We start from the raw sequence: 52,976 nt of genomic DNA, 5'->3' as shown, positions 1-52,976 counted from the left end.
CGTCAACTCCGCCTTGGGCCGTCCCGTGCGGGCCTCGTCGACCAAGGCATCAAGGCCGCCCTGGGCAAAGGCGGCACGCCACTTACGCACCGTGCCCACCGCGATGCCCAATCCCCGCGCCACCTGCGCATTACTGATCCCCGGCTCCGCACACGCCAGCACGATCTTCGCCCGAAACGCCAGCCTCGACGACTCCGCCGACAAGCCAACGAGCCGAGCGTGCTCAGCTTCGGTCAGGTGGATCTCCACTGCCGACGGTCCTGAATGCGCCATGCCGAGCAGCATACGTATTTAACCGGCAAATTTCAGGCGCAGGACACTAGCGTTCCGTTGGGGATCTTCGTGATAATGCTTCGATGATCGCGGTCGGGGCGAGGGCCATTCCACGGCTCGTCATCGCGTTCGCCCTGGTTCTGCCGTTGGTGTGGGTGGGGCGGGAAGAAGTGGAGACGCCCGTCGCCGTTCGGGTGCCCGCGTCCGCGGAGAAGGTCGCGGTCGTGTCGTTGCGGCGGATTGAGGGGAGCCTGCGGCGCGAGGTCGTGGCGCCGGTTCCGGCCAAGCGGATCAGCGCGCGGCTCGATCGGTATCTGGCGGGGCGAGCCGGGCCGGTGGCGGCGATGGTGAAGGATCTGTCGACCGGGCGGGTCTATCGCTATCACGCCGGCGAACGGCTGATCACCGCCAGCGCGGCCAAGGTGCAGATCCTCATGGCGTTGCTGCTGCGTACCCCGTGGAAGAGGCTGCCGGGTGGGGTGCGGCGGGATGCCGAGATGATGATCCGCTACAGCGACAACCATGCCGCCGACCGGCTGTGGACGCGGATCGGGGGTGCGGGCGGGTTCAGCGCGGCAGGGAGGGCGTTCGGGCTGAAGGACACTCGGGGTGTGCCCGGCCAGTGCCTCGACCTGTACTGCTGGGGGATCACCAGGACGTCCGTGGACGATCAGGTGCGGCTCATGGCGGCGCTGGTGTCCGGGAAGAGTCCGCTCAAGGCCGGTGACCGCACGCGCGTGCTGAAGCTCATGGGGGCGGTCGTCGACGGGCAGGACTGGGGGATCAGCGCCACCGCCTGCGCGGGCGAGCGCGTGGCGCTGAAGAACGGCTGGCTCAGGCGCGTTTCGACCGAGCGCTGGGCCGTGATCAGCGTGGGGCTGATCAGGGGTGAGCGTGACTACGCGGTTGCCGTACTCACCGAGGGGAGTCCCGAGGTGGGGTACGGCATCGCGACCGTCGAAGGCGTGGTGAGCAGGATCATGCGTGATTTCCGGAAATGCCGGGAGTGACCAGCCGGTAGCCCACCCCGCGCACGGTCTGGATGAGCTGGTCGTCCTCGTCGCCCAGGCGGGCCCGCAGCCGTTTGACGTGCACCGCGATGGTGTTCGTCGAGGTGTTCGCGGCGGCGTGCCAGACGTGGCGCATGATCTGTTCGCGGGTGACCGTGCGGTCGGCGTTGCGCATCAGGTATTGCAGCAACTCGAACTCCCGCAACGGCAGGTGCACGGCCCGCCCGCCCACGCGTACCTGGTAGGCCTGTACGTCCAGCTCGACGACGCCGACGGCGAGCACCTTGCGTGACTCGGGTGAGGCCGCCTGGATGAACGGCAGCAGTTCCGGCACCCGGTAGGGCCTGGCCACGCAGGCGGCCGCGCCTGCCGCGAGTGCGCGCACGGCCTGTTCGGCGTGGCCTTCGCCGACACCGAGCAGCACCGGCACGGTCCGGGCGAGCCGTACCGCGCGTACGAACTCGACCGCGTCGATGACCGGCAGCGTGGCCGAGACGAGCACCACGTCCGGCTGCAGGGCCCCAGCCTGCAGCAACCCCTGAGCACCGTCGTAGGCCCCCGTGACGGCCACGCCCTCGCGTTCGAGGGCCGTGGCCAGGTCCTCCACGACGGAGCCGTCGGGGTCGGCGATGAGCAGTACGGGCTTCGTCCTCGTGTCCCCGTTCATCGTGGATGCCGCCTGCTGTTGGGTCATCAGCCGAAGCGCCCCGTGATGTAGTCCTCGGTGGCCTTCTGCGTTGGATTGGTGAACATGCGGGAGGTCTCGTCCATCTCGATGACCTTGCCGGGCTTGCCCTGCTCGGCGAGGTTGAAGAACGCGGTCCTGTCGCTGACCCGGGCGGCCTGCTGCATGTTGTGCGTGACGATGACGATCGTGTACTCGTCCTTGAGCTTGGCCATCAGGTCCTCGATGGCCAGCGTGGAGATCGGGTCGAGGGCGGAGCAAGGCTCGTCCATCAGCAGGACCTGCGGCTTGACCGCGATGGCCCGGGCGATGCAGAGCCGCTGCTGCTGACCGCCGGACAGGCCCGCGCCGGGCTTGCTGAGGCGGTCCTTGACCTCGTTCCAGAGGTTGGCGCCCTTGAGGGACTCCTCGACGACGCCGTCCATCGTGGACTTGCCCACGCGGCCGTTGAGGCGGAGCCCGGCGGCCACGTTCTCGTAGATCGACATAGTGGGGAACGGGTTGGGGCGCTGGAAGACCATGCCGATCATCCGGCGGACGGAGACGGGCTCGATGGTGGGGGCGTACAGGTCCTCGCCGTCGAGGAGCACCTTGCCGTCCACCCGGGCGCCCGGGATGACCTCGTGCATGCGGTTGAGCGTGCGCAGGAACGTCGACTTGCCACAGCCGGACGGGCCGATGAAGGCGGTGATCGAGCGGGGCTCGATGGTCATCGAGACGTCCTCGATCGCCTTGTGCGACCCGTAGTACGCGTCGAGACCCGAGACCTGGATCTGCTTGGACATTGCGGTGGTTACCCCCTATCGGCCCCTGGCGGGCGCGCGCCACCAGGCGATCAGGCGCGCCACCAGGTTGAGCAGCATGACGATCAGGATGAGCGTGAGGGCTCCGGTCCACGCGCGGTCGATGGCGGTGTCGTTGGGACGCGCCGCCTGGTCGAAGACGTAGAGGGGGAGGCCCATCTGCGGCCCGCTGAACGGGTCGTTGTTGATGGAGTTGGTGAAGAACACCGTCAGCAGCAGCGGCGCGGTCTCGCCGGCGACTCTCGCGACGGCGAGCATCACACCGGTGATGATGCCGGTGAGCGCGGTCGGCAGGACCACCTTCATGATGGTGCGCCACTTGGCCACGCCCAGCGCGTACGAGGCCTCGCGCAGGTCGTTGGGGACGAGCCGGAGCATCTCCTCGGCCGATCGGACCACCGTCGGCATCATCAGGATCGACAGCGCGAGCGCGCCCGCCCATCCGGAGAACTCGAAGCCGAGGAAGAGGATCCAGAACGCGAAGATGAACAGGCCCGCAACGACCGAAGGGACGCCGGTCATGACGTCCACGAAGAAGCTGATGGCCCGGCTCAGCCGGCCGTTGTTGCCGTATTCGACCAGGTAGATGGCGGTGAACAGGCCGATGGGCACCGAGATGACCGAGGCCAGCAGGACCTGTTCGAGCGTCCCGATGATCGCGTGGTAGGCACCGCCGCCGGCGTCCCTGGCCCCGATGCCGTTCATCGAGTGCGTGAGGAACTCCAGGTCGAAGCGGGCCAGGCCGTTGGAGATGACCAGCCAGAGCACCGAGACGAGTGGCACGACGGCCAGCGCGAACGCCAGATAGACCAGACCCTGGACGACTTTGTCCTTGATCCGGCGGCTGGTCGAGATGTGTTGGATGGCGGTCATGCGCCGGCCCTCGCGTACTCCTTGCGGCGGTTGATGATCAGGCGTGCGCCGATGTTGACCAGCAACGTGATGGCGAACAGGACCAGGCCGGAGGCGATCAGCGCGCCGCGGCCGATCTGGGTGGCCTCGCCGAAGCCGTTGGCGATGTTCGCCGCGATGCTGTTGGCGTGCGGGGTGAGGATCTGGAAGGTGATGTCGAAGGTCGCCGGGAAGATCAGCGCGACCGCGATGGTCTCGCCCATGGCACGGCCGAGGCCGAGCATGGCGGCGCTGATGACACCGGGGCGGCCGAACGGCAGCACGGCCATCCTGATCATTTCCCAGCGGGTGGCGCCGAGCGCGAGCGCGGCCTCTTCGTTCATCTTGGGGGCCTGGAGGAACACCTCACGCGCGATGGCCGCGATGATCGGCAGGATCATGATCGCCAGGACGATGCCGCCCGCGATCATGGTCTTGCCGCCGATGATGCCCTCACCGGCGAACAGCGGGAACCAGCCGAGGTTCTCGTTGAGCCACTGCGACGGCGTCCTGATCAGCGGCACCAGGAACACCACGCCCCAGAGGCCGTAGACGACGCTGGGGACGGCGGCGAGCAGGTCGATCAGGTAGCCGAGCGGGGCGGCGAGCCTGCGGGGCGCGTAGTGGGAGATGAACAGCGCCACACCGACCGCCACGGGGGTGGCGATGAGGAGCGCCAGCAGGGAGCTGAGCACGGTGCCGAACGCCAGGGCGCCGATGCCGAACACCTGCGCGCTGTTCGGGTCCCAGGTCAGCTCCGTGAAGAAGGAGCCCTTGTTCGCCTGCAGCGCGGGGATCGCCTCGCTGATGAGGAACACGGCGATGGCCGCCATGATCGCCAGCAGGATGACGCCCGCCGCGGTGGAGATGAACCGGAAGGGGCCCTCACCGTGGCTGCGCCGCGAGGCGGACCGGCCGGTGGCCGGCCCGCCGTCACGGGTACGTAGGTTGGTCGCCATGAGGGGTTAGGAGATCGCCTCGACGGCGGTCCGGACCTTGGTGAGCAGGGCGCCGGACAGCGGGGCGTAACCCAGCTCCTTGAGCGCCGCCTGGCCCTCGTCGCTGGCGGTGTAGGTGAGGAAGCTCTTGACGATCTTCTGCTGGTCGGCCGGGAGGCCCTTCTCGCAGGTGATCTCGTACGTCACCAGAACGATCGGGTAGGCGCCCGCGGTCTTGGTGGCGTAGTCGATCGACAGGGCCAGGTCGTTGCCGGTGCCCTTGATCTCGGCGGTCTCGACCGTCTTGGCCGCGCTCTCGGGGGTCAGCTCGACGAACTCGCCGGCGCCGTTGGCGACCTTGGCCTTCTGCAGCGAGGAGTTCTCGGCGTAGGAGAGCTCGACGTAGCTGATGGCGCCCTCGGTGTCCTTGACGGAGGAGGCGATGCCGTCAGAGCCCTTCGAGCCCTGGCCCTTCGCCTCGGCGGGCCACGCCTTGGCCGGCTCGTACGGCCACTCGGCGGTGGCCTTGAGGAACTTGGTGAAGTTGTCGCTGGTGCCCGACTCGTCCGACCGGTGGAAAGCCTGGATCGGCGTGGACGGGAGCGTTGCCTCCGGGTTGTCGGCCTTGATGGCGGCGTCGTCCCACTTGGTGATCTTGCTGCTGAAGATACCGCCGAGGGTCTTGGGCGACAGCTGCAGACCTTCCGTGCCGGGCAGGTTGTAGACCACCGCGACCGGGCCGGTCACCATCGGGATGTTGATGGCCTTGCCGGTCTTGCAACGCGCGTCCGCCTGGGCGGGCTCGTCTTCCTTCAGCGCCGAGTCGGAGCCGGCGAAGGCGACCGTGCCCTGGATGAAAGCCTGCACACCCGCGCCCGAACCGCTGGGCTGGTAGTTCAGCGTGACACCCGGGTTCGTGGCCGAGAAGTTCTTCGTCCACTCGGTGATCGCGTTGGCCTGGGCCGAGGAGCCGGCGGCGTTGACCGAGCCGCTCAGACCGTTGTCGTTGCCTGCGGCGGCGGGCGCGCTGGCGGAAGCGGAGCTCCCTGCGGAGCTGTTGTTGTCTGTGCCGCACGCAGCGAGCGAGAGCGCGCCGACGACGGCGACGGCGGCGAGCCGGCCTGCATACTTCACGGTTGGGTTCCTCCCACTTGGTCCTTAGTCGCCATGAAGCTATGCAGCGAAGGTGACTCGGACCCCCTAACAAGGGTGAACGTTCGGTGAACGCACCAGGTCACCCTCATGATGGATGTCATGACGTATCGCGTATGCCTGGTGTGCATGGGGAACATCTGTCGCTCGCCGATGGCGGAGGTGGTGCTCCGTCAGACGCTCGAGAGCCGCGGTCTGGGCGGGCTTGTCGCCGTCGACAGCGCCGGGACCGGAGGCTGGCACGCCGGGGATCCCATGGACGAACGGGCGCTGGAGATCTTGACCCGGCACGGTTACGACGGAGCCGCGCATCGGGCCAGGCAGTTCACCAAAGACTGGTTCGACCGGTACGACCTGGTGCTCGCCATGGACAACGACAACGTGTCCACGTTGCGCCGGCTCGCGCCCGCGGAGGTGGAGGTGCGGTTGTTCCGCTCGTTCGATCCGGAGGCGCCCGCGGGGGCCGAGGTGCCGGACCCGTACTACGGGGGCCGGGAGGGGTTCGAGGAGGTGCTCGCGCTGGTCGAGGCGGCCTCCGAGGGTGTGGCCGAGCACATCGCCGATGAGATTCGCCCATTTCGCCCATGAGGTTCACGCAGGATCTCGGCTCGTCGCACGGGTGGCGGCTGTGGCGGGGCGTACTCGACGACGGGCGTGAGGTGTTCGCGAAGAGCGGGCCCGCCTCCGAGGTGTTCGCCTCCGAGGCCGCGGGGCTGCGCTGGCTGGGCGCGGCGATCGCCGTCCCCGAGGTGGTCGAGGAGGGGTCCGACCGGCTCGTGCTGTCGTGGGTGCGTCAGGAGCCGCCCGCTGCCGCCTCGGCCGAGCGCTTCGGGCGCGCGCTGGCGGGGTTGCATCGCGCCGGCGCGCCCGGTTTCGGTGCGCCGTGGCCGGGGTTCATCGCCGAGTTGCCGATGGACAACACGCCCGCGGCGGACTGGCCGTCCTTCTACGCCACGCGTCGGGTGCTGCCGTTCCTGCGGACGGCGGGGCTGCCGTCGTCGGACGTCGCGCTCGTGGAGCGGGCGGTGGGGCGGTTTCCCGAGGTCGCGGGGCCCGCGGAGCCGCCGGCTCGGATTCACGGGGATCTGTGGAGCGGGAACGTGCTGTGGTCGGGCGGGTCCGGGGTGCTGATCGATCCGGCGGCTCATGGCGGGCATCGGGAGAGCGATCTGGCGATGCTGGAGTTGTTCGGGTTGCCGTACCTGGATCGGGTGCTGGGGGCGTACCGGGAGGAATGGGCGCCGGCGGAGGGGTGGCGGGAGCGGGTGCCGCTGCACCAGCTCCATCCGCTGCTCGTGCACGTGGTGCTGTTCGGGGGCGGCTACCGCGACAGCCTGATGAGCGCCGTGCGGCGGGTGCTGGCGATCTAGCCGGTCTTGCGCTTCCGGTAGGCGCGTTGCTGGCAGGCGCGGGAGCAGTAGACGCGGGGGCGTCCGGAGGGGGCGGGTTCCAGCGGGGTGCCGCACTCCCGGCATATTTCGTCACGGGTTTCATCACGTTCTTGAACGAGGGCTTCGACGCCGTCGAGGAGGCGGCGCAGGCCGAACTCGAAGGAGTCCTCCGGGTGGTCCCAGCCGCCCGTCTCCCAGAGGCGGGTGATCGTGGGGTAGTCGCCGAGGCGTTCGTACAGGGAGCCGCGGGCGCCCCACCACTCCTCCTCGGACACGCCGCTGCGCCGCTCCTCGCGCCGGGTCTCGACCAGGAGCAGGGCCTCGGCGTCGACGAACCGGCCGAGCAGGCCGATGACCGCGATCACCTCGGACGGCCTGAGCCCGGTGCCCGTCAGGGTGCTCAGCATGTAGTCGTAGTGGGCCACGCCGTTGGGGCCCGGGAGGTGGCGGGTGCCGCGTACCTCGGCGATCCAGGGATGTCTCGTACGGATCTGCCAGGCCTGCCTGGCCACGGACTCCAGTCGCGCCCGCCAGCCGCCCTCGGGCGCCGCCTCCGGGTGCTCGCCCATGACCTCGTCGAGCATCAGGTCGACGAGCTGGTCGCGGCCGGGCACGTGGCGGTAGAGCGACATGGTGGTGAAGCCGAGCCGGTCGGCGACCTTGCGCATCGACAGCCCGTCCAGGCCCTCGGCGTCGGCCAGCCCGATGGCGGCCCGCACGATCCGGTCCAGGCTGAGCCCCTGCCTCGGCCCGTGCTCCTCCGCCCGCCAGAGCAGCTCGATCCCGTGCTCGGGATCCTCTTGCGTCATTGGCACCTCCCTTGTTTATGGTGTACTACTACGTGTACGGCATAAACAGCAAAGGCGGTAACAGATGTTCCAGATCCATGTCGCCCCCTCCGGAGACGACTCCGGGCCCGGCTCCATCGACCGGCCCTTCGCCACCCTCGAACGCGCCCGATCAGCGGCCAGGGACGCGGCCGGTGCCGCCGTCGTCCGGCTCCGGGGCGGGACCCACGCGCTGACCGGGCCGTTCGAGCTCACCGAGGCCGACTCGGGCACCGTCTACGAGGCGTACGGGTACGGCACCCCCGACCAGGAAGAGGTCGTGATCAGCGGCGGCCGGACGATCACCGGATGGCGGGAGGAGGACGGGGTCTGGCTGGCCGAGGTCGGGGATCTCGAGACCCGCCAGCTCTACGTCGACGGGCGCCGGGCCGCCCGCGCCGGCATCGACGATCCGCCCGGCCTGACCCCGAGCGCCACGGGTTACGTCACGGACTCGCTCGACTGGCGCAACCCCGCCGACGTCGAGTTCGTCCACCGTGGCGTCTACCCCTGGACGGAGGCCCGCCTGGGCGTGGCGGGGGTCTCGCGGGAGGGCGACTCGACGGTGATCACCATGGCGCAGCCCGCCTTCGGGTGGGCCGCCGAGCTGTACAACTCCACCTGGGGCGGCACCACGTCCAGCGGGCCCGGGGTGCCCACCCGGATCGAGAACGACCGTGGCTTCCTGCGCGAGCCCGGCACGTTCGTGCTCGACCGCTCCCGACCCGGACGGCACGTGCTGCTCTACCTGCCCCGGCCGGGCGAGGACCCGGAGCGTACGCGGGTGGTCGCGCCGGTCCTGGAGACGCTGCTGAGCGTCGCCGGGGCGCGGGAGGTGGCCTTCAGGGGGCTGGTGTTCGCCGACGCCACCTGGCTGCGCCCGAGCCGCCCTGAGGGCTTCGTGCACTATCACGGCAGCGGCTACTACGAGGGCGGCGGCGTCGACGTCGCGGACCTGGGCGAGGGCTCCTCCGTGACGTTTCCCACGGCATCCGTGACGATTCCCGCCTGCGTGACCTTCGAGGACACCACCGGCGCGGTGATCGAGGGCTGCCGGTTCACCCGCCTCGGGGCCTCCGGGCTGGGCGTCTCCGGCGGCGACGGGCTCGCCGTGCGCGGCTGTGACTTCGACACGCTCTCCGCGGGGGCCGTGGTGGTGTCCGGGAGCCGGGAGACCGTGATCGAGGACAACCGGGTGCGCGGGATCGGGCTCGAGTACAGCGGGTCGCCGGGGATCTCCGTGACCGGCACGCACGGGTGCGTCGTGGCGCACAACGAGATCGCGGACGTGCCCCACTGCGGCATCGTCGCGGGGCCCGGCGAGGGCACGCGGATCCTGCGCAACCTCACCGTCGACACCATGCAGGTGCTGGCCGACGGGGGCGGGGTCTACCTGGCGGGGGTTCAGGGGGACTCGCATGACAACGGGGCCGTGGTGCGGGGCAACGTCATCAAGGACACGCGGACGGCGTACAACTTCGGGCTCTACACCGACTACGGCGCCTCGTGGGTGACGGTGGAGGAGAACGTGGTCATGCGGGCCGACAACACCGCTGTCCTGCACGTGGGGCCGCCGCTGGAGAACGTGATCTACCGGGGGAACTTCTGGGACGCCGATCCGGTAGGGCATGAGGAGCCGCCGAGCGGGGTCACGTACGAGGGGAATGTGACCCTCAAGGATGAACACGAGCTGAACGCCGCCACCGCCGGCATCCAGTCGCAGGCCGGGCTGCGGCGCCCTAACCCTTGATCGTGGTGCCGTTGAGGCGGTCGATCACCTCGTTGTGCAGGGTGCCGTTCGTGCAGACCAGGCTGCCGCCCTCCAGACCCCGCACTCCGGCCACGTCGGTCCAGACGCCGCCGGCCTCCTCGACGATCACGGTGAGCGCCGCCATGTCCCAGGGTGACAGCTCCGGCTCGGCCGACAGGTCGACCGAGCCCTCCGCGACCATCATGTGCGACCAGAAGTCGCCATAGGCCCGCGTACGCCAGCAGGCCCGCCCCAGGTCGAGGAAGTTCTCCAGCCGGCCCGTCTTCTCCCAGCCGCCGAAGCTCGAGTAGGAGAACGAGGCGTCCTCCAGCACCGACACCGAGGACACCCGCATCCTGGACGCCTTGGTCAGGCTCTTGCCCGTCCACGCCCCGCCCTCGGTCGCCGCCCACCAACGCCGGCCGAGGGCGGGGGCGGACACCAGGCCGACGACGACCTTGCCGTATTCCATGAGCGCGATCAGGGTGGCCCAGACGGGGACGCCACGTACGTAGTTCTTGGTGCCGTCGATGGGGTCGATGATCCACGACCGGGCACCCCACCCGGTCTTGCCGAACTCCTCGCCCACCACCGCGTCACGTGGCCGGGCACGGCGGAGCGTGCCCCGGATGGCCTCCTCCACGGTGCGGTCGGCGTCGCTGACCGGCGTCAGATCGGGCTTGGTGTCGACCTTGAGGTCGACCGCCTTGAACCGCCGCATGGTCAGGTCATCGGCGGCGTCCGCCATGACATGAGCGAGGCGAAGATCATCGTTATAACCCTGCACGATCGTTCACGCTACCGTGTCGGGTATACAGAGCATCAGTCGTCAACGCCCCTTTTCTGGGAAGCTTCCGCCCAGTTACTCGCGAGTAGCATATCCGTCATGTCGATAGATGTCGGTGCTCTCTTGCTGGATACGGTCCCTTTTGCCCGGACGCTGGGCATCGTTTATGACGAGGTGGGCGATGGGCGGGCGATCTGCCACGTGCCCGATCGCGAGGACCTGCGCAACCACGTCGGCGGCCCGCACGCGGGGGTGCTGTTCACGCTGGCCGAGTCGGCCTCGGGCGCGGCCGTGCTGTCGATGTTCGGCGACCAGCTCGGCCGGGCGGTGCCGCTGCCCACGACGGCCACCATCGGCTACCGGAAGGTGGCCCTGGGCGAGATCCGCGCCGCGGCCCGGCTGACGGTGGGGCGGGAGGAGGTCGTGGCCAAGCTGGACGCGGGGGAGCGGCCGGTCTTCGACGTGGCGGTGGATCTCACGAACGCCGACGGCGCCGTGGTCTCGACCCTGACCGTCACCTGGACCCTGCGCCCGAACCGCGCCGCCTGACGCGAGCCCCTGTTCGTCGGCCGGCCCGAGCCCGGCGGCCTCAGGAGACCTCTTCCCGGGTGTCGTCGGGGGTGCCCTCGCGGCTCGACAGGAGACGGCGCAGGGACTTGAGGCGGGCGGGGCCGGCCTTGCCCGCCGCCACCAGCGCGTCGAGCGCGCAGCCCTCGCCCAGGTGCGTGCAGCCCTTGGGGCAGTCGACCGTGCCCTCGACCAGGTCGGGGAACGCGGCCAGCACCGTCTCCACCGACACGTGTGCCAGGCCGAAGCTGCGCACGCCCGGCGTGTCGATGATCCAGCCGCCCTCGGGCAGCTCGAGTGCCACGGCCGAGGTCGAGGTGTGGCGGCCACGGCCGGTGACCGCGTTGACCTGGGAGACCGCGCGGTTGGCGTCGGGGACCAGGGCGTTGACCAGCGTGGACTTGCCCACGCCCGAATGCCCGACCATGACGCTGATGCGGCCCGCCAGATGCCCGCGCAGCTCGTCGAGCGAGCCGCCCTTGTGGACCACGACGTGGGACACGCCCAGCGGCTCGTAGAGCGCCACCAGGTCGTCGGGCGGCGCGAGGTCGGACTTGGTGAGGCAGAGCAGGGCGTCGATCTCGGCGTCGAAGGCGGCCACCAGGATCCGGTCGATCATGCGGGGCCTGGGCGGCGGGTCGGCCAGGGCGGTCACGATGACGAGCTGGTCGGCGTTGGCCACGACCGGGCGCTCGATGCCGTCGGTGTCGTCGGTGTCGTCGGCCGAACGGCGCAGCATCGAGGTGCGCGGCTCCACGCGGACCACCCTGGCCAGCGTGTCGGGACGGCCCGAGACGTCGCCCACCAGGGCCACCCGGTCGCCCACGACGATGCCCTTGCGGCCCAGCTCGCGGGCCTTCATGGCGATCACGAGCCGGCGCTGGGGCGCCTTGCGCTTCTGGGCCGAGCCCTTCGAGCGCTCCGGCTCGACCAGCGTCGTGTAGCGGCCGCGGTCGACGGCCACCACGAACCCCTCCACGGCGTCCTCGTGCGCAGGACGGATCCGGGTCCGGGGCCGGGAGCCCTTGCCCGGTCTGACCCTCACGTCGTCCTCGTCGTATTCCCGCTTCCTCAGCGGACCGCTCCCATGCGCTCTCTTCCCCTCTGTGCTCCGTGGACCTGTGCTCCGTGGACGCGTCGGTGGCAGGGATCGAGGCGCTCGCCCGCCCCGGGCCCGGGGCGCGGTGAACCGCCCTCGATCATGGTGTGTGCGTGGCCGGTGCTCGTGGGTCGGCCACCCTGATCCGGGCGGGTGGCGTCGTGCTGATGAATCTCTCGCTCTGCGTGCGGGCAGCGTGAGGTCACGTGCCGCCCTTTTCCGACGTGCCCGGCGCTTCCGCGGTGAAACCAAGCCGCGCGGGCAGGTGTCCGCCGGCTCTGGCGAAGGCCGAGGTCATCGGGCTTCCAGCAGGGCCGACCACATCTGGACGAACTCCGGCAGCGTCTTGGCGGTGGTCGCGATGTTCTCCACCTCTGTGCCGGGCACCGCGAGGCCGATCACGGCGCCGGCCGTGGCCATGCGGTGGTCGTCGTAGCTGTGGAAGGTGCCGCCGTGCAGCGGGCGCGGGCGGATGATCAGGCCGTCGTCGGTCTCCTCGGCGTCGCCGCCCAGGCGGTTGATCTCGGTGGCCAGGGCCGCCAGCCGGTCGGTCTCGTGGCCGCGCAGGTGGCTCACACCCCGGATGCGGCTCGGCGTGGTGGCCAGGGCGGCCAGGGCCGCGATGGTCGGGGTCAGCTCGCCGACCTCGTGGAGGTCGGCGTCGATGCCGGTGATCTCGCCCGTGCCCGTGACCACCAGGTCGGTCGTGGCCTCGCCGGCGGCCGCGGCGCGGCCGACCGTGGCGCCCATGGTGGTGAGCAGGCCGCGCAGGGCGTCGCCCGCCTGCGTGGTGCGCACGGGCCAGCCGGGGATGGTCACCGTGCCGCCCGTCACCAGCGCCGCCGCGAGGAACGGGGCCGCGTTGGACAGGTCGGGCTCGACCGTCATGTCTCTGGCGGCGATCGGGCCGGGCTCCACCCGCCACACGTCGCGCTCGCCGGTGTCGACCGTGACGCCCGCGGCCCTGAGCATCTCGACGGTCATCTCGATGTGCGGCTGCGAGGGCACCGGCGGCCCCACGTGGCGGATCGTGATGCCCTTGCCGAAGCGCGCGGCGGTCAGCAGCAGGCCCGAGACGAACTGGGACGAGCCCGAGGCGTCGAGCGTGACCTCGCCGCCCGCGAGCGGCCCGGTGATGGTGAACGGCAGGGCGTCGTTGTCGACGCGCGCCCCCAGCGCGCGCAGCGCGTCGAGGATCGGCCCCATCGGGCGCTTGCGCGCGTGGGGGTCGCCGTCGAAGAAGACCGGGCCGTCGGCCAGGGCCGCCATCGGCGGCACGAACCGCATGACCGTGCCCGCCAGGCCGGCGTCGATGCTCGCGCCGCCGCGGATCGGCCCCGGCGTCACCTCCCAGTCGACACCCGCGGCGCTCTCCCGGGTGGCCGTCAGCGTGGCGCCCAGGGCGCGCAGCGCCGACACCATCAGGTCCGCGTCGCGGCTGCGCAGCGCCTGGCGCACGACGCCAGGGCCGTCGGCGAGCGCGGCCAGCAGGAGGGCGCGGTTGGTCACCGACTTGGAGCCGGGCAGCGGGACGGTGGCGACCACCGGGGCGGTCGCCGTGGGGGCGGGCCAGTGCGTGGGCATGGTCAAAGACTACTGGCCGTGGTGAGGCGCGGTCACAGCCTGTGGATAACGACTGCCGCACTGTTGTTCCTGTGGACGACGGGTGATCGCCGCGCCCAGGCTCGTGGGCGGCTCACGAGGCAAACATGCGAGCGAAAGCCCGACGTGGCAGTGTGGGGTCATGTGCGGTAGATACGCCTCGGCGCGCAAGAAGCACGAGCTGCTCGAGGAGTTCCAGGTCGAGCAGGACGCAGAGCCCGACCAGGAGCTCGGCGCCGACTACAACGTCGCCCCGACCAAGAACGTCTACGCCGTGCTGAGCCGCGTGCCCAAGGAGGCCGAGCGGGCGGTGCGGCAACTGCGGATCGTCAAGTGGGGCCTGGTGCCGCCGTGGGCCAAGGACCCGTCGATCGGCTCGCGGCTGATCAACGCCCGGGCGGAGACACTGGCCGAGAAGCCGTCGTTCCGCCAGGCGTTCGCCAAGCGCAGATGCCTGCTCCCGGCCGACGGCTACTTCGAATGGATGCCGGTCGAGGGCGAAAAGAAGAAGAAACAGCCGTACTTCATCCATCCGGAAGACGGCGGCGTGCTGGCCATGGCCGGCCTGTACGAGTTCTGGAAAGACCCCACGCGCGATGACGACGACCCGCTCAAATGGCTCGTCACCTGCACCGTCATCACCACTGACGCCGAAGACCACCTGGGTCGCATCCACGACAGGATGCCCATGATGATCGAGCGGGAGCGCTGGTCGGAGTGGCTCGACCCCAAGCTCACCGACACCGGCGAGGCCGCGCGGCTTCTGGTGCCCGCCGAGTCGGGGCGGCTCACGGCGTACACGGTCTCGACCGATGTGAACAATGTCCGGAACAACGGCCCCGACCTTATCAAACCGCTACCGGAAGAGGAGGAAACGGCGCTTTTCTAAAGGTGTAAGAGACACGGTAAGTGGGCATCCGGTGAGGAAAGCGATGCATCCGTTTACTCGATGTCACCGCCAAATTGCCGTAATTGCACCGGGCGGGACATCCGGGGAGTCCTAGCTGCGGGTTGCCCTCATTCACCCGGAGGTGCGGATTCGTGGACGTCACGACCGCTCGTGAGCGGCTCGAAGACATGCTCGTGGAGCTGGATCGCTCGATCGGAGTCCTCCAAGGCGACCCCGTCGCCGTACGCGAGCACTCGGCGGCGGACGCAGGCTCCGACCTGACCGACGCCGACCGTGCCCAGGCCATGCTGACCGTGGCCACCACGCAGCGCCGCGCCGTGATCGAGGCGATCAAACGCCTCGACGAAGGCGCGTACGGCAGGTGCGTCGACTGCGGCAGACCGGTGCCGGAGGGCCGCTTAGAGGCCCGTCCGGAGGCCGCACGCTGTGTGCAGTGCCAGGGCAAGCAGGAACGCCGCCGCTGAGGGCGCGCACGCCGCCGGACACGAAGAACGGCGGCGCGGGCTCTCGACGGGTCACCGGCTTTGCCGCCGGTCCTACGGCCGGCCGGATTCGGTTTTGCGGGCGCTGGCCACGAGGTGGATGCCGACCGTGTCGTCGTCGTTCGGCTGGGCCTCGAGTTCGGTGCGCACGAGGTAGTTCAGTGCGCGCCCGTCCGAGCTCAGCACGTGGTCGACCGTGGAGGGCGACAGCACCGTGCGCGGCCGCATCCACTCCACCTCGAGGCCCGCGCCCATCAGCAGCTCGCGCAGTTGCCCGCTGCTGAAGCAGCGCGTGATGCTGCCGTCGGGCCACGGCACGAGCATGACCTCACCGGTCTGCCGCAGGTGCTGCCACTGCTCCTGCTCGGCCAGGATCGCCATGCCCAGCACCAGCGAGTCGACGCAGACCAGCGCCCGGCCGCCGGGCCGCAGCACCCTGGCCACGTCGTTCATGGCCGACTCCGCCATCAGCTCGACCGACATCGCCCGCTCCTCGGCGAGCACGGCGTCCACGCTCGCGTCGGGCAGGAACGCCAGGTCGTCGGCGCGTACGTGCCGGACCCGGTCGGCGTCCCGCAGGCGGGACTGCGCGTCGACGGTGCGGCGGAAGTCGAGCACCTCGATCACCCGGTGCCCTGCCCTGGCCGCCTGACCGGACCAGCGCCCACGGCCGCCGGACAGGTCGAGGATCACGGAGGGATCGGCGGGAAGCCATCGGTTGAGTTGTTCGGCGGCGACGGCGCGGTAGAAGGTCCAGTACGGCCCGAGCGTCCCTGAGCCGTTCAGTTCCTCGGCCGGAATGGGCAGCACACGCGACTCCTGGGTTCCGGGAAATGGGCTACCAGCCGGTACGTATGACGTTCCCCGCACCGGGTCCTTCGTACCTTCTATCTTGCGGGAACAGACAAGGGCGCGGGCGTGTTGCGACGAGCATGCTCACATTGGTAGAACCCCGGCCCGCTGACCAACCGGTCATGGGCCAGCGGGTATCCTCCCCTGAGTACGGTGTTCCGCCACAGCCGGCCACCGGTGATCTTAGGGGGGTGGGTCCGGTGCCCGCGACAGGCGCGGAGACGCTGGAGCAGCGAAGCGAGCGATTCGAGCGCGACGTCATGCCGTATCTCGAGCAGCTCTATTCCGCCGCGCTCCGGATGACCCGAAATCCCGCGGACGCGGAGGACCTGCTTCAGGAGACCTTCGCCAAGGCGTTCGCGTCGTTCCATCAGTTCCAACAGGGCACCAACCTCAAGGCGTGGCTCTACCGGATCCTGACCAACACCTTCATCAACAGCTACCGCAAGAAGCAGCGGGAGCCGAAGCAGTCGGGCACCGAGGAGATCGAGGACTGGCAGCTCGCCCGCGCCGAGTCCCACACGTCGAGCGGCCTGAAGTCCGCCGAGGTCGAGGCCCTGGAGCACCTGCCCGACGGGGACATCAAGCAGGCGCTCGCCGCCCTGCCCGAAGAGTTCAGGATCGCGGTCTACCTGGCCGATGTGGAAGGCTTCCCCTACAAGGAGATCGCCGACATCATGGGCACTCCGATCGGCACCGTGATGTCGAGGCTGCACAGGGGACGCAGGCAGCTCCGAGGCCTCCTTGAGGACTATGCTCGCGAGCGTGGCCTGGTCCCGGCGGAGGGATCGAAATGAGCTGTGGCAACCCGCACGACACCGACTGTCGTGAAGTTCTCGACATGGTCTACGCCTATCTGGACGGCGAGCTGACCGAGACCCACGTGGTCGAGATCCGGGTTCATCTCGACGAGTGCAGCCCCTGCCTCAAGGAATACGATCTCGACAAAGCGATCAAGGCGCTCGTGGCCAAGCACTGCGGCTGCGACCCGGTCCCGGCCGATCTGCGGTCCAAAGTGCTGGCCCGCATCGCGCAAGTCAGGTCGGAGCTGGCCGACTAGGATTCACCCATGCGCGTGTTGGTCACCGGGGGTGCCGGGTTCATCGGTTCGAATCTCGTCGATCGCCTGCTGGCCGACGGCCATGAGGTGCACGTCGTCGACGACCTGTCGTCCGGCCGCAGGGACAACCTGGCCGCGGCCGAGGCCCACGACCGCTTCCGGCTGCACGTGCTCGACGTGCGCGACCCGGCGCTGACGGGTCTGCTGGGCGAGGTCCAGCCCGAGGTCGTCTGCCATCTGGCCGCCCAGATCAGCGTGCGCAAGAGCGTCGCCGACCCGGTGCACGACGCCCGGATCAACGTCGAGGGCACCGTCTCCGTGCTCGGCGCCGCCCGCGAGGGGCGTGCGCGCAAGGTGGTGTTCGCCTCGTCGGTGGCCGTCTACGGCCGGCCCTCGACCATCCCCGTGCCGGGTGACGCGCCCACCGACCCGCGCTCGCCGTACGCCGCCTCCAAGCTCAGCGGCGAGACCTACCTCGCCACCTTCCGCGCGCTGCACGGCATCGAATACACCACGCTGGTGCTCTCCAACGTCTACGGCCCCCGCCAGTCGCCGGAGGGCGAGGCCGGAGTGGTGTCGATCTTCACCGACGCCCTGCTCAGCGGCACGCCCACGGTCCTCTACGGCGACGGCACCCAGACCCGCGACTACATCTACGTCGATGACGTGGTCGACGGCTTCGTCCGGGCCTGCGGCCAGGACGGCAACGGCCGCAGATTCAACCTCGGCACCGGCATCCAGACCGCCGACCGGCGGCTGCACGCGCTGATCGCCGACGCGGCGGGCGCGCCCGACAAGCCGGGCTTCGCGCCGCCCCGCCTGGGCGACCTGCCCGCCATGGCCGTCGATCCGGTGCCCGCACACGACGGGCTCGGCTGGCAGCCGCGCACCGATCTGCCGACCGGGGTCAAGAAGACCGTCGAGTGGGCGGCGGCACGTCGCGGCAAGTAGTTGCTTGATTACGCTTTGCTTGCGATTTCCGACTACGCCCATACGGCCACGTCGACTTCTGTAGCGTGAACCCAGGAAGTCGACGTGGAGGCATGTGGATGTTCAAGGTGATGGTCGCCCGGCTGCTCACGGCCATCGTGCTGATCACTCCGGTGGTCATGCTGATCGGCGGAGTGGTGCCTCCCGGGGTGTCCTGGACCTGAACACCGTAGGGGGCCGCAATGCGTGATCTGCCGTGGCCCGCAAGGGTCTATCTGGTCGCCGTGATCGCCGCGGCGGCCGCTCTCATCGTACGCGGCGTGATGCTGCCGGACGCGCCCGTGGCCACGGAGGACCTCGACATCCTCCTGGTGCTCGCCCTGCTGTTCCTGGTGTGCGAGTCGATGCCGACGCTGCTCAACGTGGAGCAGTTCGCGGTGTCGGTCAGCTTCTCGGCCTCACTGGCGGCCGTGGTGCTGATCGGTCCCGAGGGCGCGGCCCTGGTGGGTCTGACCGCCGTGCTGAGTGTGCGGCCGGGGTTGCCGCTGATCAAGCGGCTGTTCAACGGTGCCCAGTTCGCCATCTGCGGCTATGTGGCCGGGCGGGTCTACGAGGCGCTCGAGGGCCAGGTGGGCGTGCCGCAGGTCAACGCTTTCGACGACCTCATCGGCCCCTACGCCGCCGCCACCGCCGTCTTCGTGCCGCTCAACATCGCGCTCACGCTCACCATGATCGGGCTGGCCACCAAGGTGCGGGCCGCCGAGGTGCCGATGCGGGGCATGACCCAGTTCCTGCTGTCCTACCTGGGCTACGGCACGTTCGGGCTGCTGGTGGCCGGGCTGTGGGCCACCGTGGCGTCGATCTCGGCGGTGCTGGTGCTGCTGCCGTTGTTCGTGGCGCGGTGGGCGTTCGGGCAGTATCACGCGCAGCAGCGCTCCTACGACGCCACCATCGCCGCGCTCTGCCAGGCGGTGGAGACCAAGGACTACTACACGAGGGGTCACTGCACGCGCGTGTCGCTGGCCTCGTCCATGATCGCGGAGGAGATCGGCATGGGGTCGGCGCGGGTGCGGGCGATCCGCTACGCCGGCATGCTGCACGACGTCGGCAAGCTGGGCGTGCCCACCAAGGTGCTGCAGAAGGACGGGCCGCTCACCGAGGAGGAGTTCGCCGCCATCCAGCTCCACCCGATGCGCGGTCTGGAGATCGTCCGCGGCATCGGCTTCCTCGACGAGGCGTACGCCGGGATCATGCACCACCACGAGAAACACGACGGCACCGGCTACCCGATGGGGCTGGCCGGTGACGAGATCCCCGAGTTCGCCAAGGTGATCGCGGTGGCCGACGCGTTCGACTCGATGACCTCCGACCGCTCCTACCGCGGCGCCAGGCCCGTCCCCGTGGCCGTGGAGGAGCTGCGCAAGAGCGCGGGCACCCATTTCGACCCCGTGATGGTCGCGGCCTTCATCCGCGCCCTCGATCGCGATCCGTGGCAGCCGCCGCGCCGCGTCGATCCGCCGCCGCCCGAGGCCGACGAGACCCCGATCAAGGACCACGACGACCCGACCATGCCGATCCAGGTCGTGACCGGGCAATGATCACCACTGAGCGCGTCAGGCGCACCGAGCGGTCCGCCAACACGGTCCTGCACAGGCTCGACTCCGGGCAACTGCTGCTCATCTGCGCGGCGGGCCTGGTCGCGCTGGCGGGCGTGGCGAACACGGCCGCCGTCGGGCTGGAGCGTCCCGAGATCGCGGTCGGCTTCGGGGCGCTGATCGCCGTCGGCGAGCTCGCCAGGCTCACCATGCCGGGCAACAGGGAGGTCGCGCCGATCGGCGCCGCCGCCGCGCTGGGCTACACGCTGCTGCTCGACCTCAGCCAGACCCAGTTGCGCCACTCCGCGCTGCAGGTCGTGGCCGTGATCGCCGTCGGCATGGCCGCGGGCGCGCTGCCCCACCTCGCGGTGGGCCGCCCGCCGCGCCTGGACGCGATGGCCCGGCGGCTGCTCACCGGCGCGCTGCTGGCCTTCGCCTTCCGGCCGCTGGCCGATCCCCTCTACCGGCTCACCGACCGGCCGACCAGCACCTGGTGGCCGGCGCTGGTGGTGATGGTCGCGCTCATCGCGATCACGCTGATGATCGACGTGCTGATCGCCGCGCTTTTGCGGGCCGAGCAGGTGCGCACGGCGTTCCGGGTGGCCGTGCGCGACGAGATCAACATGGCCTTCCCACTGGGCGCCGCCGTGGCGTCGTCGGGGGTGCTGCTCGCGCTGGCCACGCACAGCATGGACCTGGTCGCGCTGCTGGTGTTCGCCGCGCCGCTGCTGGTCACGCAGGTGGCCTTCCGCAAATACGCCGGGATCCGCGCGACCTACCTGCAGACCGTACGCGCCCTGTCCCGGGTCACCGAGGTCGGCGGCTACGTCGAGCCGGGGCACTCGCGCCGGGTGAGCCGCCTGGCCGTGGCCATCGGCAGAGAGCTGGGCATGGCCGAGCCCGAGCTGCTCGAACTCGAGTACGCCGCGCTCATGCACGACATCGGCCAGCTCTCGCTGCGCGACCCGATCCCGGGCGGCGCCACCGTGCTGACCGAGCCCGAGCAGGCACGCCGCATCGCGGAGCTGGGCGCCGAGGTGATCAGGCAGACGGGCGTGCTCGACCGGGTGGCCGAGGTGGTCAGGCGGCAGTGCGACCCGATCACCGACGACCCGCCGCTGTCGAGCCGCATCATCAAGGTGGCCAACGCCTACGACGACCTGGTGGGGCCCTCGACCGACCGTGATCGCGGCGGGGCGGCGCTGGAGCGGGTGCGGTTGTCGTCGGGCAGAGCTTACGATCCCCATGCGGTCGAGGCGCTCGCCCGCGTGATCGACCGCGGGCGCGTCTGAGCCCCACAGCCTGACGGGGTTGTGGCGGGGTTTTACGCCGTTCACATTTGTGGGGTTCCTACAGATCGTGCTCGATGGATCGGTGGTTTCGGGGGAGCGGGCCGGGCCGGTGGCGGCCATAGGGTGGTCGGCGTGCTTATTGAGACGCTCGGACCCGTTCTGATCGCCAACCGAGGGGAGATCGCGCGCCGGATCATCCGCACGGTCAAGCGGCTGGGCCTGCGCGCCATCGCCGTGCATTCCGAGGCCGACGCCGACCTGCCGTTCGTGCGCGAGGCCGACGAGGCGGTGCTGATCGGCCCGGCCGCGCCCGCGCAGAGCTACCTGGACATCGCGAAGGTGCTGGAGGCGGCGCGGGCGACCGGCGCCAGGGCCGTCCACCCGGGATACGGCTTCCTGGCGGAGAACTCCGCGTTCGCCAGGGCCGTGATCGACGCCGGGATGGTCTGGATCGGGCCGTCGCCCGAGTCCATCGACAGGATGGGCGACAAGATCAACGCCAGGAACCTCATGGAGGCCGCCGGCGTACCGGTCGCCGCGGGCACCCGCGAGCCGGTCACCGACCTGTCGCTGGCGCTGCGGGCCGCCGAGGGCATCGGCTACCCGGTCATGGTCAAGACCGCGGGTGGCGGCGGTGGCATCGGCATGAGCGTGGCCCACGATGACGAAGGGCTGGCCAAGGCCTACGAGCAGGCGGCCAGGGCGGCCGCGAGGTTCTCCGGCGACGCGCTCGACGGGCCCGCCGTGCTGCTCGAGCGCTACATCGAGCGCGCCCGCCACGTCGAGGTGCAGATCCTCGGCCTGCCCGACGGCAGGGTCGTGGCCCTGGGCGAGCGCGACTGCTCCGTGCAGCGCCGCCACCAGAAGGTCGTCGAGGAGTCCCCGTCGCCCGGCATCACGCCCGAGCTGCGCGAGCGCATGCTGGCCGCCGCCGTGCGGGCCGGCGAGGCCGTCGGCTACCTGGGCGCGGGCACGGTCGAGTGCCTGGTCGACGCCGACGAGCAGGACTTCGTGTTCCTGGAGATGAACACCAGGCTCCAGGTGGAGCACCCGGTCACCGAGCTGGTCACCGGCCTCGACCTGGTCGAGCTGCAGCTCCGCGTGGCCGCGGGGGAGAGCCCCGAGGTGGGCGGCGAGCCCCGGGGGCACGCGATCGAGTTCAGGGTCTACGCCGAGGATCCCACGCGTTTCTTCCCCGGCCCCGGCACGATCACGACGTGGGACGAACCGACCGGCGACGGCGTGCGCGTGGACTCGGGCTACGCGGCGGGCAACACCGTCACCCCGTTCTACGACCCGCTGATGGCCAAGCTGTGCGTCCACGGCGCCGACCGGGCCGACGCGCTGGAGAAGGGCCGCAAGGCGGTCGCCGGGTTCGCCGTCGAGGGTCCGAAGAACAATTTGGCATTCTGTGCGGAGCTGCTGGAGAACGCGGAGTTCACCACCGGCGACTACGACACGGGCCTGGTCGCGCGGATGCGCGCCCAGCCCGCATGAGATCGTTGGATCATTGGAAGAGGGGAGCCCCGGTGGCTGAGGTACGCGCTGAGATGGTGGCGAACGTGTGGAAGGTCGTCGTCCATGAGGGCGACACCGTTGCCGAAGGCGACACGCTGGTCATCCTCGAGTCGATGAAGATGGAGATCCCCGTGCTCGCCGAGGACGACGGCGTGGTCGCCCAGCTCAAGGTGGCCGAGGGCGATGTGATTCAGGAAGGCGACCTGATCGCCGTCATCGAGTAGCGCGGGCGAGGAACGCGGCGCGATCGACCACCACGCGCTCGATCGTGCCCTTGCCCACGACCTTGTGCTTGTCGTGTGCCTCGAAGGCGAAGACCAGCCGCCGGCCGTCGACCTCGGTCAGCTCCACGCCGATCTGGACGTGCGTGCCGAGCGGGCTGGCGGCCAGGTGCTCGAGCTCGACCCTGGTGCCGACGGAGGTCTCGCCCGGCGCGAGGTGCTGCTCGACGGCCCGCACGGTCGCGGCCTCGGCCAGCGCGAGCAACCGGGGGGTGGCCAGCACGGGCACGTCTCCGCTGCCCAGCTTCTTGGCGGTGTCCTCCATCTCGACCATGAGGAGCAGGTGAGCGCGGAGACCGGGAGCGAGCGTCATGGGATCACCGTACTAGCGGGCTCGTCGGGCGTGACTTCCGGGAAACGCGGACAAGTGCGGGCGTAAGGCCTCAAGATAGAGTTTGTACGGCTTGAGGCATTTAAGTGGCATGTGGGACAGGTGAGTCGTACACTCTCTGAGTTCCGTGACCACTGTGTTACCTCACCGCGACACAAGTTCGCTTTGTTGGAGAACCGCGGGGTGGGAGAGGTTACGGACGTAGGGGGGTAGCGGGGGAATCATGGTGGCCCAAGGGACGACGCTGGCGGGGCGGTATCGGCTGGATACCCGCATCGGCGCCGGTGGCATGGGCGAGGTGTGGCGGGGCGAGGACATCGTCCTGGCCCGCACCGTCGCCGTCAAAGTGCTGCTCCCGGGCCGGATGGAGGACCCCGGGTTCGTCGCTCGCTTCCAGGGGGAAGCGCGGGCGATGGCCACGATCAACCACTCCGGCGTCGTCGACGTCTACGACTACGGCATCAGCGGCGACACCGTCTACCTGGTGATGAAGTTCGTCGACGGAGAGCCGCTCGACCGGCTGCTGGCCAGGCTGGGCCGGATTCCGCCGCAGCCCGCCATGGAGCTGATCGCGCAGGCCGCGTCGGCGTTGCAGGCCGTGCACGACCGGGGCATCGTGCACCGCGACGTCAAGCCGGGCAACCTGCTCGTGCAGCGGGACGGCACGCTCGTGCTGACCGACTTCGGCATCGCGCGCTCCGACATGGCCAACCGGCTCACCGACGCCGGCATGGTGCTCGGCACCGCCGCCTACTGCGCTCCCGAGCAGGCCGAGGGCGCGCCTGTCACGCCCGCGGTCGACATCTACGCGCTCGGCGTGGTCGCGTACGAGTGCCTGGTGGGTCAGCGGCCGTTCGACGGCGACAGCGCGGTCACGATCGCGCTCAAGCACATTCGTGAAGCCCCGCCGCCGCTGCCGCACGAGATCCCCCCCGCGGTGCGCACGCTGGTGGAGATCGCCCTGTCGAAGGATCCGGCCAGGCGTTACCCGAGTGCCCGGGCGATGAGCGAGGCCGCCCGGGCCATCGCCAACGGCCAGGTGCCCGCCGCCGTGCCGGAGCCGCCGCCGCTGGCCACCGGGGCCACGATGGCACCGCCGCCGGAGAGCTACCAGCACCACCAGAGCCACCACCAGGGCCACCACCAGGGCCAGCATCAGGGCAGTCAGCACGAGGCGGGGCCGTACCAGACGGGTGTCCGGATGGCCCACGAGGACACGACGCTGACCGAGCGGCGCGGGAACCGGCGCGCGGCCAAGGCTCCGCGCAGGACGGGCCTGATCGCGGGCATGGCGGCCGTCGTCGTGCTCGGCGCGGGCGCCACCGCGGTGGCGTTGACGGGCATGGAGATCGGCAAGCAGCCGGCCCCGACCGTCAGCATCACCTCCGAGGGCAACGCCAAGGTCACGAATCAGTCCTCCCCCAAGCCGACCAAACCCACCAAGCCGCCCAAGACGACGACGCCGACGAAGATCGTGCCGACGACCGAGGAGCCGGATCCGGAGCCCACGATCACCAAGGAGACCGAGGAACCGGACGAGACGACGTCGCCGACGCCCACCACGCCCACCAAGACGCCGTCGAAGTCGCCCAGTCCCAGCCCCACGCCGACGGTCAGGATGATCCTGGTGCCGAAGGTGGTCGGGCGGCCGTTCCTGGAGGGACAGGAGATGGTCGAGGTGGCGGGCTTCCTGGTGCGCGTCGAAGACCGGACCACCACCAACAACGGCCTGCGCTGCGGGAAGATCAGCCAGACGGTGCCGAACGGTGGCGTGAAGCTGCAGGAGGGCAAGCCCGTCAAGCTGATCGTGATCGACGGAACCTGCCCCGAGGCGTCCTCCAGCCCCACCCCGACCGCCACGCCCAAGTAGTGGGGCTCACACCCCCGTGGTGTTGCGCGGGTAGGCGATCTGCGGGTCGGTGGCGATGTTCACCATGTAGGGGATCCCGGAGTCGAACGCCCTGCGCAGCGCCGGGCCGATCTCCGACGGCTTGGTGACCAGCTCGCCGCCGCCGCCCAGCGCCGTCACGACCTGGTCGTAGCGGCACTGGGGCTGCAGCTCGGCGGCCACGTCGTAACCGTACAGGAGCTGCATGGGGTGCTTCTCCAGGCCCCAGATGCCGTTGTTGCCGCAGACCATGACGACGGGGAGCTTGTGGCGTACGAGGGTGTCGACGTCCATCAGCGAGAAGCCGGCGGCGCCGTCGCCGAGCAGCAGCACCACCTGCGAGGAGGGGCGGGCCAGGCGGGCGGCGATGGAGTAGCCCAGGCCGGTGCCGAGGCAGCCGTACGGGCCCGGGTCGAGCCAGTTGCCCGGCTGCTTCGGCTCGACGTATTTGCCCGCGTAGGAGACGAAGTCGCCGCCGTCGCCGATCACCACGGCGTCCTCGGCCAGCACCTTGCCCAGCTCGCCATAGACGCGCATGGGGTGGATCGGGTCGGAGCCGGCGGCCAGCAGCTCGGCGTCGCCCGCGACGGCCGAGGCGGCCGCCTCGGCCAGCTTCGACGCCCAGGACGCGTAGGAGTCGGGCTTGACCCCGGCCTCGCCGCAGGCCGCGCCGAGGCTCCAGAACACCACCGACAGGTCGCCCGCGGCGGACGCGGCCGGCTGCATGTGGGTGGCGAGCTGCGAGGGCGCGTCGGCGATGTGCACCACGCGGGCCAGCGGCGCGCCGTCCTTGCCGCCGAACCAGCCGTAGCCGAGGCGGAAGTCGAGCGGTGTGCCCACCACGATCACCAGGTCGGCCTGGGCGAAGGCGAGGCCACGGGCCCGGGTGACGAGCAGCTCGTGCCCGGCGGGCAGGATGCCGCGGCCCTGGCCGTTGGGGATGACCGGCAGCCGCCACGTCTCGGCGAAGTCGCGGGCGGCCTCTTCGGCGCGGTCCATCCAGATGTCGGACCCGTAGACCAGCACGGGCCGCTCGGCCTCGGCCAGCAGGCGCGCGATGTTCGCCAGGGAGTCGGGGTCGGGCTCGAGCGGCGAGGGCGACTGGGTGTGCACCTCGTGCACCGGCGAGGGCGAGAACAGGTGGTCCATGTAGAAGTCGAGGAAGACCGGGCCGCGGTGGGGCGCGACCGCGGTGCGGAAGGCCACCTCGACGTCCTGGCCGACCGACTCGGCGTCGCTCGCGGTGAACGCCAGCTTGGTGATCGGTTCGAGCAGTGGCGGGTGGTCCATCTCCTGCAGGGCGCCGCTGCCCCAGCGCGACTGGGGCGCCCGGCCGCCCATGACGACCACGGGGGAGCCGTTGAAGTGGGCGGTCGCCACCCCGCTGACGCCGTTGGTGATGCCGGGCCCCGCGGTCAGGACCGCCAGCCCTGGTTTCCTGGTCAGCCGGGCCGTCGCCTCGGCGGCGAAGACCGCGCTCTGCTCGTGGCGTACGTCGAGGATGCGCATGTCCTCGTGCTTCGCGCCGTCGTACAGAGGGAAGACGTGACCTCCCGACAGGGTGAACATCGTCTCGACACCGTAGGCCTTGGACACGGCGACGGCGGCGTCACCGGCGTGCTTCGCAGACTCCATGCCGGGAACTTACCAACCAGTCACAAGAGTAAACAGTCCTTAAGACACGGGTCCGGATCGCCTCAGCGGCAGCACAGGTTCACGATGCCGTTCAGCGCCCGCAGGGTGATCTTCCGGTCGGAGCCAGGGGCGCGCTCGACGTTGACGGCGGTGTTGGCGCCCTCGGTCGACACGTCGTAGAGCGCGGGGGGCACTTTGACGTTGATGTCGCCCCTCGTCCTGACCACGGCCTTCACGGACGTCGGCGCGCCGAGGAAGTCCAGCATCACGTTGCCGGCGCCGACCTCCACGTCGGCTCGCTCGCCCTTGAGCCGTTCCGCGTGGACGCCACCCGTGCCGGTCCTGGCCCAGAAGGTGCCGGACAGGCCGCTGGCGGACACCTCGCCGGAGACGGAGCTGAGGCGTACGTCGCCGAAGAGATCGTCGGCGCCCAGCCAGCCCGCGGCCGTGTCGGCCTCGACGTCGGTCTCCGGCGGCACGGAGAGCATGTAGTCGGCCCTGCAGATGGGACCGCCCGGCTGGTCGGAGCCGTGGCAGACCGCCTCGAGCCGCAGGGTGCGGGTGCGGGCGTCCCAGTCCTCCGTGACGGTCGGCCGGTCACCCGACCACCGCAGCGACCGGCGGATGTAGAGCTCGCCGGCCTGGCCGGGCGTGATCGTCACGCTCACGTCGCCCTTGGCCGCCTTGACCCGCAACTCCTGGTACGTGAACGGGATCGACCTCTCCGTCGTGTCCTCCGGCGTCCTGGCCCTGGCGACCCCGCGGTAGATCAGCGCCGTGGACAGCACGAGCGCGAACACGGTCACCACCGCTCCGGCCGCCAGCCAGGCCCCTCTCACGGCAGGCTCCTGATCTTGAGGAACTGCAGGACGGCGAGCACGCGCCGGTGGTCGCCCTCCGCCGGGGACAGGTCGAGCTTGGTGAAGATGTTGCCGATGTGCTTGCCCACGGCCCCTTCGCTGAGCACCAGGGCCTGGCCGATGCCGGCGTTGGAGCGGCCCTCCGCCATGAGCTGGAGCACCTCGTGCTCCCGGGGCGTCAGCCGTTCGAGCGGGTCGCTGTTGCCGCGCAGCAGGAGCTGGGAGACGACCTCGGGGTCGAGCGCGGTGCCGCCCGAGGCCACCCGGCGCAGCGCGTCGATGAACTCGGCCACGTCCGCCACCCGGTCCTTGAGCAGGTAGCCGACGCCCCCGGTCGCGGCGGAGGCGAGGAGCTGGGCGGCGTAGCGCTCCTCGACGTACTGCGAGAGCACCAGCACCGCCAGGCCCGGCTGCTGGCGGCGCAGCACGAGCGCGGCCCGCAGCCCCTCGTCGGTGTGCGTGGGCGGCATCCGGACGTCGGTGATGACCAGCTCGGGGCGCTGCTCCTCGGCCGCCCGCAGCAGCCCCTCGGCCTCGTCCACGGCCGCCACCACCTCCATGCCGGCGGCGTCGAGGAGCCGGATCAGCCCTTCCCGCAGGAGCACGGAGTCCTCGGCGAGCACTACTCGCACGGCAGGTCCACCTCGATCGTGGTCGGGCCGCCCAGCGGGCTGGACAGCCGGAGCGAGCCGTCGACGGAGTGGATCCGCTGGGCCAGGCCGCGCAGCCCGGAGCCGCCGTCCATCCTGGCGCCCCCGCAGCCGTCGTCGTAGACGAGCACGTGCAGGCGGTCGTGCTCGCGGCGCACGTTCACCTCGGCCTTGGTGGCCGCCGCGTGCTTGGCGATGTTGGTCAGGGCTTCGGACACAGTGAAGAAAGCCACCGCCTCGATGGTCGGAGTGGTACGCCGTTCGATGTCGACGCGTAGCCTCACGGGGAAGGGGGCGCGGGCGGCGACGCCGGAGAGCGCCGCGTCCAGGCCCTGGTCGTTGAGCACGGCCGGATGCAGGCCGCGCACGAAGTCACGCAGCTCCTTGAGCGCCTGTTTCGCCTCCTCGTGAGCCCGCTCGATGGCCTCGCGGGCCGGCTCGGGCAGGTCGGTCAGGGTGGCCCTGGCCAGGCCGAGGTTCATGGCGAGGGAGACCAGCCGCTGCTGGGCACCGTCGTGCAGGTCACGCTCGATCCGGCGGCGCTCGGCGTCGGCCGCGTCGATCACGCCGGCCCGGCTCTCGGTCAGCGTCTCGATCCGCTGGCCCAGCTCGGAGCGGCTGGGGCCGAGCAGCGTACGGGCCACGAGCAGGTCGAGCGCGGCCATGCCCCGGGCGAGCACCGGCGCGAGCAGCAGCAGTGTCAGCCCGATCGCCATGAAGACCACCATCACCCGCTTGTCCCTGAGGTCGAACACGAACTCCAGCGGCGGCTGCTGCAACTTCGGCGGCAGGAAGGCCAGCAACCCCACCACCGCGCCGCCCCACACCCCCGCCATCAGGAACGCCCCCGCCAGGCTCACGAACGGCGACAGCAGGTGATAGCCGATCTGCCGCCACGTGGCCCGGCTGCGCCACTCGCTCGGCGAGCGCACGGGCGGGATGTGCGCGCCGAGAAAGGCGTCGAACCTGGAGCGCTGCACCCTGGTGAACCACGGCACCGCGCGCAGCAGCCAGGGCGGGGCCACGACCAGGACGAGCGTGCACCCGCCGAGCACCACGCCGACCGGCAGGCCGATCATCACATGAGCCGTGTCGAGCCAGGCCCGTGCCGACCACGGACGGGGGACCTTCATGTCCTCAACGGTATTGACGTGGAGGTGGGACGCGAAATGGGTCTGGTGTGCCGGTGCATGGTGGTGCTAGCCCCACCTTTGCCGCCGTCGCGAGGCCGGCTCCGTGGGCTCATGCCCGCTGCCGGAACTCGGCGGGGTCGAAGACGCCGCCCAGGGTGGCGCTCAGCCCCCTGCGGGCCACCTCCGCGAACGCCTTCGGATCGAGGTCTCCCGCCCCTTCGGGGAGCGCCCCCGCCAGCGGGCGCGCCGCCAGCATCTCCAGGTCCGCCACGCTGCCGCGCTCGGCCGGGCCCGGCGGCTCCGGCCAGCGGCCGATGACGAGCCCCGCCAGGTCGAGCCCGCGGTTCGCCAGGGCCTCCAGGGTGAGCGCGGTGTGGTTGACCGTGTCGCCGCCGGCGCGGACCACGACCAGCACCTGTGCCCGCAGGGCGCGGGCGAGGCCGGCCACGGTGGCGCCGTCCTCGTCGTAGCGCTCGAGCAGCCCGCCGGTGCCCTCCACGACCACCAGCCGGTTGCTCTCGGCCAGCTCCCGTACCAGCCCGGCGGCCCCCGACAGCGACACGGGCGGCATCCCGGAGGTCCGGGCGGCGGCCGCGGGGGAGAGGCGGTCGGGGAAGCGGGCCAGCTCGAACGTCGTGGCGGCCCCGGACAGCCGGATCACCCGGTCCACGTCGCCGTCCGCCCCGGCCGCCAGCCCCGTCTGGGCGAGCTTGACCACGGCCGCCGGCCATCCGCGCCCCAGCGCGAGCGCGGTCACCGCCGCCGCCACCACGGTCTTGCCCACTCCGGCGGCGGTGCCTGTGACGACGAGGACGCTCATGCTTCCAGCGTAGGAGGTCAGAGCCGCCCGAAGCGGCGGGCCTCGCCCCAGGCGACGGTGGGGGACACCATGCTCGGGGTGCGGCGCAGCTCCTCCTCCAGCTCGTCGACGACCCTGCGCGCCTGCCTCTTGAGCGACTGCCGCTGGTGGCTCAGCTCCTCACCGAACCGCCTGGCGCCGGGCCCGGCCCACACGGCCGCCCCGGTGAACAGCCGGTACGGCTCGTCGAGCGCCGCCTCAAGCCGGGCCACCTGCCGGCGGACATCGGCCAGGGCCTGCCGCAGAGCCTGGTGGCGGGGGTTGTCGACGAGTCCGTCCGTCATGGGGGTCACCTGTCCGGGCGATTTCGGTGGGGGCTGTCCAGGGCGGCGAGGGGGTGTTCGCCGCGGGCGAGGAGCCGCCGGGTGAGCCGGGCCATGCCGCGCTCGAAGGGCTCCGCGTGCTCGTTCGTGCCGGCGAACGTCCGCAGGAACCGGTCGCCGTCCTCGACGGTCAGCCGGAAGGCCGGGGTCGTGCCCTGGAGGTCGTCGTCGAAGGCGCCGAACCGGCTCTCCTCGTGCGGCTCCGCCCGCGCCGCGAGCTCCGTCACGTACGAGCCGCCGATCTCGGCCAGGTGCCGCCGCATGCCGTCGTGAAGGTCGAACGACGGGACCGCCATGATGACGTGGAAGGCGAACCTGGCCGCGTCGGGGGAGTGGGCGCCGTCCTTCTCCTCGTAGACGCCGGAGGCGGCGGCCAGCATGCGGCCGAACGCGTCGCCGGTGCGGCGGTCGCCGGCCGCGTACGTGCTCATCGCCGTCAGCACGCCCTCGACCGTCGGGCTCGGGACGGGCGGTGAGGCGGGCGGCTGGGCCGGCCGGTCGCGGACGAGGCCGGCCACCGCGGCGCGGGCCGCCGCCGGGTTGGCCGCGAGCGCGGCGAGGAAGCGCGCCGTGGTGCCGTTCGTGAGGTCCGCGGGCCGCAGGGTGCCGCTCAGCATGGGCAGCACCACATTGGCGCGTACGACGGCGGTGAGCCACTCGGTGGGGAAGCGGCCGGTGCTGACGAGCCACGACAGCCCGTCCCTGTTCGCGTCGTCGCCGCCGCGGGCCAGCTCGTCCATGACCTTGTCGAAGCGGGGCGTACGCCGGGCGGCGGTCGTGGCGGCGGCGAACGTCGTGGCGAGCCGGGCGAGCGCCTGCTCCTTCGCCGGGACGCCCCCGTCGGCGGGGATGGACGGTGAGCCGGGCGCGTCGTAGAGCCGTTCGACGTCCCCGGGCAGCGCGGCGGTGCGCTCCGCGCCGAGCCCGGCGAAGAAGGCGGCGGCGAGGTCGGCGTCGTCCTGGCGGGCGAGCAGCCGGTCGAGCAGGTCGCGGTGGCGGGCCCTGAGGCCCTCGTCGTCGCTCTCGCCGGCGTAGTGGCGGTGGAGGTCCGCCAGGGCCGCGCCCTGCTCGCGGGACTCCTCGGACGACGCGTACGGCACCTCGCCCCCGTCGTACGCCACGACCCCGGACCCCCAGCCCGGCACGCGCCCGCGGATCCGCTCGTCGCGCACCCGCAGCCGCGCGAGCTGCTCGCCCGCCCAGTCCTCGATCCGCTTGACCGTGGACAGCGTGGACGTGCTCATGTCGACGCGGCCGAGTTGGTCGCGGATCGCCTCGGACTGCTCGCCCAGCGTCGCGTGGGCGTGGCCCATGGCGACGATCAAGGCGTCCATCAGGCTGGGATCGATCCCGGACAGGGTGGGCACGAGCGGCCCCGTCCCGAGAGGCATCAGCGACATGGTGCCGCTCCCCACTGTCACACCGGAGCCGGTAGGTGACCCCACCTTGCCACAGCGCGCCTCCGGCGGTCGGCCGGAGCGCGATTCATAAGCAAACGGTCAGGGACGGCGCAAGCGGGTGACGAACTTGTACCGGTCGCCGCGGTAGAGCGACTGCGCCCACTCGACGGGGTTGCCGTCGGCGTCGAAGGCGTGGCGGGTGAGCAGGAGCATCGGCAGGCCGACGTCGACGCCGAGAGCCTTGGCGTCGTAGGGGGTGGCGAGGACGGTCTCGATGATCTCCTCGGCGTCCGTCAGGCGCACGTTGTAGGCGTTGTGCAGTGTCTCGTACAGCGAGGCGTGCACCTCGAGCTCCCTGCGCAGCCGAGGGAAGCGGCGGGCGGACAGGTGGGTGGTGTCTATCGAGACCGGCTCGCCGTTGGCCAGCCTGAGCCGGTGGATGCGCAGCACGCGCCCGCCGGGGTTGATGGCCAGGCGGCGGGCGAGGGCCTCGTCGGCGGTGATGTAGCCGATCTCCAGGATCTTGGTGTCCGGCTCCAGCCCGGCGGTCCGCAGATCCCCGATGTACGAGGTGAGCTGCAGCACCTGTGCGACCTTGGGCTGCGCGACGAACGTGCCCTTGCCCTGGATGCGCAGCAGCCGCCCCTCCACCACCAACTCGGTCAGCGCCTGCCTGACCGTGGTGCGCGAGGTCTCGAACCGGACGGCCAGCGTGCGCTCGGGTGGCAGCGCCGTGCCCGCCGGCAGGCTCTTGGTGAGCTCGAGCAGGCTCCGTTTCACGTCGTAGTACTTGGGAACGCGGGGACCGTCGTCTGTCACGCTCTCACCTTCACTTCTGCCACGGCGGTGAGGGCGTGTCTGATCACCGCGAGATCATCGGAACTCATATCGGCCCGAGTGGTCAACCGCGGGCTGGGACGGCCGACCGGATCCGGGCGCGCCAGGTTTCGGGCGCACGGGGATCCGGGCAGCTCAGGTTGATGGTGAAGGATATCCACAGCAGCATCCGCGATGGCAACCGAGGCCCGTCCTCCGGCCGTGTCGCGCGAGAACCACCCGCACGTGTAGATCACCTCCGGCGTGCCGCGCACAGTCCCGTCCAGGGGTCCGAGCGACTTCGGCAGTGTGATGGTTCTCACAATATGAGATTTCAAGACAAGTCCAGTTGGTGAACAATGCCTTATCCGCCTTCACTGTGCGAGTGGGCGGGTGTGCGGCCCCACGTGCCCCTTCCGTGGTCAAACGTGGCCATCGCGTCAGGGGGTCGGTTTGGATGTGGCGGGGGAAAGCACGCATGATGCACTCGTGCCGACTCTCAGCGACCTCGTAGCCCGCCACACAGCCCTCGACGAGGCCGATCTCGACTGGCTGCACTCGCTGGTCTCCGACTGGCAACTGCTGGCCGACCTGTCCTTCGCCGATCTCATCCTGTGGGCGCCGCTGCTGGGCGAGAACGGCTGGATCGCGATCGCCCAGATGCGCCCCACGACCGGCCCGACCGTCTACCACGACGACATCGTCGGCAGCGTCGCCGCCAGGGGCGAGCGCCAGCTCATCGACACCGCGTGGAACGAGCGCCGCATCTGCCGCGAGGGCGACCCCGACTGGTCCACCGGCGTCCCGGTGCGCGAGGAGACGATCCCCGTGCGCCGCGCGGTCAACGGGGGCGAGGGCCGCTTCCTGGCGGTCATCCAGCGCTCCACGAACCTGTCCTCCGCCCGCACACCCTCCCGCCTGGAGCTGACCTACCTCCAGAGCGCCTCCGACCTGGCGCAGATGGTGGCCGAGGGACGTTTCCCGTTCTCGGGCGAGGAGCCGATCCTGGTGCGCTCGCCGCGCGTCGGCGACGGCCTGCTCAGGCTCGACCGGGCGGGGCGCGTCACGTACGCCTCCCCGAACGCCCTGTCCGCCTACCGGCGGCTCGGCCTGCACGCCGATCTGGTGGGCGCCGAGCTGGGTCGGGTCACGGCGACGTTGTGCTACTCCGACGAGCCGATCAACGAAGACCTCATGATCGTGGCCAGCGGGCGCGCGGCCAAGGAGACCGAGGTCGAGTCGGGTGGCACGATCGTGCAGCTCAGGGCCATCCCGCTGATCGTCGGCGGCGGCCGGATCGGCGCGCTCGTGCTCATCAGGGACGTGACCGAGCTGCGCCGGCGTGAGCGCGAGCTGATGACCAAGGACGCCACGATCCGCGAGATCCACCACCGGGTCAAGAACAACCTGCAGACCGTGGCCGCGCTGCTCAGGCTGCAAGCCAGACGGCTGCAGGTGCCCGAGGGGCGGGAGGCTCTGGAGGAGGCGGTACGCCGGGTGGGGTCGATCGCGATCGTGCACGAGACGCTGTCTCACGCGCCCGAGGAGTTCGTGGACTTCGACCAGATCGCCGACCGCGTGATCGCGATGGCAGGGGAGGTGTCGTCGCCCGAGGTGGGCGTGACGCCGCGCCGGGTGGGGGCGTTCGGCGTGCTGCCCTCGCTCATCGCCACTCCGGTGGCCATGGCACTGACCGAGCTGTTGCAGAACGCGTTGCAGCATGGGCGGCCCAAGCGGCTTCAGGTGGTGGTCGAGCCCGAGGCGGAGCGGCTGAACGTGACCGTCTGGGACGACGGCCTCGGGCTTCCCGCCGGCTTCGACCTCGACAGTTCCACCAGTCTGGGCCTGCAGATCGTGCGGACGCTGGTGGAGGGGGAGCTGTCCGGCCGGCTCACCATTGAGCCGCGGTTGGAGGGCGGCACGGAGGTCGTGCTGTCGATCCCGCTCCCTCCGGCGGACAGCGCCGGTCGAGTGGTTCGGGCGGTATGAGGGGGTGTGGTCAAGCGGTGGCTCGGGCGCGGGCGCGAGCACTGCGGCGCTTGAGAGCGCGGCGCTCGTCCTCACTGAGACCGCCCCAGACGCCGGCGTCCTGGCCGGACTCCAGGGCCCACTTCAGGCAGGCGTCGACCATCGGGCAGGATCGGCAGACCTGCTTGGCCTCTTCGATCTGCATGAGAGCCGGGCCAGTGTTGCCGATCGGGAAGAACAGCTCGGGGTCCACGTCACGGCAGGCAGCTCGGTGGCGCCAGTCCATGCGTCCACTCCTTAGTAGATGGAGCCTCTCGTCGGCTCCGCGCGGCCACTACTTTGTGAAGAGTTTCACTAACTCGCGCGAACGACTCCCCGGATCCGGTGAGGATCGGGGCTGCTCGCTGATCGCCAGAGGACCTTGGGGTTGTTAAAGGTCCTACGTTCCGACATCCATGAGCCTCTCAGCCACGGAGAGTGCACGCAAGAGGGTTGACGGGAAGTTTTGGCGGTTATGGATGTCGGATGCGTCACACAATGACCGAATGTAACCAGCTAGACCAGAACTTGTAACGCGTTCGGTGTAGACCGGAATGTTACGGTTTCGCGTTCGCCCAGGTAGTCGCCGTCCAGTTGAAAGGCCACTGGGCGCTCCGCGGTGAGCGTGAATTCGGGCTCGTCGTGGAGCTGCACGAGGTGCCGGCCGGCCGGAAGAGCGTCACTCTCCGTAAGGATATGTCGGATCACCGGCGCCATCGAGACCAGCCCCATGCGTCGTAGCCCGAGCAGGTCGAGCCCCGTCTCGAAGCTGGCCCACGGGGTCGGCTGGACCGGCCGGGTGCCCACGTACGTCCACGGCGAGGTGTTGGAGATGATCGCCATGAACAGGCCCCTGGCGCGGAGGATGCCGGGACCGGTCAGGGTGATCGCTGGATGCCGCTTGTCCGTGGCCAGATAGTGCCGTAGAGCCGTGTTCACATACCGTGCCGGGGTAGCTTTCCTCCCGGTGCCCCTGAGGCCCTCTACGGCCCGTACAACCTCGGCGTCGTATCCCATCCCCGAGCAGAACGTGAAATAGCGGCTCTGACCCTCCCAGAGGGCCTGCCCCAAACCCACGGTCCTGCGGCGGTCGTCCCGGAGCGCCTCCAGCACCACGCCCGTGGACTCCACCGGGTCGTTCGGCAGCCCCAGCGCGCGGGCGAAGACGTTCGCGCTGCCGCCGGGGATGACGATGAGCGCGGGCCGGCCGGAGCTCGGGTCGTCGAGAGGTGGGACGGCTTCGCCGTTGACCGGGTTCAGCAGGCCGTTGACGGTCTCGTTGATCGTCCCGTCGCCGCCGAGCACCGCGACCACGTCGTAGCCCTTCGAGCGGGCGGTGGCGGCCAGCGAGGCGGCGTGGCCCCGGTAGCCCGTCTCTTCGACGGCGAGCTCCACGGCCGCGCCGAGCGCGCGGATCAGCACGTCACGCGTGCGGGCGTTCGTGGTGGTGGCCTTGGGATTGACCAGCAGCATTGCGCGCATAGCGCCAGCGTAGCCGGTGGCCTTGTCCGGCTTATCGGCCGAACGTCCTGTTTCTTGGGGCGCCTGGCTCGAGAGGTAGGGTACGGACGTGAATTCTCGCCCGCACACCCTCCTCATCGCCGCCACGGTCGTCGCCCTGGAGGGGCTGGTCGCGTCCGGGCTCGGCGTCTACGTCGCGGTGGAGACGCTGACGGGAGCGCCCGGCAACATGACGACCGCCGTGGCGGAGTCGGTCTTCGGGCTGCTGATCGGCGCGGGCCTGCTCTGGGTGGCCTGGGGCGGGTTGTTCAAGATGGAGCGGTGGGGGAGGTCGCCGGCGGTGCTGGCCCAGATCTTCCTGCTGCCCGTGGGCGGCACGCTCATCCAGTCGGATCAGGCGCAGCTCGGGATTCCGCTGATCGTGGTCGCCCTGACGGGGCTCGCCACACTGCTGGCGCCCCCCACCACCCATGCTCTCTACGGCGACGGTTAGCCGCCGGTCAGTCGTCCGCGGTCAGGCCCTCGCGTAGCTGGGCGAGCGTGCGGGCCAGCAACCGCGAGACGTGCATCTGCGAGATGCCCAGCTCGGTGGCGATCTGCGACTGCGTCATGTTGCCGAAGAAACGCAGCAGCAGGATGCGCTTCTCGCGCGGCGGCAGCCGCTCGAGAAGAGGCTTGAGGGACTCGCGATATTCGACGCCCTCGAGCGACTCGTCCACGATGCCGAGCGAGTCGGACACCGCGGGGGCGTCGTCGTCGCCGGAGTCGGGAGCGTCGAGCGACACGGTCGAGTAGGCGTTGGCCGACTCGAGGCCCTCGAGCACCTCCTCCTCGGTCATCTTCAGGTAGGTGGCCAGCTCGGAGACGGTCGGGGCGCGGCCCTCGCGCTGCGACAGATCGCTGATCGCCTTGGTCAGCGAGAGCTTCAGCTCCTGCAGGCGGCGCGGCACGCGGACCGCCCAGCCTTTGTCGCGGAAGTGACGCTTGATCTCGCCGACGATGGTGGGCGTCGCGTAGGTGGAGAACTCCACGCCGCGGTTGAGGTCGAACCGGTCGATCGACTTGATCAGGCCGATCGTGGCCACCTGCGTGAGGTCGTCGAGCCACTCGCCCCTGTTACGGAAGCGGCGGGCCAGGTATTCGACCAGGGGAAGGTGAAGCTCGACCAGCTCGTCCCTGATGCGCTGGCGGCGCGGCTCTTCGGGACCCAGCTCGGCCAGCTCGGCGAAGAGCATGCGAGCGCGCACCCTGTCGGGCACGGCGTGTTCGCTGGTGGCCATGGCTCCAGTCCTTTCCGTCACGCCGGCCTCGCTGCGCCTCGGCGCTTACGCAGGACGATCGCCATGCGATCGGGGGAGTCTGTCACCGCGTCGACGTCGTCCGCCAGGGCGGTCAGCACCATCCAGGCGAAGTCGTCACGCTTGGGCGCGGAGCTGCCAACCGTCGCCACCTCGACCCTGACCTGCATCTCCTGCCCCGTCAGCTCGAACTCGGCGGTCAGATCGGTGCCCGGCACCGCCTCGCTCAGCAGCATGGCGCAGGCCTCGTCGACCGCGATCCGCAGATCCTCGATCTCGTCCAGGGTGAAGTCGAGCCGCGCCGCCAGGCCGGCGGTGGCCGTTCGCAGCACGGACAGGTAGGCACTCGCGGCGGGGAGTCTGATGCTCACCACGTCGCGGATGCCGGCCACGCCCTCTGCGCGCGTCTCGGTTTCCTCGGTCACGTTCCTCCTCGCGTTTCCGACGCTGACTGCAACTTACCGCCCCGGAGAGGTGCTTGGACTATTCAGACTCGCCATCAACGGAAAAGGCTCTGCACGGTTGGGACCGCACAGAGCCTTATGTGCCGTTTTAGGCGGCCTTGGTCTCCCAGAAGATCTTGGAGATTTCGTCGATCTTGCCCAGCAGGTCTTCTGCCTTGGCGACGTCGACGGTGCCCTTGGCGCCCGCGGCGCCGGCGAGCTTCGTGGCGTCCCAGAAGAGCTGGTGAAGCTGAGGGTACTGCTCGAGGTGCGGCGGCTTGAAGTAGTCGGTCCACAGCACCCACAGGTGGTGCTTGACCAGCTCGGCGCGGTCCTCCTTGATCGTCAGCGCGCGGGCGCGGAAGACGGCGTCCTCGTTGGCCGCGTACTTCTCCATGATCGCCTTGACCGACTCGGCCTCGATCCGGGCCTGAGCGGGGTCGTAGACCCCACAGGGCAGGTCGCAGTGAGCGGAAGCGACATGCTTGGGTCGTAGCAGTCGTGCGAGCATCAGAAAGTCCTTCCTGGATGCTGAATCAGCTTGGTCCACAACCGACCTTACTCGTGTCGGATCGTCGCCGGAGTAGGGGGTCATAGCCCATGAGAGTGCGTGTCGAGGGCGATTCGATGCGTCCCGCGCTGGTTCCCGGCGACTGGCTCCTCGTACGCCGGGGCGCCACCGTCCACCCGGGCGACCTCGTCGTGGCCCGGCTGCCCGGCGATCCCGATCGGCTCATCGTCAAGCGGGCACAGTGGCACGGGCAGGACGGCTGGTGGCTGGAGAGCGACAACCAGCGGGCGAGCGGCCGGCGCGACAGCTGGGACTTCGGCCCCGTCCACGACATCGTCGGCCGGGTCGTGCTGCGCTACTGGCCGCTGGTGCCGCGAGTACGCCGGGCCCGCGCGGCGCGCCGGCTCTGGCGGGCGCGCCGAGGGCGCGGTTAGGCGTCGCCCTCGCGGCGGGCCGTCAGGGGCCGTTCTTGCGGCGGGCCCTGAAGGCGGCCACGTTCGCGCGGCTGGCGCAGCGGGCCGAGCAGTAGCGGCGGGAGCGGTTGGAGGAGGTGTCCAGGAACGCCTTGCCGCAGCGCGGGTCCTTGCACCGGCCGAGCCGGTCCGGGCCCAGCTCGGCGACGAGCGCGGCCAGGCCCATCACGGCGCTGGCGGCGGAGTCCTCGGCGAGGTGGAGGTGCCAGGGGTTGCCGTCGTGGTCGGAGAGCTGGGGGCGTACGGGATAGCGCACCAGCAGAGCGTTCAGGAGGCCGGCCACGGCCCGGTGGTCGGCGCCGTCGTCGCCGGCCGCGTCGAAGACGGCGGCCAGCTCGTCGCGCAGCCGCCTGAGCTCGGGCGGCGGGTCGGGGTCGTTGGCCAGCCGCACCGCCCACTCGGCGTAAGAGGTGAGGTCCATCCCGGTGTATTACACCAGACGGCGGGGCCGCTGAGCGAAACCCGGCGCCCCCGCCGTCGTGGTCATCCCGCTGGGTTCACCCCTCTGGGTGCAGCACCCGGTGCAGGAACGCGCGGGTGCGCTCCTGCTGCGGGTCGCCGATCACCTGCGCCGGGACGCCGTCCTCGACGATCACGCCGCCGTCCATGAACACCACCCGGTCGGCCACCTCGCGCGCGAAGCCCATCTCGTGGGTGACCACGAGCATGGTCATCCCCTCCTCGGCCAGCTTGCGCATGACGGTGAGCACGTCGCCGACCAGCTCGGGGTCGAGCGCCGAGGTGGGCTCGTCGAACAGCATCAGGTCCGGGTTCATGGCCAGCGCCCTCGCGATGGCCACCCGCTGCTGCTGCCCGCCCGAGAGCTGGGCGGGCAGGGAGTCGCACTTGGCGGCGACGCCCACCTTGTCCAGGTTCTCCCTGGCAGCGACCTCAGCCTCCTTCTTGCCGCGCTTGAGCACCCGCTGCTGGGCGATCATCACGTTCTGCAGCGCGGTCATGTGCGGGAACAGGTTGAACTGCTGGAAGACCATGCCGATGCGCCGCCTGACGGCGTCGATGTCCACGTCGGGGTCGGTCACCTCGAACCCCTGCACGAACACCTTGCCCCGGGTGGGCTGCTCGAGCAGGTTCACGCAGCGCAGCAGCGTGGACTTGCCCGAGCCCGAGGGGCCGATGACGCAGACCACCTGGCCGGGCTCGACGGTCATGTCGATGCCCTTGAGCACCTCGTTCTTGCCGAAGTATTTGTGCAGGTCCTGAAGCTCGATGGCGTGTGTCATCGGTTCCTCCCCTTACGTCCCTCCAGCCGGGACGCGAGGTAGCCCAGCGGAATGGTGACGATCAGGTACGTCACGCCGGCGACCATGATGGGCGTGGCGTTGGCGAACTGGGAGGCCAGGTCGTTGCCGAACTTGGCCAGCTCGACGTACTCGCCGGAGACGCCGAGGAACAGCACCAGCGACGAGTCCTTGAGCAGCGCCACGAACTGGTTCGTGGTCGGCGGGATGACCATGCGGATGGCCTGCGGGATCACCACGGTCACCTGGGCGCGGGTGGCCGACATGCCGAGCGACCTCGCGGCCTCGGTCTGTCCCTTGGGCACGGCCTGCAGGCCCGCGCGGAAGACCTCGGCCTGGTAGGCCGCGCCGACCAGGCCGAGCCCGAGGATGCCCTGCCCGTAGGTGCCACCGGGCACCTCGAAGCCGGGCAGCGCCAGCGGCAGGAACGTGATCATCAGGAAGATCAGCAACGCGGGCAGGCCGCGGAAGATCTCGATGTACACGATCGCGATCCACCGGTACGGCAGGACCTGCGAGAGCCGCATGAGCGCCAGCACCAGACCCAGCACGAACGCGAAGATGAACCCGCCGACCGCGTAGATGATCGTGTTCCGCAGTGCGATGGTGAACAAGTCGGGCAGAGCCTCGCGTGCCACGTCGGGCTTGGCGAAGTTCTGGGCGAGGCTGCCCCAGTCGGCGTACAGTACGACGCCGACGAGCGCGGCGGCCAGGACGACGTACTGGATGCCCCGGCTGATCTGCTGCTTTTTCCGAGGGCTGAGCCTGGCGCGCCCAGGCTCAGCCGTCTTCGGCTGGTCGGCCATGGATCAGCCCAGCTCGCCGGGCTTCTTGCCGAACCACTTCACGTAGATCTTCTCGTAGGTGCCGTCTTCCTTGGCCTTGGCGATCTCTTCGTTGATCGTCTTGAGCAGTGTCGGGTCGGCGCCCTTCTTGAGGCCGATGCCGTACTGCTCGCCGGTCTCGAGGCTGGCGACCAGCTCGAACTTCTCGGCTACGTCGGGCTTCTTGAGCCAGGTGAGCACGACGGGCAGGTCCTGGACGATCACGTCGGCCTGGCCGGCTTGGAGGGCCAGCAGCTCCTTGGCGGAGTCGGCGTACTCGGTGGGGTCGAAGCCGTTCTTCTTGACGTAGTCGAGGCCGGTCGTGCTGGCCTGGGCGCCCAACTTGAGGCCCTTGGCCTTGACGTCCTCGAGCGACTTGGCCCCCGTGCCCTTCTTGGCCAGCAGCGCCTGCGTGGCGTCGAAGTAGGGGTCGGAGAAGTCGATGTTCTTCTGGCGGTCAGGCGTGATCGTCATGCCGGCGGCCGCGACGTCGCACTTGCCCGCGGCCATGGCGGCGCCACTCTTGATCACCGCGAAGTCGATGTCCACGATGTTCTGGGTCACGCCCAGCTTCTTGGCGGCGAGGTCGACGATGTCCACGTCGAACCCGACGACCTTGCCGCTGCCGTCCTTGAACTGGAACGGCTCGTAAGGGATGTTCGTGCAGACCGTGAGCTTGCCTGGCTGCACCAGCTTGACGCCTCCGGCCGCGGAGGCGCTCGCACTGGTGGTGCCGGAGCCCGTGCCGGTGCCGCTGCCGCACGCGGTCAGCGCGAGGGCAGTGGTCAAGACGAGCGCGCCGACGGCGTAGCCACGGCGGCTCTTGGGGCTGAGGGCCATGTACGGCCTCCTCGATGTGAAATGCCACGAAACTTGCGTTTTGTGCAGTTTAAATGGGGTTTTGCTGCGGTCCGTCATCCGCCATTTAACAATGCGTCAACAGAACGGCGTCGGCTCCGACACCGAACCCCATCTCACCATGTGGCACTATGGGGGAACGGGTGACCCCCGTACCCCTCTGAGACGCTCGATGAGGGGGACTTTGGCAGCTACCGAAGCCAGCCCGCTCGCGCTCGTCCGCCGAAGGTACTTCCGCTTCCGATGACTACAGGGGTCGCTGTGGCTGCCACGCCCGCTTCTGCTTCCGTCGAATCACTCGACCTCGATCCGGCCTTCGCGCTCCACCGCGGAGGCAAGCTCGAGGTTCGCTCCACCGTTCCCGTCCGCGACGCGGACGACCTCTCCCTCGCCTACACCCCCGGCGTCGCCCGCGTCTGCACCGCGATCGCCGAGACCCCCGCCCTGGTCAACGACTACACCTGGGTCTCCCGGGTGGTCGCCGTCGTCTCCGACGGCACGGCCGTGCTCGGCCTGGGCGACATCGGCCCCTCGGCCGCCATGCCCGTCATGGAGGGCAAGGCGCTGCTGTTCAAGGAGTTCGCGAACGTCGACGCCGTCCCCATCTGCCTCGACTGCACCGACGTCGACGCCCTCGTCGAGACCGTGGTGCGCCTCGCGCCGTCGTTCGGCGGCATCAACCTCGAGGACATCAGCGCCCCCCGCTGCTTCGAGATCGAAGACCGGCTACGCGACCTGCTCGACATCCCCGTCTTCCACGACGACCAGCACGGCACCGCGATCGTGGCGCTGGCCGCCCTCCAGAACGCCGCCCGGCTGACCGGCCGCGCCCTCGGCGACCTGCGGGTCGTGGTGGCCGGCGCGGGCGCCTCCGGCGTCGCCGTCACCCGCATCCTCCTCGAGGCGGGCATCGGCGACATCGCGGTCTCCGACTCCAAGGGCATGATCTACGAGGGCAGAGAGGACCTCAACCCGATCAAGCAGGCCCTCGCCCGCGACACCAACCGCGCGGGCCACACCGGCTCGACGGAGGAGGCCCTGGCGGGCGCCGACGTGTTCCTCGGGCTGTCCGGCTCGACCGTCACCGAGCAGGCCATCGCCACCATGGCGCCCGACGCCATCGTGTTCGCGCTGTCCAACCCGACCCCCGAGGTGCACCCCGACGTGGCCGCCAAGCACGCCAGGGTCGTCGCCACGGGGCGCTCCGACTTCCCCAACCAGATCAACAACGTGCTGGCCTTCCCCGGGGTGTTCAGGGGCGCGCTCGACGTGCGGGCCACCACGATCACCGAGAACATGAAGGTGGCCGCGGCCAACGCGCTCGCGGGCGTCGTCGGCGACGACCTGTCGGCCACCTACGTCATCCCGAGCCCGTTCGACGAGCGCGTCGCGCCCGCCGTGACGGCCGCGGTGGCCGCTCAGGCGCGCGCTGACGGCGTGGCGCGCCTGGCCTGAGGGTGGTTGTGAGGATGCGGGGGCTTTCGGCCCCCGCATCGCCTTTTTGCCGCCCCGCACCAGCTCAGAAGGGCTTTCCGGTTACTCGGCCCTTCCGTGGGTAGGTGATGTCCCCGTCCAGGAGCAGGCCGCCGGTCCGGCCGCGCGCGGGCCGCGGAGGGTGTGGATGGGAGTTGGAGTGACCTTTGGGAACTGCCATAAATCCTTTACGCAAGGTGCTATAACAGTAGCTCTCTGTAAGGATGTGGGCGCCGACTCCTGTGACGAGGAGAGCGATGGAACGCGAGCCTAATCGACTGCTGCAGCAGCTCATCGCGGAGGCGGGTTTTTCCCACAAGGGATTGGCCAGGCGCCTCAACGATCTGGGAGCCGCACGCGGCACCCCAGGCCTCAAGTACGACCACAGTTCCGTCCTGCGCTGGATCGGGGGTCAGCGGCCGCGCGATCCCGTGCCCTGCCTGCTCACCGAGATCTTCGCGCTGCGGCTGGGCAGGCAGGTCACCTCGGAGGACCTGGGCATGCCGGCCGTCATCACACCCCTCGATCTCGGACAGGAGTTCACGCACACGTGGCAGGAGGGGGTCGCGACCGTGACGGCGCTGTGGCGGGCCGATGTGGAGAGACGGAGGTTCCTGATCGACTCGACGTTCGCGATAGGAGCGGGTTCGGTAGGAGCCATACGCTGGCTGACGTCCCCCTCCGAGGGGCGCACGAGCGGCAGTGGGACGCGGCGCGTGGGCCGCGCCGACGTCGCCGCGATTCACGAGGTCACCCGATCGTTCGGTGAGCTCGACAACAGGTTCGGCAGCGGACGCGTCCGCTCGTCCGTGGTCAAATACCTCGACACCGCCGTCTCCCCCCTGCTCAAGGACGGCTCGTACGGCGAGTCCACCGGTCGGCAACTGGCCGCCGCGGCCGCCGAGCTGACCCGGCTGGCGGGCTGGATGGCCTACGACATGGAGCAGCACGGCCTGGCCCAGCGCTACCTGATCCAGGCCCTGCGCCTGGCCAGGGGAGCCGACGACCAGACCCTGGGCGGCGAGATCCTGGCCGGCATGGCGCACCAGGCCATCTACATGGGCCAGCCGGCCCACGCCCTCGACCTGGCCAGGGCCGCGCAGATGGCGGCCCGCACGGCCGGGGTCAAGACGCTCCTGGCCTCCGCGCACGTCCTGGAGGCCCACGCGCACGCCGGCCTGGGTGACGCCCGCTCCTGCGGCGCCGCCCTGCACGACGCCGAGTGCGCCTTCGATGCCCGCAAGCCCGCCGAGGAGCCCAAGTGGCTCAGCTACTTCGACGAGGCTTACCTGTCCGCTAAATTCGCCCACTGTTTCCGTGATCTGGGAGAGGGGGAGCGGGTCGTGCGTCAGGCGCGGCGCTCGCTCGACATGGACTCCCGGTACGTGCGGGGGCGCATGTTCAACCTGTCTCTGCTGGCGGCGGGGCTGCTGCAGTGCGGTGAGCTGGAGGAGGCGTGCTCGGCCGCGGCCGGCGCGCTGACGCTGGCCAGTGAGCTGCAGTCGGCTCGGTCGCGGTCTTATGCGGCTGATCTGCGGCGGCGGCTGGAGCCGTACAAGAACGAGCGGCCGGTGATGGCGCTGCGCGAGCGTACGCGCGAGCTCACGGCCGTGTGAACGTCAGAACGGCCCGGGTTCCTCATGACCCGGGCCGTTCTGACGTTGGGGGGTTACTTCAGCATCTCGCCGTTCGGGCCGACGATCGACTTGGTCGCCGCGAAGTTGGCCTTGTTGTAGACGTCGGCCACCTCGCCGTCGAAGTACGCCGAGCTGATGAAGTCGATCCGGTCGTTCTTGTCCTGGTCGGCGAACAGGCTCGTCACGCCGTTGACGTAGCCGGTGCGCTTGTTGTTGTCGTACTTCATGAGCCAGGGACCGCCGTCGGCGCCGCCGGTCATGGAGCACTTGAGCACCTGGTGGGTCTCGACCCTGAAGGTGTTGACCTGATACTGCTTCGTCGCGGTCTTGCCCGCGCACCACTTCGGCGTGACGCCGGTGAACGGCCGGTCGCCGTCGGGGTGCGGGGCACCGGGGTAACCGAAGACCGTGACCTGCTGGCCCATCTTCTGGTTCCACGCGAAGCCCTGACCGCCCACGACGTCGCCGAGACGGCCCACGTCCTTCGCCTTGCCGGCGGCCGGGAAGATGAAGTACGAGTCGTGGAAGTACTTGGTGCCCGAGGTCACCTTGAACCACTGGATGACGTAGTACTGGCGCAGCCAGTAGTCGCCGAGGTCGTCCTTGTAGACCTTGCCCTTGACCTTGCCGGCGGCCTTGTCGTCAAGGAGCTGCTTGTACTGGGCCTCGGTGAGCGGGGTGTCCTTGACAGCGCCCTTGTCACCGTTGCGCCACTTGGCCGGGTTCTCGTCCGCCGCGGGGGCCGCGTTCCACTGCAGCTCCGTGACCTCGACCTCGTTGTTGGTCGGGACGGAGTCCTGGAAGTTGCCGCCGGCGGGGTCCTTGGTGGTGAAGCCCTCGGCGCGGAAGCCGCTGTTGGGGCCGTACTTGTCCAGCCCCTCCTTGTACTGCTGCTCCGCCGTCTTGCCGCCCGGAATGTCCTTGAGCTCGGTGGACTTGATGTCCTTCTTGCCCATGAACTTGTCGAACTCGGACTTCAGGACCTGCTTGGCCTCACCGTTGGAGCCGAGCGAGAAGCCGTTGTGGACGGCCACGAAGGCGTAGTCACCGTCGTAGTCGTCGTAGGTGTCGAGGTCGTACGCGGTGAAGGCGTACGCGCCCACGTAGACGCCCCAAGGAGCCTTGCCCTGGTAGTAGCCCGGGACGAAGATCCAGTTCTTGTAGACGTCGGCCTTGGTCTCGTACACGCAGTGGCCGGCGGTGGCGACCAGGTTGCGGTTGCGGGACTGGATGGAGGAGGCCGAGCACCAGCGGAGCTGGTTCTTGCTGTCGACGAAGAACACCTTGCCGATGGTCTTGGGCAGGTTGACGTTCTTGGAGACCGCGGCCTTCGGGGTGGTCAGCCCCGTCATACCAGGCTTGCCGTCAGGGGCGCTCTGGCTCTGCGAGGAGACGAGCCTGGGCACGTCCTTGGCGTCCAGGCGGTACTGGGTGGCCTTCCGCAGGGACGCGCCGTTGGCGTCGAGCCAGAAGTCGGCGATGCCGTACGCGTCCGCGGGCTTGGGTGCGAGGTTGTCGGTCGCCCATTGGGGTTCTGCCTGGGCGGGGGCGGCAAGGGCGGCGGCGCTCAGGCCGGCGACGGCGAGGGGGATGAGCAGGCGCTTCAACGGAGGCTCCACGGTTTGTCAAAAGGGGTGTAAAGACCCTATCGACCCTTGTGTCACTCCGGTAAGGGGAGTGACCAGATTTATCGGCATAAAGGCCAAAGGGCCCGGCGGATGCCGAGCCCTTTGGTGTTGCTACTGAACGCTGACCGAAGTCGTTGTTCGGATCGCGGCGATACTTACTTGACGAGCTTGCCGGACCACACGGCCGCAGCGGCCTTGTAGATCGTGGCGGTCTCGCCGTCGAAGTAGGCCGAGGTGATCGTGTCGTAGCGCTTGTTGTCGTCGGTGTCAGCGATGAGGCTGGTGACACCGTTGACGTAGCCGAGACGCTTGGCGTTGCTGTACTTGTACAGCCACGGGCCACCGTCGTAGCCGGCGGTCACGGTGCACTTCAGCGACTGCTGCTCCTCGACCTTCTTGCTCGGGATGAGCAGAGCGTTCTTGGAGGTCTTGCCGTAGCACCACTTCGGCGTGACACCGGTGAACGGCTTGTTGCCGTCCAGGTGCGGGCCGTACGGGTAACCGAACGTCCGGACGTACTTGCCGGACGGCTGGTTCCACGCGAAGCCCTGGCCACCGACGTTGTCGCCGAGACGGCCCTTGTCGACCAGCGACAGGTCCCCACCGGTGAAGATGAAGAAGCTGTCGTGGAAGTACTTGGTGCCGCTGGAGACCTTGAACCACTGGATGACGTAGTACTGGCGCAGCCAGTAGTCGCCCAGGTCGTCCTTGAACACCTTGCCCTTGACCTTGCCGGCGGCCTTGTCGTCGAGCAGCTGCTTGTACTGAGCCTCGGTCAGCGGAGTGTCCTTGATGGCACCCTTGTCGCCGTTCTTCCACAGGCTCGGGTTCTGGTTCGCGGCCGGAGCGCTGTTCCACTGCAGCTCGGTGACCTCAACCTCGTCCGTGGTGGGCACGGAGTCCTCGAAGTTGCCGCCAGCCGGCTCCTTGGTGGTGAAGCCCTCAGCGCGGAACCCGCCGTTGGGGCCGTACTTGTCCAGCCCCTCCTTGTACTGCTGCTCGGCGGTCTTGCCACCGGGGATGTCCTTGAGCTCGACGCTCTTGACTTCCTTCTTGCCCTCGTACGCGTCGTACTCGGACTTGAGGACCTGCTTGCCCTCGACGCGGCTGACGTTGGCGCCAATGCCGTTGTAGACAGTGACGAACGCGTAGTCGCGGTCGAAGTCCTCGTACACGTCGAAGTCGTAGTGGGTGAAGGCCTGCTTACCCACGTAGATGCCCCACGGGGTCTTGCCCTGGTAGTAACCGGGGACGAACACCCAGCGGGAGACGACCTCGTCGTTCGCCGCGATGTCGTACACGCAGTGACCGGCCGTGGCGACCAGGTTGCGGTACTGCGACTGGATCGAGGTGCCGGAGCACCAGTAGAGCTTGCCGTCGCGGCCCTCGAAGAAAACCTTGCCGATGGTCTTCGGCAGGTTCACGTTCTGAACCTTGACGGTGGTCTTCTTCTCCTCGCCGATGGGCTGGGTCGAGCCCGGCTTGGTGTCCGCGCTATACCCACCCCCACTCTTGATCTTGGAGACCTCGAGGGCGTCGGGGTTGAAGGCCACAGCGCCACGGAGCGCTGCGTTGTTGGACTTGGTCCAGAAGTCCACGACCTCGGCGGCCTGCGCCGCGGTCTTGGCCAGCGGGTCAGTCGCAACGGTGTCGTCGGCCTGGGCAGTGCCGGCCAGGCCGGCAGCCAGAAGACCAGTGGCCAGAATGGCGCCACCGGCCGGGAGGAGGATGCGCTTCACAGGTAACTCCTTGCGCTGTCGTGGAACGCCTCTTGCGTCCCATGCGTCAGTAAAGGGATAGCCAGGAACATACAGTGTCGATCTTGAAAACAGGAAGCCGCTTTGGTCGGAAAAGATGCGACAAGCCGGGTGTGATCGTTCTGTGATGTTTAAGAAGTGGATGCGCGGGAGCTGAGCAAAGCTCGCCTTGTGACCGTTTGCCCTGATCAACATAAGGAAGTTGTCAGTGTGGCTCGCGAGGCCCCGGTGGTCCCTTGATCCGCTCCGGCGCGGCAATGTGACGCAGATCACATCAAGTTGATGGCACCGTCTGAGCGCGCCGTGCGTCCAAACGCCTTCACATTCGTAGGACGTTCACCGGATGGTCGCCGGAAAAGCAGAAGGGCCCGGCGGGATGCCGGGCCCTTCTCTGACCATCGCTACACGATCGGTTCAATACCGGTCGCTGAGCGTTACTCCTTAGACGACCTTGCCGGACCAGGCGGCAGCGGCGGACTTGTAGACCGTGTTGGTCTCACCGTCGAAGTACGGCGAGGAGATGTAGTCCACGCGCCCGTTGCTGTCCTGGTCGTTGAAGGTGCTCGTGACGCCGTTGACGTAGCCCAGACGCTTGGCGTTGCTGTACTTGTACAGCCACGGACCACCGTCGGCGCCCTCGGTCATGGCGCACTTGAGGGCCACGTGCTCCTCGATCTTCTTGGCGGCCGAACCGACCAGCTTCTTCGTCGTGTTGCCGTAGCACCACTTCGGAGTCACGCCGGTGTAGTTCTTGTTGCCGTCAGGGTGAGGAGCGGCCGGGTAGCCGAACACGCGCACGGCCTTGCCGGTGGGCTGGTTCCAGGCGAAGCCCTGGCCGCCCACGTTGTCGCCCAGGCGACCCGCGTCCTTCACCGTGACGTCGCCGCCCGTGTAGATGAAGAAGGAGTCGTGGTAGTACTTGGTCGTCTTGGAGACCTTGAACCACTGGACGACGTAGTACTGGGTGTGCCAGTAGTCGCCGAGGTTGTCCTTCCAGACCTTGCCCGGGACCTTGCCGGCCGCCTTCTCGTCGAGCAGCTTCTTGTACTGAGCCTCGGTGAGGGGCGTGTTCTTCACCGCACCCTTGTCACCGTTCTTCCACTTCTTCGGGTCGCTGTCGGCGGCCGGAGCCGCGTTCCACTGACCCTCGGTGACCTCGACCTTGTCGACGGTCGGAACGGCGTCCGTGAAGTTGCCGCCCGAAGCCTCCTCGGTCGTCTTGGTCTCCGCGCGGAAGCCGCCGTTGGGGCCGTACTTGTCCAGCCCCTCCTTGTACTGCTGCTCGGCGGTCTTGCCGCCGGGGATGTCCTTCAGCTCGGTGGACTGGACGTCCTTCTTGCCCTCGTACTTGTCGAACTCGGACTTGAGGACCTGCTTCTTGTCCACCTTGCCGGCGGTGACCGACACGCCGTTGTACACGGTCACGAACGCGTAGTCGCGGTCGTAGTCCTCGTACACGTCGAAGTCGTAGTGGGTGTACGCCGTCTTACCGACGTAGATGCCCCACGGGGACTTGCCCTGGTAGTAGCCGGGCACGAAGACCCACTTGCCCATGACGTCCGTGTTGGCGCCCGTGTCGTACACGCAGTGACCGGCCGTGGCGACCAGGTTGCGGTACTTGGACTGGATCGAAGTGGCGGAGCACCACTTCTTCTCGCCCTTGCTGTTGATGAAGAACACCTTGCCGATGGTCTTCGGCATGTTGACGTTCTGCGCCTTGGCGGTGGTCTTCTTCTCTTCGCCGGTCGGAGCGGTCGAGCCCGGCTTGGTGTCCGAGCTGTAGCCGCCCTTGCTCTGCAGCTTGGCGACGTCAGCCTTGTCCCAGACGTTGGACTCGGTGGCGGCCTTGAGGGCAGCACCGTTGTTCTCCGCCCAGAAGTCGGCGATGGCCTTGGCGTTGGCCGCGCTCGCCGCCATGTTGTCCTTGGCGACGTCGGTGTCGGCCTGAGCGCCGCCGGCGAGGCCGGCGGCCAGGAGACCGGTAGCCAGGATGGCGCCACCGGCGGGGATGAGGATGCGCTTCAAGGGAACTGCTCCTTGCTCTGTCGTGGGTCGCAACATGCGTCCCATGCGTCAGTAAAGGGATGGCAAGGAACATAGCGCGACGATCTCCGCAGGTGGAACCCGGTTTGGGCATTCGGGAAACCGCGCTTGCCGTCGTGACCTTTCTGTTATCTGTCAGAAGTGTTCGCGGCGCGTGATCGGGAAGTTACGTTTTCGCAGGGTGTGGACGGGTTGTTGCTGTCGGGGCGGAAGTGCCGTTAGCGGCCCGCAACCGCCTGTAGTCGGCGAAACGTGACTCAGATCACAGGAACCAGATTGATGGCTGGCCCGTCTAATTTTGCCTGATCTTCACAGGAGATCTTCAGGTTCGGGCTTGGGGGTTTCGGCAGGATGCCGTGCGAGGCTCTGTGTCTGATGGTGAGGAGCGGTTCTGTGCGCTGTCTCTCGGGCGTAGGGCGGCCGAGAACACCGCAGCCGAACGCGCACGGCCGTCATGGGGCCAGGGAGGGCTGCCCAGGGGCGGTTCTCGCGAGACAGGATGCGACTCGGCGCGCGATGTCCGTGAAGTCGTGATGGCTGTGGCAGCCGGCTCGTGCGGAGGCCTCCGCTCACCCCGATTGCGTTCTTCTATCAGATTCCGTGGCGCGCTAGAGCTGACCGGAAATCAAGCCTTGCTGGGCAGGCGGCAGCGAATCCCGACTGTGATCAGTAGTGAGGATCGGCAGGACTGTTGTGGTGGTCAGGCTGCTTTTGGGTTCGATGAGGACGGCCTCGCCGTTGCGGATGATGATCTTCTGGCCGGTCGGGGCTGGAGCTGGCCGGCCAGCCTGCGGGCGCGACGGTCCTTGTTGGTGCGGCTGTCGTTGTAGTCGGCGCCCAGGTCATGGACGTGGGCCTGAGAGTCGGACAGCAGCTGGCAAATGACGGTGAGCACCGAGTTTCCGGCGGCGACGAGGGACTTGGGCTTGCCGCTGTGGCGGGCGATACTTCGATAACGCTCTCCGAGGAAGGTGGCGCTCTTGCCGAAGGAGAAGACGATTCGGCCTAATGAGCTGGCCAGCCGGCGGTTGCCCTTCTTTCGACTCGCCGACTCATGCGCCTGCGGGCAGAACTTGGCCCAGGACGCCAGATGGGTGGTGATGGGGAAGCAGCTGATCTCCGCGCCGATCTTGGCGATCAGCTCTTGGGCGGCGACCTGCCCTACTCCGGTGATCTCATCGGGCTGGGCCGCCTGAACCGAGAAAGGGGCCATCGCATGCTCGATCTCGGCGTCTAGCAGAGCGGCATGCTCGCTGAGCCGGTCGATGTTGGCCAGCATGAGGCGCAGCAGCACGGCCTGGGGTTCAGTGAAGAACCCGCGCAGTGCCTCCACTAGCAAAGGGATCTTGCCGCAGCCAGCACCCTGGGATCACGCTGACCGTCGACCAAGGCCTGCGGCATCTGCTGGCCGGACACCCCAAATATGTCGCTGATCACCGACGACAGCTTCACCTGGGCGTCCTCCAACGGCTTCTCGACCCGCTGCATCTCCGGGGTATGGTCCTCGATCAGCGAGCGCCCATACCGGGTTCGATCCCGCAGCTTGCGGATCGGCGCGGGTTGCACCAGCGAGGGCCAGCACGTACCCACTCGGCTACTTTGGCCAGCCAGCGGTATGCACCGGGGGAACAGCATGCCGCCGTCCACGGCCTGCTCGCCCAGGGCAAGACCCACACCGAGATCTGCAAGATCCAGGGCTGTCGGACAAGACCGTGCGCGAGCTCCGCCACTGCCGATCAGGCCTACGCCGGTCCCCGCCAGTCTTTCCGGCAGATAGAGCGATTCGCCTTCTACCTGCAGGAATGGTGGAAGCGGGGGATACACGACGGCGCCAGCTGCACGCCGAGATCGCTGCTCAGGGCCACCGCGGCAGCACCCGCTCCGTCCGCCGCTATCTCCAGCCGCTGCGTGCCGGTCCTACGAAGCGGCAGCTCCCACCTACGCCGACTAAGCTTGACTCTGTCGGGGATCTTGTTCGCTGTCGGGTCAGCTGGCAGCTCGCCAGGAATGCAAGCGCGGGATGCCTTGCTGATCGAGGTAGTTCTGGAAGGCTGTCGGCGGTCGTGGGGGCGCGCTTTCTCCAGGAGGGCGCCGGCTGAGGCGTTCGACGTTGACGGCGATGGCGGTGAGCACGTGTTGCAGGTGGGCCTTGGCTTGCCCGCGGTAGCGGCAGCGGCGCATGCCATGGCCGTGGGCGAACTCGCAGATGGTGCCCTCGATGCCGGAACGCACCGCGTAGCGCTTGTGCCAGTCCGGTTCTCGCTGCTCCGCGCGGTTGCGCAGCTGCAGTTCGTGTAGTTCTTGCGGAGGAAAGCCCACGTTGCGCGCACCGTCGCGGGAGGTGGTGCACTTGGCTCGGACCGGGCAGGGTTGGCACTGGCTCTTGGTGAAGCGGGCCACGATCAACGGGGCGGCGGTGGGCGAGGATGTCGGATAAGGGCCGTGCCAGCCCTTGCTGACCTGGCCCTGCGGGCAGGTGACTTCCTGGCGGTCGAAGTCGATGCGAAAGTCGTCGCGGGCGAAACCCTCACCCTGGCGGTGTTGGTGGGTGGGGTTGCCTGGAAGAGGTCCGACCACGGTGATCTGGTGTTCACGTTCGGCCTGTTCGAGGTGGACCAGGGAGGTGTAGCCACCGTCGACCAGGTGCTGCTCGGGCCGTAGGCCCCGGCATTGCAGCCGGGTGTGGATGCCGGGCAGGACCTCGGTGTCAGCGC

At 69.3% G+C, this 52,976-nt stretch carries 55 protein-coding genes; 20 read left to right on the top strand and 35 right to left on the bottom strand.

Features of this window, described 5'->3' with window-relative positions:
- A partial coding sequence (locus AB0I15_RS59720) for a helix-turn-helix domain-containing protein (protein WP_358118137.1) occupies positions 1–285 on the bottom strand: 285 nt, incomplete at its 3' end.
- A gap of 71 nt (positions 286–356) precedes the next feature.
- On the opposite strand from AB0I15_RS59720, the gene AB0I15_RS59715 reads away from it, so the two are divergent.
- On the top strand, positions 357–1,283 hold the full coding sequence (locus AB0I15_RS59715; RefSeq protein WP_358118135.1) for a serine hydrolase: 927 nt from the start codon (positions 357–359) through the stop codon (positions 1,281–1,283).
- On the opposite strand, the gene AB0I15_RS59710 is transcribed toward AB0I15_RS59715, so the two are convergent.
- The 5 genes from AB0I15_RS59710 to pstS are packed head-to-tail and all read right to left on the bottom strand — an operon-like array spanning position 1,252 to position 5,734.
- Positions 1,252–1,977: a response regulator transcription factor gene (locus tag AB0I15_RS59710; RefSeq protein WP_358118133.1), complete on the bottom strand. Its 726-nt coding sequence runs from the start codon at positions 1,975–1,977 to the stop codon at positions 1,252–1,254. The genes AB0I15_RS59715 and AB0I15_RS59710 overlap by 32 nt on opposite strands.
- Positions 1,977–2,753: a phosphate ABC transporter ATP-binding protein PstB gene (gene pstB, locus AB0I15_RS59705; protein WP_358118131.1), complete on the bottom strand. Its 777-nt coding sequence runs from the start codon at positions 2,751–2,753 to the stop codon at positions 1,977–1,979. Before pstB ends, AB0I15_RS59710 begins: the two co-directional genes overlap by 1 nt.
- A gap of 15 nt (positions 2,754–2,768) precedes the next feature.
- A complete protein-coding gene (gene pstA, locus AB0I15_RS59700; protein WP_358118129.1) occupies positions 2,769–3,644 on the bottom strand; it encodes a phosphate ABC transporter permease PstA in 876 nt (291 codons plus the stop codon).
- Positions 3,641–4,621, bottom strand: coding sequence for a phosphate ABC transporter permease subunit PstC (gene pstC / locus AB0I15_RS59695; RefSeq protein ID WP_358118127.1), 981 nt, complete (start codon positions 4,619–4,621; stop codon positions 3,641–3,643). The genes pstA and pstC overlap by 4 nt, the downstream gene beginning before the upstream one ends.
- A 6-nt stretch (positions 4,622–4,627) precedes the next feature.
- Positions 4,628–5,734, bottom strand: a complete 1,107-nt coding sequence (gene pstS / locus AB0I15_RS59690) for a phosphate ABC transporter substrate-binding protein PstS (protein ID WP_358118126.1) — start codon at positions 5,732–5,734, stop codon at positions 4,628–4,630.
- A gap of 120 nt (positions 5,735–5,854) precedes the next feature.
- Here pstS and AB0I15_RS59685 point away from each other — a divergent pair, with 120 nt between their 5' ends.
- On the top strand, positions 5,855–6,340 hold the full coding sequence (locus AB0I15_RS59685; protein ID WP_358118125.1) for a low molecular weight protein-tyrosine-phosphatase: 486 nt from the start codon (positions 5,855–5,857) through the stop codon (positions 6,338–6,340).
- The gene (locus AB0I15_RS59680) at positions 6,337–7,122 is read left to right on the top strand and encodes a fructosamine kinase family protein (protein ID WP_358118123.1); all 786 of its coding nucleotides are present in this window, start codon (positions 6,337–6,339) and stop codon (positions 7,120–7,122) included. The genes AB0I15_RS59685 and AB0I15_RS59680 overlap by 4 nt, the downstream gene beginning before the upstream one ends.
- Here AB0I15_RS59680 and AB0I15_RS59675 read toward each other — a convergent pair.
- Positions 7,119–7,952, bottom strand: coding sequence for a TetR/AcrR family transcriptional regulator (locus AB0I15_RS59675; RefSeq protein ID WP_358118122.1), 834 nt, complete (start codon positions 7,950–7,952; stop codon positions 7,119–7,121). The two genes, AB0I15_RS59680 and AB0I15_RS59675, sit on opposite strands and share 4 nt — an antisense overlap.
- 64 nt (positions 7,953–8,016) lie before the next feature.
- Between AB0I15_RS59675 and AB0I15_RS59670 the strand changes: the two genes are divergently transcribed.
- Positions 8,017–9,720 carry a right-handed parallel beta-helix repeat-containing protein gene (locus AB0I15_RS59670; RefSeq protein ID WP_358118121.1) on the top strand — a complete coding sequence of 568 codons (1,704 nt, stop codon included), beginning with the start codon at positions 8,017–8,019 and terminating at the stop codon, positions 9,718–9,720.
- On the opposite strand, the gene hisN is transcribed toward AB0I15_RS59670, so the two are convergent.
- Complete coding sequence (gene hisN, locus AB0I15_RS59665; RefSeq protein WP_358118119.1) at positions 9,710–10,507, bottom strand: histidinol-phosphatase; 798 nt, start codon at positions 10,505–10,507, stop codon at positions 9,710–9,712. The genes AB0I15_RS59670 and hisN overlap by 11 nt on opposite strands.
- Before the next feature lie 99 nt (positions 10,508–10,606).
- Here hisN and AB0I15_RS59660 point away from each other — a divergent pair, with 99 nt between their 5' ends.
- Positions 10,607–11,056, top strand: coding sequence for a DUF4442 domain-containing protein (locus AB0I15_RS59660; protein ID WP_358118117.1), 450 nt, complete (start codon positions 10,607–10,609; stop codon positions 11,054–11,056).
- Between the two features lie 40 nt (positions 11,057–11,096).
- Here AB0I15_RS59660 and rsgA read toward each other — a convergent pair whose 3' ends face one another.
- On the bottom strand, positions 11,097–12,119 hold the full coding sequence (gene rsgA, locus AB0I15_RS59655; protein WP_358118116.1) for a ribosome small subunit-dependent GTPase A: 1,023 nt from the start codon (positions 12,117–12,119) through the stop codon (positions 11,097–11,099).
- A gap of 348 nt (positions 12,120–12,467) precedes the next feature.
- Complete coding sequence (gene aroA, locus AB0I15_RS59650) at positions 12,468–13,757, bottom strand: 3-phosphoshikimate 1-carboxyvinyltransferase (RefSeq protein WP_358118114.1); 1,290 nt, start codon at positions 13,755–13,757, stop codon at positions 12,468–12,470.
- Positions 13,758–13,917: 160 nt separating this feature from the next.
- Here aroA and AB0I15_RS59645 point away from each other — a divergent pair, with 160 nt between their 5' ends.
- The gene (locus tag AB0I15_RS59645) at positions 13,918–14,664 is read left to right on the top strand and encodes an SOS response-associated peptidase (RefSeq protein ID WP_358118112.1); all 747 of its coding nucleotides are present in this window, start codon (positions 13,918–13,920) and stop codon (positions 14,662–14,664) included.
- Positions 14,665–14,816: 152 nt separating this feature from the next.
- A complete protein-coding gene (locus AB0I15_RS59640; RefSeq protein WP_358118110.1) occupies positions 14,817–15,149 on the top strand; it encodes a TraR/DksA C4-type zinc finger protein in 333 nt (110 codons plus the stop codon).
- A 72-nt stretch (positions 15,150–15,221) separates the two neighbouring features.
- Here AB0I15_RS59640 and AB0I15_RS59635 read toward each other — a convergent pair whose 3' ends face one another.
- Positions 15,222–15,977, bottom strand: coding sequence for a methyltransferase domain-containing protein (locus AB0I15_RS59635; RefSeq protein WP_358118108.1), 756 nt, complete (start codon positions 15,975–15,977; stop codon positions 15,222–15,224).
- A 164-nt stretch (positions 15,978–16,141) separates the two neighbouring features.
- Between AB0I15_RS59635 and AB0I15_RS59630 the strand changes: the two genes are divergently transcribed.
- The 7 genes from AB0I15_RS59630 to AB0I15_RS59600 all read left to right on the top strand — a co-directional run bounded on the left by AB0I15_RS59630 (position 16,142) and on the right by AB0I15_RS59600 (position 22,638).
- Positions 16,142–16,816, top strand: coding sequence for a sigma-70 family RNA polymerase sigma factor (locus AB0I15_RS59630; RefSeq protein WP_358118106.1), 675 nt, complete (start codon positions 16,142–16,144; stop codon positions 16,814–16,816).
- Complete coding sequence (gene rsrA / locus AB0I15_RS59625) at positions 16,813–17,079, top strand: mycothiol system anti-sigma-R factor (RefSeq protein ID WP_358118104.1); 267 nt, start codon at positions 16,813–16,815, stop codon at positions 17,077–17,079. Before AB0I15_RS59630 ends, rsrA begins: the two co-directional genes overlap by 4 nt.
- Before the next feature lie 9 nt (positions 17,080–17,088).
- On the top strand, positions 17,089–18,030 hold the full coding sequence (locus tag AB0I15_RS59620) for an NAD-dependent epimerase/dehydratase family protein (RefSeq protein WP_358118102.1): 942 nt from the start codon (positions 17,089–17,091) through the stop codon (positions 18,028–18,030).
- A 221-nt stretch (positions 18,031–18,251) separates the two neighbouring features.
- Positions 18,252–19,607, top strand: a complete 1,356-nt coding sequence (locus tag AB0I15_RS59615) for an HD-GYP domain-containing protein (protein ID WP_358118100.1) — start codon at positions 18,252–18,254, stop codon at positions 19,605–19,607.
- Positions 19,604–20,896, top strand: a complete 1,293-nt coding sequence (locus tag AB0I15_RS59610; protein WP_358118099.1) for an HD domain-containing phosphohydrolase — start codon at positions 19,604–19,606, stop codon at positions 20,894–20,896. The genes AB0I15_RS59615 and AB0I15_RS59610 overlap by 4 nt, the downstream gene beginning before the upstream one ends.
- A 132-nt stretch (positions 20,897–21,028) precedes the next feature.
- The gene (locus AB0I15_RS59605) at positions 21,029–22,393 is read left to right on the top strand and encodes a biotin carboxylase N-terminal domain-containing protein (RefSeq protein WP_358118097.1); all 1,365 of its coding nucleotides are present in this window, start codon (positions 21,029–21,031) and stop codon (positions 22,391–22,393) included.
- Positions 22,394–22,425: 32 nt separating this feature from the next.
- Positions 22,426–22,638, top strand: coding sequence for a biotin/lipoyl-binding carrier protein (locus AB0I15_RS59600; RefSeq protein WP_358118095.1), 213 nt, complete (start codon positions 22,426–22,428; stop codon positions 22,636–22,638).
- On the opposite strand, the gene AB0I15_RS59595 is transcribed toward AB0I15_RS59600, so the two are convergent.
- Positions 22,628–23,008, bottom strand: a complete 381-nt coding sequence (locus AB0I15_RS59595) for a hotdog domain-containing protein (protein ID WP_358118094.1) — start codon at positions 23,006–23,008, stop codon at positions 22,628–22,630. The two genes, AB0I15_RS59600 and AB0I15_RS59595, sit on opposite strands and share 11 nt — an antisense overlap.
- A 241-nt stretch (positions 23,009–23,249) precedes the next feature.
- Here AB0I15_RS59595 and AB0I15_RS59590 point away from each other — a divergent pair, with 241 nt between their 5' ends.
- Positions 23,250–24,896, top strand: a complete 1,647-nt coding sequence (locus AB0I15_RS59590; RefSeq protein ID WP_358118092.1) for a serine/threonine-protein kinase — start codon at positions 23,250–23,252, stop codon at positions 24,894–24,896.
- Between the two features lie 6 nt (positions 24,897–24,902).
- Here the strand turns inward: AB0I15_RS59590 and AB0I15_RS59585 are convergent, their stop codons facing one another.
- The 8 genes from AB0I15_RS59585 to AB0I15_RS59550 all read right to left on the bottom strand — a co-directional run bounded on the left by AB0I15_RS59585 (position 24,903) and on the right by AB0I15_RS59550 (position 32,593).
- A complete protein-coding gene (locus AB0I15_RS59585; RefSeq protein WP_358118090.1) occupies positions 24,903–26,549 on the bottom strand; it encodes an acetolactate synthase in 1,647 nt (548 codons plus the stop codon).
- Positions 26,550–26,611: 62 nt separating this feature from the next.
- Positions 26,612–27,388: a hypothetical protein gene (locus AB0I15_RS59580; protein ID WP_358118088.1), complete on the bottom strand. Its 777-nt coding sequence runs from the start codon at positions 27,386–27,388 to the stop codon at positions 26,612–26,614.
- Positions 27,385–28,041: a response regulator transcription factor gene (locus AB0I15_RS59575; protein ID WP_358118086.1), complete on the bottom strand. Its 657-nt coding sequence runs from the start codon at positions 28,039–28,041 to the stop codon at positions 27,385–27,387. Before AB0I15_RS59575 ends, AB0I15_RS59580 begins: the two co-directional genes overlap by 4 nt.
- Positions 28,032–29,192: a histidine kinase gene (locus tag AB0I15_RS59570; protein WP_358118084.1), complete on the bottom strand. Its 1,161-nt coding sequence runs from the start codon at positions 29,190–29,192 to the stop codon at positions 28,032–28,034. Before AB0I15_RS59570 ends, AB0I15_RS59575 begins: the two co-directional genes overlap by 10 nt.
- Positions 29,193–29,301: 109 nt before the next feature.
- On the bottom strand, positions 29,302–30,012 hold the full coding sequence (gene bioD, locus AB0I15_RS59565) for an ATP-dependent dethiobiotin synthetase BioD (RefSeq protein WP_358118082.1): 711 nt from the start codon (positions 30,010–30,012) through the stop codon (positions 29,302–29,304).
- 17 nt (positions 30,013–30,029) lie between these two features.
- On the bottom strand, positions 30,030–30,335 hold the full coding sequence (locus AB0I15_RS59560) for a hypothetical protein (RefSeq protein ID WP_358118080.1): 306 nt from the start codon (positions 30,333–30,335) through the stop codon (positions 30,030–30,032).
- A 5-nt stretch (positions 30,336–30,340) separates the two neighbouring features.
- A complete protein-coding gene (locus AB0I15_RS59555) occupies positions 30,341–31,774 on the bottom strand; it encodes a hypothetical protein (protein WP_358118078.1) in 1,434 nt (477 codons plus the stop codon).
- A gap of 99 nt (positions 31,775–31,873) precedes the next feature.
- Complete coding sequence (locus AB0I15_RS59550; RefSeq protein ID WP_090772855.1) at positions 31,874–32,593, bottom strand: GntR family transcriptional regulator; 720 nt, start codon at positions 32,591–32,593, stop codon at positions 31,874–31,876.
- 486 nt (positions 32,594–33,079) lie between these two features.
- On the opposite strand from AB0I15_RS59550, the gene AB0I15_RS59545 reads away from it, so the two are divergent.
- Entirely contained in the window at positions 33,080–34,579 is a 1,500-nt protein-coding gene (locus tag AB0I15_RS59545; RefSeq protein WP_358118076.1) for a histidine kinase N-terminal domain-containing protein, read from the top strand.
- A 10-nt stretch (positions 34,580–34,589) separates the two neighbouring features.
- Here the strand turns inward: AB0I15_RS59545 and AB0I15_RS59540 are convergent, their stop codons facing one another.
- Both AB0I15_RS59540 and AB0I15_RS59535 read right to left on the bottom strand, forming a co-directional pair.
- Positions 34,590–34,844: a WhiB family transcriptional regulator gene (locus AB0I15_RS59540; RefSeq protein ID WP_358118074.1), complete on the bottom strand. Its 255-nt coding sequence runs from the start codon at positions 34,842–34,844 to the stop codon at positions 34,590–34,592.
- 269 nt (positions 34,845–35,113) lie between these two features.
- Positions 35,114–36,079, bottom strand: a complete 966-nt coding sequence (locus tag AB0I15_RS59535) for a diacylglycerol kinase family protein (protein ID WP_358118072.1) — start codon at positions 36,077–36,079, stop codon at positions 35,114–35,116.
- A gap of 88 nt (positions 36,080–36,167) precedes the next feature.
- On the opposite strand from AB0I15_RS59535, the gene AB0I15_RS59530 reads away from it, so the two are divergent.
- Entirely contained in the window at positions 36,168–36,551 is a 384-nt protein-coding gene (locus AB0I15_RS59530; RefSeq protein WP_358118071.1) for a hypothetical protein, read from the top strand.
- A 7-nt stretch (positions 36,552–36,558) separates the two neighbouring features.
- Here AB0I15_RS59530 and AB0I15_RS59525 read toward each other — a convergent pair whose 3' ends face one another.
- From AB0I15_RS59525 to sodN, 3 genes are all read right to left on the bottom strand, one after another.
- Positions 36,559–37,338 carry an RNA polymerase sigma factor SigF gene (locus tag AB0I15_RS59525; protein WP_346110346.1) on the bottom strand — a complete coding sequence of 260 codons (780 nt, stop codon included), beginning with the start codon at positions 37,336–37,338 and terminating at the stop codon, positions 36,559–36,561.
- A gap of 17 nt (positions 37,339–37,355) precedes the next feature.
- Positions 37,356–37,781 (bottom strand): anti-sigma factor, encoded by a 426-nt coding sequence (locus tag AB0I15_RS59520; protein ID WP_358118069.1) that lies wholly within the window; start codon positions 37,779–37,781, stop codon positions 37,356–37,358.
- A gap of 127 nt (positions 37,782–37,908) precedes the next feature.
- Positions 37,909–38,310, bottom strand: a complete 402-nt coding sequence (sodN, locus tag AB0I15_RS59515) for a superoxide dismutase, Ni (RefSeq protein ID WP_358118067.1) — start codon at positions 38,308–38,310, stop codon at positions 37,909–37,911.
- A gap of 89 nt (positions 38,311–38,399) precedes the next feature.
- Here sodN and AB0I15_RS59510 point away from each other — a divergent pair, with 89 nt between their 5' ends.
- Positions 38,400–38,744 (top strand): S24 family peptidase, encoded by a 345-nt coding sequence (locus AB0I15_RS59510; RefSeq protein WP_358118065.1) that lies wholly within the window; start codon positions 38,400–38,402, stop codon positions 38,742–38,744.
- A 22-nt stretch (positions 38,745–38,766) separates the two neighbouring features.
- On the opposite strand, the gene AB0I15_RS59505 is transcribed toward AB0I15_RS59510, so the two are convergent.
- The 4 genes from AB0I15_RS59505 to AB0I15_RS59490 form a co-directional block, all read right to left on the bottom strand.
- Positions 38,767–39,204, bottom strand: a complete 438-nt coding sequence (locus AB0I15_RS59505; RefSeq protein WP_358118063.1) for a CGNR zinc finger domain-containing protein — start codon at positions 39,202–39,204, stop codon at positions 38,767–38,769.
- A gap of 76 nt (positions 39,205–39,280) precedes the next feature.
- Positions 39,281–40,024 carry an amino acid ABC transporter ATP-binding protein gene (locus tag AB0I15_RS59500; protein ID WP_358118061.1) on the bottom strand — a complete coding sequence of 248 codons (744 nt, stop codon included), beginning with the start codon at positions 40,022–40,024 and terminating at the stop codon, positions 39,281–39,283.
- Positions 40,021–40,848: an amino acid ABC transporter permease gene (locus tag AB0I15_RS59495; RefSeq protein ID WP_358118059.1), complete on the bottom strand. Its 828-nt coding sequence runs from the start codon at positions 40,846–40,848 to the stop codon at positions 40,021–40,023. Before AB0I15_RS59495 ends, AB0I15_RS59500 begins: the two co-directional genes overlap by 4 nt.
- A 3-nt stretch (positions 40,849–40,851) precedes the next feature.
- The gene (locus tag AB0I15_RS59490; protein ID WP_358118057.1) at positions 40,852–41,706 is read right to left on the bottom strand and encodes an ABC transporter substrate-binding protein; all 855 of its coding nucleotides are present in this window, start codon (positions 41,704–41,706) and stop codon (positions 40,852–40,854) included.
- A gap of 261 nt (positions 41,707–41,967) precedes the next feature.
- Here AB0I15_RS59490 and AB0I15_RS59485 point away from each other — a divergent pair, with 261 nt between their 5' ends.
- Both AB0I15_RS59485 and AB0I15_RS59480 read left to right on the top strand, forming a co-directional pair.
- Positions 41,968–43,179 carry an NADP-dependent malic enzyme gene (locus AB0I15_RS59485; RefSeq protein WP_358118054.1) on the top strand — a complete coding sequence of 404 codons (1,212 nt, stop codon included), beginning with the start codon at positions 41,968–41,970 and terminating at the stop codon, positions 43,177–43,179.
- 275 nt (positions 43,180–43,454) lie between these two features.
- Positions 43,455–44,813: a hypothetical protein gene (locus AB0I15_RS59480; protein WP_358118052.1), complete on the top strand. Its 1,359-nt coding sequence runs from the start codon at positions 43,455–43,457 to the stop codon at positions 44,811–44,813.
- Between the two features lie 53 nt (positions 44,814–44,866).
- On the opposite strand, the gene AB0I15_RS59475 is transcribed toward AB0I15_RS59480, so the two are convergent.
- The 6 genes from AB0I15_RS59475 to AB0I15_RS59450 all read right to left on the bottom strand — a co-directional run.
- Positions 44,867–46,441 (bottom strand): hypothetical protein, encoded by a 1,575-nt coding sequence (locus AB0I15_RS59475; RefSeq protein WP_358118050.1) that lies wholly within the window; start codon positions 46,439–46,441, stop codon positions 44,867–44,869.
- Between the two features lie 176 nt (positions 46,442–46,617).
- A complete protein-coding gene (locus AB0I15_RS59470) occupies positions 46,618–48,201 on the bottom strand; it encodes a hypothetical protein (protein ID WP_358118047.1) in 1,584 nt (527 codons plus the stop codon).
- A gap of 459 nt (positions 48,202–48,660) precedes the next feature.
- Positions 48,661–50,244: a hypothetical protein gene (locus tag AB0I15_RS59465; protein ID WP_358118045.1), complete on the bottom strand. Its 1,584-nt coding sequence runs from the start codon at positions 50,242–50,244 to the stop codon at positions 48,661–48,663.
- Positions 50,245–50,962: 718 nt separating this feature from the next.
- Positions 50,963–51,595, bottom strand: a complete 633-nt coding sequence (locus AB0I15_RS59460) for a transposase (protein ID WP_358118043.1) — start codon at positions 51,593–51,595, stop codon at positions 50,963–50,965.
- Positions 51,595–52,086: a hypothetical protein gene (locus tag AB0I15_RS59455; protein ID WP_358118040.1), complete on the bottom strand. Its 492-nt coding sequence runs from the start codon at positions 52,084–52,086 to the stop codon at positions 51,595–51,597. Before AB0I15_RS59455 ends, AB0I15_RS59460 begins: the two co-directional genes overlap by 1 nt.
- A 162-nt stretch (positions 52,087–52,248) precedes the next feature.
- The coding region (locus AB0I15_RS59450; protein ID WP_358118038.1) for a transposase at positions 52,249–52,976 on the bottom strand (728 nt) is incomplete at its 5' end.

The sequence above is a fragment of the Nonomuraea sp. NPDC050643 genome, assembly GCF_040654715.1.
Lineage (GTDB): Bacteria > Actinomycetota > Actinomycetes > Streptosporangiales > Streptosporangiaceae > Nonomuraea.
This window is presented reverse-complemented; position numbering and strand designations above follow the sequence as displayed.

Bases quoted from the DNA above. Each gene is read 5' to 3' on its own strand.
- AB0I15_RS59630 (WP_358118106.1), top strand. From the start codon at position 16,142: ATGGGCCAGCGGGTATCCTCCCCTGAGTACGGTGTTCCGCCACAGCCG.
- AB0I15_RS59680 (WP_358118123.1), top strand. From the start codon at position 6,337: ATGAGGTTCACGCAGGATCTCGGCTCGTCGCACGGGTGGCGGCTGTGG.
- rsrA (WP_358118104.1), top strand. From the start codon at position 16,813: ATGAGCTGTGGCAACCCGCACGACACCGACTGTCGTGAAGTTCTCGAC.
- AB0I15_RS59610 (WP_358118099.1), top strand. From the start codon at position 19,604: ATGATCACCACTGAGCGCGTCAGGCGCACCGAGCGGTCCGCCAACACG.
- AB0I15_RS59595 (WP_358118094.1), bottom strand. From the start codon at position 23,008: ATGACGCTCGCTCCCGGTCTCCGCGCTCACCTGCTCCTCATGGTCGAG.
- AB0I15_RS59615 (WP_358118100.1), top strand. From the start codon at position 18,252: ATGCGTGATCTGCCGTGGCCCGCAAGGGTCTATCTGGTCGCCGTGATC.
- AB0I15_RS59560 (WP_358118080.1), bottom strand. From the start codon at position 30,335: ATGACGGACGGACTCGTCGACAACCCCCGCCACCAGGCTCTGCGGCAG.
- AB0I15_RS59670 (WP_358118121.1), top strand. From the start codon at position 8,017: ATGTTCCAGATCCATGTCGCCCCCTCCGGAGACGACTCCGGGCCCGGC.
- AB0I15_RS59620 (WP_358118102.1), top strand. From the start codon at position 17,089: ATGCGCGTGTTGGTCACCGGGGGTGCCGGGTTCATCGGTTCGAATCTC.
- AB0I15_RS59570 (WP_358118084.1), bottom strand. From the start codon at position 29,192: ATGAAGGTCCCCCGTCCGTGGTCGGCACGGGCCTGGCTCGACACGGCT.
- AB0I15_RS59505 (WP_358118063.1), bottom strand. From the start codon at position 39,204: ATGGACCTCACCTCTTACGCCGAGTGGGCGGTGCGGCTGGCCAACGAC.
- AB0I15_RS59715 (WP_358118135.1), top strand. From the start codon at position 357: ATGATCGCGGTCGGGGCGAGGGCCATTCCACGGCTCGTCATCGCGTTC.
- AB0I15_RS59675 (WP_358118122.1), bottom strand. From the start codon at position 7,952: ATGACGCAAGAGGATCCCGAGCACGGGATCGAGCTGCTCTGGCGGGCG.
- AB0I15_RS59480 (WP_358118052.1), top strand. From the start codon at position 43,455: ATGGAACGCGAGCCTAATCGACTGCTGCAGCAGCTCATCGCGGAGGCG.
- AB0I15_RS59510 (WP_358118065.1), top strand. From the start codon at position 38,400: ATGAGAGTGCGTGTCGAGGGCGATTCGATGCGTCCCGCGCTGGTTCCC.
- AB0I15_RS59710 (WP_358118133.1), bottom strand. From the start codon at position 1,977: ATGACCCAACAGCAGGCGGCATCCACGATGAACGGGGACACGAGGACG.
- bioD (WP_358118082.1), bottom strand. From the start codon at position 30,012: ATGAGCGTCCTCGTCGTCACAGGCACCGCCGCCGGAGTGGGCAAGACC.
- AB0I15_RS59525 (WP_346110346.1), bottom strand. From the start codon at position 37,338: ATGGCCACCAGCGAACACGCCGTGCCCGACAGGGTGCGCGCTCGCATG.
- AB0I15_RS59585 (WP_358118090.1), bottom strand. From the start codon at position 26,549: ATGGAGTCTGCGAAGCACGCCGGTGACGCCGCCGTCGCCGTGTCCAAG.
- AB0I15_RS59645 (WP_358118112.1), top strand. From the start codon at position 13,918: ATGTGCGGTAGATACGCCTCGGCGCGCAAGAAGCACGAGCTGCTCGAG.
- AB0I15_RS59685 (WP_358118125.1), top strand. From the start codon at position 5,855: ATGACGTATCGCGTATGCCTGGTGTGCATGGGGAACATCTGTCGCTCG.
- AB0I15_RS59540 (WP_358118074.1), bottom strand. From the start codon at position 34,844: ATGGACTGGCGCCACCGAGCTGCCTGCCGTGACGTGGACCCCGAGCTG.
- AB0I15_RS59485 (WP_358118054.1), top strand. From the start codon at position 41,968: ATGACTACAGGGGTCGCTGTGGCTGCCACGCCCGCTTCTGCTTCCGTC.
- AB0I15_RS59495 (WP_358118059.1), bottom strand. From the start codon at position 40,848: ATGGCCGACCAGCCGAAGACGGCTGAGCCTGGGCGCGCCAGGCTCAGC.
- AB0I15_RS59660 (WP_358118117.1), top strand. From the start codon at position 10,607: ATGTCGATAGATGTCGGTGCTCTCTTGCTGGATACGGTCCCTTTTGCC.
- AB0I15_RS59490 (WP_358118057.1), bottom strand. From the start codon at position 41,706: ATGGCCCTCAGCCCCAAGAGCCGCCGTGGCTACGCCGTCGGCGCGCTC.
- pstB (WP_358118131.1), bottom strand. From the start codon at position 2,753: ATGTCCAAGCAGATCCAGGTCTCGGGTCTCGACGCGTACTACGGGTCG.
- AB0I15_RS59590 (WP_358118092.1), top strand. From the start codon at position 23,250: ATGGTGGCCCAAGGGACGACGCTGGCGGGGCGGTATCGGCTGGATACC.
- AB0I15_RS59500 (WP_358118061.1), bottom strand. From the start codon at position 40,024: ATGACACACGCCATCGAGCTTCAGGACCTGCACAAATACTTCGGCAAG.
- aroA (WP_358118114.1), bottom strand. From the start codon at position 13,757: ATGCCCACGCACTGGCCCGCCCCCACGGCGACCGCCCCGGTGGTCGCC.
- pstC (WP_358118127.1), bottom strand. From the start codon at position 4,621: ATGGCGACCAACCTACGTACCCGTGACGGCGGGCCGGCCACCGGCCGG.
- sodN (WP_358118067.1), bottom strand. From the start codon at position 38,310: ATGCTCGCACGACTGCTACGACCCAAGCATGTCGCTTCCGCTCACTGC.
- AB0I15_RS59535 (WP_358118072.1), bottom strand. From the start codon at position 36,079: ATGCGCGCAATGCTGCTGGTCAATCCCAAGGCCACCACCACGAACGCC.
- pstA (WP_358118129.1), bottom strand. From the start codon at position 3,644: ATGACCGCCATCCAACACATCTCGACCAGCCGCCGGATCAAGGACAAA.
- AB0I15_RS59555 (WP_358118078.1), bottom strand. From the start codon at position 31,774: ATGTCGCTGATGCCTCTCGGGACGGGGCCGCTCGTGCCCACCCTGTCC.